This window comes from Chryseobacterium tongliaonense, assembly GCF_041224435.1.
GTDB lineage: Bacteria > Bacteroidota > Bacteroidia > Flavobacteriales > Weeksellaceae > Chryseobacterium > Chryseobacterium tongliaoense.
In genome coordinates this window covers 173,015-230,685 of sequence record NZ_JBGFFD010000008.1, presented here as the reverse complement: position 1 = coordinate 230,685, position 57,671 = coordinate 173,015, and the positions used below count along the sequence as shown (strand labels likewise).

At 35.0% G+C, this 57,671-nt stretch carries 48 protein-coding genes, 8 tRNA genes and 1 other RNA gene (2 of these 57 running past the window's edge); 16 read left to right on the top strand and 41 right to left on the bottom strand.

Going from position 1 to position 57,671, the window contains the following annotated elements; translation table 11 throughout:
- The 30 genes from AB8P06_RS16830 to rpsU form a co-directional block, all read right to left on the bottom strand.
- Nucleotides 1-2,142 carry the 5' portion of a T9SS type A sorting domain-containing protein gene (locus AB8P06_RS16830; RefSeq protein WP_369843406.1) on the bottom strand. The gene continues 453 nt to the left of window position 1, outside the view, so only the first 2,142 of its 2,595 coding nucleotides appear in the window; its start codon is at nucleotides 2,140-2,142; its stop codon lies beyond the left edge, outside the window.
- 37 nt (nucleotides 2,143-2,179) lie between these two features.
- Entirely contained in the window at nucleotides 2,180-3,712 is a 1,533-nt protein-coding gene (locus AB8P06_RS16825) for a phage tail-like protein (protein WP_369843405.1), read from the bottom strand.
- An 875-nt stretch (nucleotides 3,713-4,587) separates the two neighbouring features.
- Nucleotides 4,588-4,953, bottom strand: coding sequence for a 50S ribosomal protein L7/L12 (gene rplL / locus AB8P06_RS16820; protein WP_007845452.1), 366 nt, complete (start codon nucleotides 4,951-4,953; stop codon nucleotides 4,588-4,590).
- A gap of 46 nt (nucleotides 4,954-4,999) precedes the next feature.
- Nucleotides 5,000-5,593 (bottom strand): 50S ribosomal protein L10, encoded by a 594-nt coding sequence (gene rplJ, locus AB8P06_RS16815; protein ID WP_369843404.1) that lies wholly within the window; start codon nucleotides 5,591-5,593, stop codon nucleotides 5,000-5,002.
- Between the two features lie 17 nt (nucleotides 5,594-5,610).
- The gene (gene rplA / locus AB8P06_RS16810) at nucleotides 5,611-6,303 is read right to left on the bottom strand and encodes a 50S ribosomal protein L1 (protein ID WP_369843403.1); all 693 of its coding nucleotides are present in this window, start codon (nucleotides 6,301-6,303) and stop codon (nucleotides 5,611-5,613) included.
- Between the two features lie 11 nt (nucleotides 6,304-6,314).
- Complete coding sequence (gene rplK / locus AB8P06_RS16805; RefSeq protein WP_007845465.1) at nucleotides 6,315-6,758, bottom strand: 50S ribosomal protein L11; 444 nt, start codon at nucleotides 6,756-6,758, stop codon at nucleotides 6,315-6,317.
- A 192-nt stretch (nucleotides 6,759-6,950) separates the two neighbouring features.
- On the bottom strand, nucleotides 6,951-7,376 hold the full coding sequence (locus AB8P06_RS16800; RefSeq protein ID WP_369843402.1) for a hypothetical protein: 426 nt from the start codon (nucleotides 7,374-7,376) through the stop codon (nucleotides 6,951-6,953).
- Nucleotides 7,373-7,705, bottom strand: a complete 333-nt coding sequence (locus AB8P06_RS16795; RefSeq protein ID WP_369843401.1) for a hypothetical protein — start codon at nucleotides 7,703-7,705, stop codon at nucleotides 7,373-7,375. The genes AB8P06_RS16800 and AB8P06_RS16795 overlap by 4 nt, the downstream gene beginning before the upstream one ends.
- Nucleotides 7,706-7,839: 134 nt before the next feature.
- Entirely contained in the window at nucleotides 7,840-8,508 is a 669-nt protein-coding gene (locus tag AB8P06_RS16790; protein WP_369843400.1) for a hypothetical protein, read from the bottom strand.
- Between the two features lie 7 nt (nucleotides 8,509-8,515).
- A complete protein-coding gene (locus AB8P06_RS16785) occupies nucleotides 8,516-9,163 on the bottom strand; it encodes a hypothetical protein (protein WP_369843399.1) in 648 nt (215 codons plus the stop codon).
- A 14-nt stretch (nucleotides 9,164-9,177) separates the two neighbouring features.
- The gene (locus AB8P06_RS16780; protein WP_369843398.1) at nucleotides 9,178-9,807 is read right to left on the bottom strand and encodes a hypothetical protein; all 630 of its coding nucleotides are present in this window, start codon (nucleotides 9,805-9,807) and stop codon (nucleotides 9,178-9,180) included.
- Nucleotides 9,808-10,099: 292 nt separating this feature from the next.
- Nucleotides 10,100-10,642 (bottom strand): transcription termination/antitermination protein NusG, encoded by a 543-nt coding sequence (nusG, locus tag AB8P06_RS16775; protein ID WP_369843397.1) that lies wholly within the window; start codon nucleotides 10,640-10,642, stop codon nucleotides 10,100-10,102.
- A gap of 17 nt (nucleotides 10,643-10,659) precedes the next feature.
- On the bottom strand, nucleotides 10,660-10,866 hold the full coding sequence (gene secE / locus AB8P06_RS16770; protein ID WP_007845486.1) for a preprotein translocase subunit SecE: 207 nt from the start codon (nucleotides 10,864-10,866) through the stop codon (nucleotides 10,660-10,662).
- Between the two features lie 12 nt (nucleotides 10,867-10,878).
- A tRNA-Trp gene (locus AB8P06_RS16765) sits at nucleotides 10,879-10,949 on the bottom strand.
- 55 nt (nucleotides 10,950-11,004) lie between these two features.
- Entirely contained in the window at nucleotides 11,005-12,210 is a 1,206-nt protein-coding gene (gene tuf, locus AB8P06_RS16760) for an elongation factor Tu (protein ID WP_369843396.1), read from the bottom strand.
- A gap of 257 nt (nucleotides 12,211-12,467) precedes the next feature.
- Nucleotides 12,468-15,566, bottom strand: coding sequence for an efflux RND transporter permease subunit (locus AB8P06_RS16755; protein ID WP_369843395.1), 3,099 nt, complete (start codon nucleotides 15,564-15,566; stop codon nucleotides 12,468-12,470).
- 161 nt (nucleotides 15,567-15,727) lie between these two features.
- The gene (locus AB8P06_RS16750; RefSeq protein WP_369843394.1) at nucleotides 15,728-16,807 is read right to left on the bottom strand and encodes an efflux RND transporter periplasmic adaptor subunit; all 1,080 of its coding nucleotides are present in this window, start codon (nucleotides 16,805-16,807) and stop codon (nucleotides 15,728-15,730) included.
- A 1-nt stretch (nucleotide 16,808) separates the two neighbouring features.
- Complete coding sequence (locus tag AB8P06_RS16745; RefSeq protein WP_369843393.1) at nucleotides 16,809-18,050, bottom strand: TolC family protein; 1,242 nt, start codon at nucleotides 18,048-18,050, stop codon at nucleotides 16,809-16,811.
- Between the two features lie 599 nt (nucleotides 18,051-18,649).
- Nucleotides 18,650-20,014 carry an ATP-binding protein gene (locus AB8P06_RS16740; protein ID WP_369843392.1) on the bottom strand — a complete coding sequence of 455 codons (1,365 nt, stop codon included), beginning with the start codon at nucleotides 20,012-20,014 and terminating at the stop codon, nucleotides 18,650-18,652.
- Nucleotides 20,015-20,695 carry a response regulator transcription factor gene (locus AB8P06_RS16735; protein WP_369843391.1) on the bottom strand — a complete coding sequence of 227 codons (681 nt, stop codon included), beginning with the start codon at nucleotides 20,693-20,695 and terminating at the stop codon, nucleotides 20,015-20,017.
- A gap of 235 nt (nucleotides 20,696-20,930) precedes the next feature.
- Nucleotides 20,931-21,002 (bottom strand) — tRNA-Thr (locus AB8P06_RS16730).
- Nucleotides 21,003-21,043: 41 nt separating this feature from the next.
- Nucleotides 21,044-21,116 (bottom strand) — tRNA-Gly (locus tag AB8P06_RS16725).
- 85 nt (nucleotides 21,117-21,201) lie between these two features.
- A tRNA-Tyr gene (locus tag AB8P06_RS16720) sits at nucleotides 21,202-21,282 on the bottom strand.
- 20 nt (nucleotides 21,283-21,302) lie between these two features.
- Nucleotides 21,303-21,376, bottom strand: a tRNA-Thr gene (locus tag AB8P06_RS16715).
- 93 nt (nucleotides 21,377-21,469) lie between these two features.
- Nucleotides 21,470-21,542 (bottom strand) — tRNA-Gly (locus AB8P06_RS16710).
- 85 nt (nucleotides 21,543-21,627) lie between these two features.
- Nucleotides 21,628-21,708, bottom strand: a tRNA-Tyr gene (locus AB8P06_RS16705).
- 20 nt (nucleotides 21,709-21,728) lie between these two features.
- Nucleotides 21,729-21,802: transfer RNA gene (locus AB8P06_RS16700), tRNA-Thr, on the bottom strand.
- Nucleotides 21,803-21,910: 108 nt separating this feature from the next.
- Nucleotides 21,911-22,201, bottom strand: coding sequence for an HPF/RaiA family ribosome-associated protein (locus AB8P06_RS16695; RefSeq protein ID WP_369843390.1), 291 nt, complete (start codon nucleotides 22,199-22,201; stop codon nucleotides 21,911-21,913).
- A complete protein-coding gene (locus AB8P06_RS16690) occupies nucleotides 22,198-23,085 on the bottom strand; it encodes a tyrosine-type recombinase/integrase (RefSeq protein WP_369843389.1) in 888 nt (295 codons plus the stop codon). Before AB8P06_RS16690 ends, AB8P06_RS16695 begins: the two co-directional genes overlap by 4 nt.
- An 83-nt stretch (nucleotides 23,086-23,168) precedes the next feature.
- The gene (gene rpsU / locus AB8P06_RS16685) at nucleotides 23,169-23,366 is read right to left on the bottom strand and encodes a 30S ribosomal protein S21 (RefSeq protein WP_007846872.1); all 198 of its coding nucleotides are present in this window, start codon (nucleotides 23,364-23,366) and stop codon (nucleotides 23,169-23,171) included.
- A gap of 323 nt (nucleotides 23,367-23,689) precedes the next feature.
- On the opposite strand from rpsU, the gene AB8P06_RS16680 reads away from it, so the two are divergent.
- Nucleotides 23,690-29,497 carry an FIDD domain-containing protein gene (locus AB8P06_RS16680; protein ID WP_369843388.1) on the top strand — a complete coding sequence of 1,936 codons (5,808 nt, stop codon included), beginning with the start codon at nucleotides 23,690-23,692 and terminating at the stop codon, nucleotides 29,495-29,497.
- Nucleotides 29,498-29,650: 153 nt separating this feature from the next.
- Nucleotides 29,651-30,052: a transfer-messenger RNA gene (gene ssrA / locus AB8P06_RS16675) on the top strand.
- Between the two features lie 192 nt (nucleotides 30,053-30,244).
- Here the strand turns inward: ssrA and AB8P06_RS16670 are convergent.
- The 4 genes from AB8P06_RS16670 to AB8P06_RS16655 are packed head-to-tail and all read right to left on the bottom strand — an operon-like array spanning nucleotide 30,245 to nucleotide 36,354.
- The gene (locus tag AB8P06_RS16670) at nucleotides 30,245-31,954 is read right to left on the bottom strand and encodes a hypothetical protein (RefSeq protein WP_369843387.1); all 1,710 of its coding nucleotides are present in this window, start codon (nucleotides 31,952-31,954) and stop codon (nucleotides 30,245-30,247) included.
- A gap of 38 nt (nucleotides 31,955-31,992) precedes the next feature.
- Nucleotides 31,993-33,084 carry a dsDNA nuclease domain-containing protein gene (locus AB8P06_RS16665; protein WP_369843386.1) on the bottom strand — a complete coding sequence of 364 codons (1,092 nt, stop codon included), beginning with the start codon at nucleotides 33,082-33,084 and terminating at the stop codon, nucleotides 31,993-31,995.
- Between the two features lie 41 nt (nucleotides 33,085-33,125).
- The gene (locus AB8P06_RS16660) at nucleotides 33,126-33,650 is read right to left on the bottom strand and encodes a hypothetical protein (RefSeq protein ID WP_369843385.1); all 525 of its coding nucleotides are present in this window, start codon (nucleotides 33,648-33,650) and stop codon (nucleotides 33,126-33,128) included.
- Entirely contained in the window at nucleotides 33,616-36,354 is a 2,739-nt protein-coding gene (locus AB8P06_RS16655; RefSeq protein WP_369843384.1) for a UvrD-helicase domain-containing protein, read from the bottom strand. Before AB8P06_RS16655 ends, AB8P06_RS16660 begins: the two co-directional genes overlap by 35 nt.
- Before the next feature lie 185 nt (nucleotides 36,355-36,539).
- On the opposite strand from AB8P06_RS16655, the gene AB8P06_RS16650 reads away from it, so the two are divergent.
- Nucleotides 36,540-38,531, top strand: coding sequence for a hypothetical protein (locus AB8P06_RS16650; protein ID WP_369843383.1), 1,992 nt, complete (start codon nucleotides 36,540-36,542; stop codon nucleotides 38,529-38,531).
- Complete coding sequence (locus tag AB8P06_RS16645; RefSeq protein WP_369843382.1) at nucleotides 38,521-40,197, top strand: hypothetical protein; 1,677 nt, start codon at nucleotides 38,521-38,523, stop codon at nucleotides 40,195-40,197. The genes AB8P06_RS16650 and AB8P06_RS16645 overlap by 11 nt, the downstream gene beginning before the upstream one ends.
- A gap of 106 nt (nucleotides 40,198-40,303) precedes the next feature.
- Here AB8P06_RS16645 and AB8P06_RS16640 read toward each other — a convergent pair whose 3' ends face one another.
- The gene (locus tag AB8P06_RS16640; RefSeq protein WP_369843381.1) at nucleotides 40,304-41,602 is read right to left on the bottom strand and encodes a PIN domain-containing protein; all 1,299 of its coding nucleotides are present in this window, start codon (nucleotides 41,600-41,602) and stop codon (nucleotides 40,304-40,306) included.
- A gap of 407 nt (nucleotides 41,603-42,009) precedes the next feature.
- Between AB8P06_RS16640 and AB8P06_RS16635 the strand changes: the two genes are divergently transcribed.
- The 8 genes from AB8P06_RS16635 (at nucleotide 42,010) to AB8P06_RS16600 (ending at nucleotide 48,734) form a co-directional block, all read left to right on the top strand.
- Entirely contained in the window at nucleotides 42,010-42,552 is a 543-nt protein-coding gene (locus AB8P06_RS16635) for an antirestriction protein ArdA (RefSeq protein WP_369843380.1), read from the top strand.
- A gap of 47 nt (nucleotides 42,553-42,599) precedes the next feature.
- Nucleotides 42,600-43,202: a recombinase family protein gene (locus AB8P06_RS16630; RefSeq protein WP_369843379.1), complete on the top strand. Its 603-nt coding sequence runs from the start codon at nucleotides 42,600-42,602 to the stop codon at nucleotides 43,200-43,202.
- Nucleotides 43,195-45,078: a hypothetical protein gene (locus AB8P06_RS16625; RefSeq protein WP_369843378.1), complete on the top strand. Its 1,884-nt coding sequence runs from the start codon at nucleotides 43,195-43,197 to the stop codon at nucleotides 45,076-45,078. Before AB8P06_RS16630 ends, AB8P06_RS16625 begins: the two co-directional genes overlap by 8 nt.
- A 362-nt stretch (nucleotides 45,079-45,440) precedes the next feature.
- Nucleotides 45,441-45,830: a hypothetical protein gene (locus AB8P06_RS16620; RefSeq protein WP_369843377.1), complete on the top strand. Its 390-nt coding sequence runs from the start codon at nucleotides 45,441-45,443 to the stop codon at nucleotides 45,828-45,830.
- Between the two features lie 15 nt (nucleotides 45,831-45,845).
- Nucleotides 45,846-46,217: a hypothetical protein gene (locus AB8P06_RS16615; RefSeq protein ID WP_369843376.1), complete on the top strand. Its 372-nt coding sequence runs from the start codon at nucleotides 45,846-45,848 to the stop codon at nucleotides 46,215-46,217.
- Nucleotides 46,218-46,237: 20 nt separating this feature from the next.
- Nucleotides 46,238-46,729, top strand: coding sequence for a hypothetical protein (locus AB8P06_RS16610; protein ID WP_369843375.1), 492 nt, complete (start codon nucleotides 46,238-46,240; stop codon nucleotides 46,727-46,729).
- Nucleotides 46,719-47,567 carry a hypothetical protein gene (locus tag AB8P06_RS16605; protein WP_369843374.1) on the top strand — a complete coding sequence of 283 codons (849 nt, stop codon included), beginning with the start codon at nucleotides 46,719-46,721 and terminating at the stop codon, nucleotides 47,565-47,567. Before AB8P06_RS16610 ends, AB8P06_RS16605 begins: the two co-directional genes overlap by 11 nt.
- A gap of 291 nt (nucleotides 47,568-47,858) precedes the next feature.
- The gene (locus AB8P06_RS16600) at nucleotides 47,859-48,734 is read left to right on the top strand and encodes a hypothetical protein (RefSeq protein ID WP_369843373.1); all 876 of its coding nucleotides are present in this window, start codon (nucleotides 47,859-47,861) and stop codon (nucleotides 48,732-48,734) included.
- Between the two features lie 198 nt (nucleotides 48,735-48,932).
- Here the strand turns inward: AB8P06_RS16600 and AB8P06_RS16595 are convergent, their stop codons facing one another.
- Nucleotides 48,933-50,228 carry a phage integrase SAM-like domain-containing protein gene (locus tag AB8P06_RS16595; protein WP_369843372.1) on the bottom strand — a complete coding sequence of 432 codons (1,296 nt, stop codon included), beginning with the start codon at nucleotides 50,226-50,228 and terminating at the stop codon, nucleotides 48,933-48,935.
- A 562-nt stretch (nucleotides 50,229-50,790) separates the two neighbouring features.
- Entirely contained in the window at nucleotides 50,791-51,510 is a 720-nt protein-coding gene (locus AB8P06_RS16590) for a hypothetical protein (RefSeq protein WP_369843371.1), read from the bottom strand.
- 431 nt (nucleotides 51,511-51,941) lie between these two features.
- On the opposite strand from AB8P06_RS16590, the gene AB8P06_RS16585 reads away from it, so the two are divergent.
- The 4 genes from AB8P06_RS16585 to AB8P06_RS16570 all read left to right on the top strand — a co-directional run bounded on the left by AB8P06_RS16585 (nucleotide 51,942) and on the right by AB8P06_RS16570 (nucleotide 54,260).
- Complete coding sequence (locus AB8P06_RS16585) at nucleotides 51,942-52,154, top strand: glyceraldehyde-3-phosphate dehydrogenase (RefSeq protein WP_369843370.1); 213 nt, start codon at nucleotides 51,942-51,944, stop codon at nucleotides 52,152-52,154.
- A gap of 21 nt (nucleotides 52,155-52,175) precedes the next feature.
- A complete protein-coding gene (locus AB8P06_RS16580; RefSeq protein ID WP_369843369.1) occupies nucleotides 52,176-52,748 on the top strand; it encodes a Crp/Fnr family transcriptional regulator in 573 nt (190 codons plus the stop codon).
- Nucleotides 52,749-52,823: 75 nt separating this feature from the next.
- The gene (locus AB8P06_RS16575) at nucleotides 52,824-53,723 is read left to right on the top strand and encodes a DUF4267 domain-containing protein (protein WP_369843368.1); all 900 of its coding nucleotides are present in this window, start codon (nucleotides 52,824-52,826) and stop codon (nucleotides 53,721-53,723) included.
- Between the two features lie 111 nt (nucleotides 53,724-53,834).
- A complete protein-coding gene (locus AB8P06_RS16570) occupies nucleotides 53,835-54,260 on the top strand; it encodes a DUF1801 domain-containing protein (RefSeq protein WP_369843367.1) in 426 nt (141 codons plus the stop codon).
- Nucleotides 54,261-54,359: 99 nt separating this feature from the next.
- Here the strand turns inward: AB8P06_RS16570 and AB8P06_RS16565 are convergent, their stop codons facing one another.
- From AB8P06_RS16565 to AB8P06_RS16550, 4 genes are all read right to left on the bottom strand, one after another.
- Nucleotides 54,360-54,638 carry a hypothetical protein gene (locus AB8P06_RS16565; RefSeq protein WP_369843366.1) on the bottom strand — a complete coding sequence of 93 codons (279 nt, stop codon included), beginning with the start codon at nucleotides 54,636-54,638 and terminating at the stop codon, nucleotides 54,360-54,362.
- Between the two features lie 32 nt (nucleotides 54,639-54,670).
- Complete coding sequence (locus AB8P06_RS16560; protein ID WP_369843365.1) at nucleotides 54,671-56,020, bottom strand: S41 family peptidase; 1,350 nt, start codon at nucleotides 56,018-56,020, stop codon at nucleotides 54,671-54,673.
- A 16-nt stretch (nucleotides 56,021-56,036) separates the two neighbouring features.
- Nucleotides 56,037-56,774 carry a hypothetical protein gene (locus tag AB8P06_RS16555; protein WP_369843364.1) on the bottom strand — a complete coding sequence of 246 codons (738 nt, stop codon included), beginning with the start codon at nucleotides 56,772-56,774 and terminating at the stop codon, nucleotides 56,037-56,039.
- Nucleotides 56,775-56,951: 177 nt separating this feature from the next.
- On the bottom strand, nucleotides 56,952-57,671 hold the 3' portion of the coding sequence (locus AB8P06_RS16550) for a T9SS type A sorting domain-containing protein (protein ID WP_369843363.1). The gene runs 204 nt beyond the window's last position; the window shows 720 of its 924 coding nt (coding positions 205-924); its start codon lies beyond the right edge, outside the window — the gene reads right to left on this strand; its stop codon occupies nucleotides 56,952-56,954.

Below are 57,671 nucleotides of genomic sequence, written 5' to 3'. Positions count from 1 at the left end.
ATAATCTACTCCATTTGATATTAAATCCACAAAATCCGGTTTTTCATCGCCATCTGTGTTTAATAAAGGATATTTCATAACTCCCGAATCCGGTGAAGTTTCCAATATATCAGGAATACCATTGCTTCCTACAGGTACATTGGCATCAATAACCCCGTTATGATCCGTATCAATCTGGTTGATTACCGAAACAGGAATACCTGATTCAAATAAGTCTAAGATACCGTCGTTATCGGAATCAAGATCCAGGTAGCTTGAAACACCGTCTCCCAGTACAGGAACGATTAAGCTGTCGCCATCCACATCGTCATCATCAAATTTCCCATTGTGATTAAGATCTTCCAGAGCATCAGGAATACCGTCATTATCAGAGTCACCATCACATGCATCAGGAATACCATCGCCATCGGAATCCATGGTAGGAGATTTATCATTAACCGCTGTACATCCTTCCGCACAATCCGGGATACCGTTTCCGTTATTATCTATACTGTCATCTCCGTTCGGGCATTTATCATTACAGTTCGGTACGCCATCTTTATCATCATCAAGCTGAACAAATGCGTTATGAATGTAATACTGCTGTGCAAGTGTGATCCCAATTCCCGGATTGATCTCGATCTTCATTCTGTCAAATGGTTTTGTCGCGATAAATCCTACATAAAACTGGTTTGAAGCTGTAGTAAAGAATTGCCCGCTGAATAATCCGCCGGAAGTTTTAGATTCAGTTACCATTGTTCCTTTATAAAAAGTTACGGTGATATGATCAAGTGCATTAATTGTGAATAAATTAGCACTCTTCGTCAAGGTAAAACCTCCAAAAGTTCCCGCAGGATAGTCTCCGGTGTTACTTTTTACGGTAAGCCTCACCGTTGGAGTCAATAAATTAATCGGAGAAAAATTTACCGTTGCAAAATTGGAAACATTTGTATCTACAACATTTCCTGTATTGGTAATATTCGTAAGCCCGAAAATAGTTCCAGTAGCTCCCGTCCATGAAGCACCCGGTACGATATCTCCCAATCTGGAAGTTCCAGATGTCTGAATATATTCGTTACAATCACAGCTCTGAGGCTCTTCAAATGCATAGAATACTTTCAATGATCCAAAGTTAACTCCTACCGTTTGTGTTATTTTTAATCTTACCTCATTAAAAGGTTTTGTAGTGGTAAGTGAAATTTTTTGTTTGTTGGAACCAAACCTTAGTACTTTAATATTAATCAACCCGCCTCCATCGGATAAATTTTTAGAATCCTGCAGCTGCCCGAATAAATAAGTTTCAATCGTAATATTCTTTAAAAATTCTGCGCTCAATAATTTCCCCTGATCATCCGGCTCAATAACAAAACCAGCTTTGTTACCAGACGGATACACCTGATTTTTATCAAGAACTCCTACGGAATAAGATCCTAACAACCCTGCCGGTAAAACGATCGAACCGTAAGAATTTTTATCTCCGTCACCAATTTTTTCTCTGTCTGCCACATAAGAAAGAGGAGCCAAAAAGCTGCTGCTTCCGGATACGTTTCCGTCTACACCGCTACCTGCAATGATATCATCGCAAATACCGTTATTATCTGTCGGTACCTTAGCCGGATCAAAAGCAAATGCATAATACACATTAAGGGCACTGAAAACAGAAAGCACATTTACCTGGTACAATCTTACTTCATCAAATGCCTTAGCCGTTTTGAAGTGTAAGAAAATTCTTGTTTTCGTTCCTCCGAAGGCAGGAACTGACAGTAAGCTTGTGCTTGTTGAAGTTTCCTGAAGAACCCCTGCTTTATAGGTACTGATTCTTAACCCGCTTAAAAAGCTTGCTGTAATAACGCTTGTTCCCAAGTCTACATTAAAACCTGTAATATAACCTGCTGGATAAGTGGTATTGGTATTCTTCACAGAAATACCGTTTCCGCTTACCAGAGTTGCAAAGCTTCCCATATTCACACTGTTATCAAGATTAGCATCGATAACCGGATTCATGCTTCCATTGTAGCATGCTAAACAAATTCCGCTTCCGTTGACAGGCTTGGCTTTTACCCCGATACCTCTTATCGGCGTATACCCCTGACCGAAAGCTACGACAGACATTACCAATATCATTAGTAAAACTGTCAGTTTCCCGAATAATTTTTTTGTCATTTTTAGATTGTTTTTATGTTATGATTGTGTTTTACTTTTATAAACTTTGCCATGAATAAACACCTGCAGTCTGCCTGCAGCCGTAGAAACCTCCTGTATTACCGGATTTACCATATACAATCGTTCCTTCGTTGCTTGCATTACAGTCTGTTGATGCAGGAGGATTTGTTGCTGCCGCTTTTATCAAAACCCCTTTGCTTACTTCCAGATCCGCAATATTAGTAGAGCTTGGAGTCATATTAATTCCCACATCTGTAAGGACACTTCCTATATTCCCCTGTCCTGAAAAAGTATGGGTTGTATTGGCATAAACAGTCTGGTTAGCTATCACGGAATTTGCGCTTATACCAATTGCTATGGCGTTTGCAGCACTGCTTGCCGTATTGGCATTACCAAAAGCATAATTATTAGAGGTTACGGTATTTCCGGTTCCAAAAGCAAACCCACCGGAGTTAACGTTTGAATTTCCTACGTTGATTCCGCTGACGTTTGCACTGGATGTACCATTGTTATTTCCTAATACGACAGTGTTTGCGCCTGTTGCAAAATTGGAGTTACCAATTACTTTTGCACCGTTGATGATTGTATTTGTCGCTCCAATTGCCACTCCCGGAAAATTAGCTCCCTGTGCTGCCACAGTATTGTCTTTTCCCAGAGCAATATTAGAAGATGTAGTATTTGACAAGGTATTATTTGAACCCCAGGCAAAAGAAGCATAAGGCCCGGAAGCATTCGCATTACCACCTCTCAGGCTTCCGTTAACATCCAGAATACCTTTTACCGTATTTCCCGTACTGAATACCAGATTCTGAGCATCTGTAGTTCCGATAAAGTTTCCTGATGAAATTGCGCTTCCTAACGCAGCTGTAGTGGCAGTAGTTCCCGCATTACCGGTAATTTTCCAATCTGCAGATTGTACTGCAGGCGCCAGAGGTACCCAGTTATTACCATCAAACGTTAAAACCTGTCCTAAAACAGCAGCTGAAGTATTTCCAAGCGGCGACCCATTAATTTTAAGTACGGTTGTATTTCCTAAAGTTCCGGCAACATCTCCGTTCAAAGGCAGTGCAGAAGCCTGAAAATAAGATGGAGCGGCAGCAGAAGCCGTATTATTCCCGAAAATGGAATTGGCAGGTGCATTGGTAAGATTGAATGCTAATGAAGGGTTTGTTGATGGGTTTGTTACCGTTGTAGTAAATAATGGGGATAAATTACCTGAAGAAAATCCTGTCAGGGTTCCTGATCCGCTTCCCGAAGAATTTCTGATCCATCTTGTTCCATCGAAATAATAGTAGCCAGAAGCCGTTACATTGACCGTCTGACCTGCCGGAGCAGTATCAGCAGCAGTTACATAAACCATAGCTCCTGTCTGAGCAGATGCATATGTTTTTGCTCTCAACTGATCTCCCGTAAGCCTTGGTGCGATAATTCCATCTAATTTGCCTGCCACAGCAGGAAATCCTACCACATCCAGTGTAGCCTGGCCCTGATTTGTGTTAATACCTACTTGAGCGTTTGCCAGAAATCCGGCAAAAAAAAGCGCAGGTAGTCCAAATAATTTGTTTTTCATTTTAAATGATGTTTGTTGTTTTTTTGTGTGTGTTTTTTAAAAGGATGTAAGGATAACCGTTTCACTTTTTAATAAGTGAAATCAAGATCATTTTCGTCTAAAAGGATTTGATTAATCAGTGAGTCCGGAGAAGCTCAAAACAGATCTTAATGTCATAAAAACAATTCAAAATTTCCCAATCCCATCTTGAGCACTTTGAAATATTAATAATCTATTTTTTAAGCTATAACTGATTTTTGTTTGTGTGTTTTTTCATCGGATTAATAGTTAGTTTTTTATGTTTTTCCATCATCTAAGATAAACCGGCGTGTACGGCTCATCTTAGCAACAACAATATACCTTTTCCAGGATAATTGTTTATTTCAGTTTTAGGAATACCGGTTTTTATATCAGTAATCAATTGGTCTGAAAAGTGGAATCTCTTCTTACCATCAATTACGGATGTATTCTTAAAGCTTTGTTTATTATTGCAGGAGAAACTGTCAACGGATTTATTTTTCGCTGAGCAGATCTGCGTATTTAGGTTTTCGTTTATTATGACCGGCATGCCTATAAAAGCCGCGGAATCATAATCCCGGAAACGAAAGTAGTTTCTTTTCAAAGTATGTTTGTGTGTTTTTCGAATGCAAATATAATATATTTTTCAAATTAAACTACATTTTATTGAAAAAAAAAGTATAAAATAATATTAATTAACAAATATTATCCATAAAATACATAATTAAACTAAATAATTAATAATTATAATTTAATATTGATAAATATAAAATTATAATAGTCAATTACCATTGCAAATAACATACTCTTTTTCAATGTATTGAAATAAAAAAGCCTGAGCAAATTGCTCAGGCTTCATATTTTAAAGGTAAATTGAATTATTTCAATTCTACTTCAGCACCAGCTTCTTCAAGTTGCTTCTTAAGAGCTTCAGCTTCGTCTTTAGAGATACCAGTTTTGATTGGAGCAGGAGCACCATCTACGATATCTTTAGCTTCTTTAAGACCAGCACCAGTTAAATCTTTTACTAATTTAACGATAGCTAATTTAGAAGCACCTGCAGACTTAAGAATTACGTCGAATTCAGTTTTTTCTTCAGCAGCTTCTCCACCACCTGCAGCAACTACTACAGCAGCAGCAGCTGGCTCAATTCCGTACTCATCCTTAAGGATAGTAGCTAATTCATTTACGTCTTTTACTGTTAAGTTTACTAGCGTTTCAGCTAAATTTTTTAAATCTGACATTGTTGTAATGTTTTTGTTGATTATTTATTTAATTTTTTGAGTGTAATTATTCAGCACTTGGAGTTTCTTCCGTGCTTTCTGCAGCAGGAGCTTCCGGAGCTTCAGCAGCAGGAGTTTCTTCTACAGCAGGTGCAGCTTCTTCAGCTTTAGCTTCTACTGTTTCAGGTTTGTTTTGAAGAGCAGAAACAACTCTCTGGATTGGAGACTGAAGTAATCCGATGATTTCACCGATCATTTCTTCTCTAGACTTGATGTTAGCCAACGCGTCTAGGTTGTTGTCACCAACATAGAAAGTTTCCTGAAGATAAGCAGACTTCAAAGCCGGTTTTTCTTCTTTCTTTCTGAACCCTTGGATTAATTTTGCAGGAGCATTCGCCGTTTCAGCAATCATTAATGCTGAATTTCCTTTGAAAGACGGGAACATTTCAGAGTAATCTACTCCGTCAATTTGCTCCATTGCTTTTTGTAAAAGTGTATTTTTAACAACTTTCACTTTGATATTTTGTTTGAAAGCCTGTCTTCTGAAATCTGAAGACTTAGCAGCGTTCAACCCTTCTAAATCTGCTACGTATACTACTTTTGCATCCTGAAGCAAATCTTTGATCTCTTGTATTGCTACAACTTTTTGGTCTTTTGTCATTGTCTTAAGGATTTATATTAGTTTACAGATTTAGTATCAATTGCAATACCCGGACTCATTGTAGAAGACAAGTAAATGCTTTTTACATAAGTTCCTTTAGCAGCAGTTGGTTTCATTTTCACCAATGTCTGGATCAATTCCTGAGCATTTTCTTTGATTTTTTCAGCATCAAAAGATACTTTACCAATACCTGCATGGATAATACCATATTTATCAACTTTGAAATCAATTTTACCTGACTTCACTTCAGTTACCGCTTTACCAATTTCCATTGTTACAGTTCCTGATTTAGGGTTTGGCATTAAACCTCTTGGTCCTAATACTCTACCTAAAGGTCCTAATTTACCCATAACAGCCGGCATTGTAACGATAACGTCAACATCTGTCCAACCATCTTTTATTTTTTGTAAATATTCGTCAAGACCTACATAGTCAGCACCAGCTTCTTTAGCTTCTGCTTCTTTATCCGGAGTTACTAAAGCCAAAACTTTAACATCTTTACCTGTTCCGTGAGGAAGAGATACTACTCCTCTTACCATTTGGTTTGCTTTTCTTGGATCTACACCCAATCTTACAGCGATATCTACAGAAGCATCAAATTTTGCAGTGTTTACTTCCTTTACAAGAGCAGAACCCTCTTCAAGGTTGTAAATTCTTCCTTTTTCTACTTTGCTTAAAGCTTCCTTTTGCTTTTTTGTTAATTTTGCCATTTCTCTAAGTTTTAAGCGTTAGTTGGTTTAGTTCCTGTTACTCTCAATCCCATAGATCTAGCAGTACCTGCAACCATAGAAAGAGCAGAATCCATTGTAAAGCAGTTAAGGTCTGCCATTTTGTCTTCAGCGATTTTCTTTATCTGATCCCAAGATACAGAACCTACTTTGTTTCTGTTTGGTTCTCCGGAACCTCCTTTGATCTTAGCCGCATCCATTAGTTGGATTGCTGCAGGTGGAGTTTTAATAACGAATTCAAAAGATTTGTCTTCGTATACTGTAATTACTACAGGTAAAACTTGCCCTGGCTTGTCCTGAGTTCTTCCGTTAAATTGTTTACAAAACTCCATGATGTTCACACCTGCAGAACCCAAAGCCGGACCTACTGGTGGAGAAGGGTTGGCAGCGCCACCTTTCACCTGAAGTTTTACCATTTTAAAGACTTTTTTAGCCATTTTTTGTTTTTTAAATTTGAATAATTAATGAGTTTGGAAGCATTATTATTCAGCAGGTTACTCATTCTCACATTTGATAAACCTACTTTTCGGATTGCAAAAGTATAAAATATTTTTGAAATAGCAAACGGATAGTGTTGATTTTTAGAAATTTATTATCATTTAATTTTAAATTAAATATCTTCATAAGGATTATTTTCCGTTGTAGCTAATAAGATTTTCATTATCTGCACCGCATCGAAGAAGGGTTGGGTTTGATTTTATCACTTTAAGCATTACTCCTTCTCCCGGGCCCAGCTCAGGAATTGTAATCGTTGTTCTATCTACCACATGATTATATGTCCTGTTTATGGTAACAAAACTATTATTGGGAGATGTATAAGTGTCTACTCTTGGTGAGATTGATGCATTCTGATAAGCGCCCTCAAGAATTAATTTGGTAGATAGAGCACTAGTAGAAAGGTCTTTATTAACTACCCAGATGTAGGAATCCGTAGTCGTGGCATTATTATTCTGAAATAAAGCCACAACGATATTGTTATTATTTGGATCCGCAATAACTCCGGTGCCATTTAAATTTATTAATTCATCAAAACCAAAAGGACGTCCCTGATTCATATAAGTATCGCATTATCATAATCACCCGGAACCGGAATGACTTCCAGGCCACCATATTGGGATAATAAAGGATAAGTATTATTAAATTCCCAACCATTAAAACCATTGACAGCATAATCAATCAACCAGTACCCACCGGATGTTTTTACACTTATATCTACCCTTCCGTCGCCATCATAATCGGCAGGAGCGGCAACAAAATTGGCTGCTATATCCGGGGGAGTCCATATCCCGATAGGAAAATTATTATTTTGAGCCTGGGCATAGAAAGGGATAGAGAAGAGTACAGTAAGAAAAGATCTCATCCATAGAAAGTATCTTTTTTTCATAGTAATATTTTTTAATTCATTTAAATATAACACTATTCAAGATACTAAAAATCAAATAATTATTAATTAATCATATGTCAATAAAAAAGCCCACATCGATTGATATGGACTTTTTGTTTGTGGTTTCAGATAATTTAAAATCCTGCAGGCTTGTTGAGTGTCTGAGTTGACCCGTCGGTTCCTCCGAGATCAGTTGTGCGGTCACTGATATTTTGTTTTGTGATTAATCTTTTATAGGCCATCAAATACAGATCAACTGTAAAATTATTATAGGTTCTTGCCGGGTTGGACGAAGTAAGGGCAATAAGCCTGCTGTTGGTAAAACCTGCTTTGATATGCCATGTCCCGTTACTTTTGAAAGCCGTTACGTCCGGAGAGCCTTGTCTGTTGTCATTGATCCCGTTATCACCATAATCAAGAGCCACATTCGTAGTGCCGTCATTAAGCTTAAATGAATAATTCTGAACTACCACAAGAAAATTGTTGGCATCGATTTTCGTATCATAATCCGTAATTCCGGAAGCAGAAACTCCGGTAAGTGAAAGCTTGATGTAATTAAATAATCCGCTGCTTTCGAGATTAGGATCATAAATCTGTAACGAATTTTCAGAAGTAGCCAAAAAATGTCCCCCGGTCATCGTGGGCTCACCCGGATTTCTAAGGAACAGGGAGTTGGTATATGAAGTTCCGTTTACATCCAGAGTCTCGGTGGGATTGGTTGTTTTAATCCCTACTTTACCTTTCTGGGCATTTAAAAATATTCCCAGAGTTAATATAATAATGCTATAAATTTTTCTTTCCATAATTTTTTTATTGAAGCCCTACAGGCGTATTGGTTGAAACTCCTGAATATCCGGGTGAAGCCGAAGCAGACACAGAACCGGTAAATGTTCCCCAGTCTTTGATTAATGATTTCTCAAAAACATTCAGGGTAAGCGTCCAGGTTCCGTTTTGGGAAGACACTGTTCCGGCTCCTTTAAAAGCGAGGTTGATTCCGTGATAAGTGTTACCTCCACTTGATACTTTAGTGACTTCTGTAGAATAAGCACCAAAAGATTTCGGTGTGGTTGAAGTATTAACGGCTGATATTGCGTTACTAAAAACAGCGCCTGTAATAGCAACAACATATTTATTGGTATCAAGACCGGTATTCAGATTAATGACTTCATCCTGCCTTACATTTTTCAAAATAATATTATAGGTATTAACGGGGGCAACATTACGAAGGGAGATATCAAGCATTTTAACTTTTCCCACCGGAGTGGTATCTTTAGATCGGGTAAGCAAAAAATAGTTTCCCGTCGCTGCTGAGTTGGTCGTATCAATAAGATAAGACTCTACCAAGGTTCCCCCAACAACATCCAGTGTTCCCCGGGGAGTTGTAGTATTTATTCCAACCTGCGCACTGAAGCTCAAAAAAGCCCAGGCCACAAAAAAAAGTGTGGTTAATTTTTTCATTATTGAGTTTGTTTTTATTTAATTAAAGGAGACGCAGCTGCACCGATGGTGGAAGCTCCCAATGCTTGTGTAGAGTTGATTTCTTTTGCGTATGATCTGTCAAAAACCAATAGATTGAGTGTCCAGACCCCTGCAGGAAGTGCAGAATCCGGCGCAAATCCCTGATAATCTGCTTTAAGCTTCCAGGTTCCGCCTGTGTTATATGCATAAATCTGGGGAACCGGGGTAAGCCAGTCTGCCGAATAGGTTCTCACAGGTTGTGTAAATCCGAATGAAGAAATGACAACAAGAAATTTCTTTGCATTGATTTTGGTATCAAATTCATTTACCCAGTCTTTATCTGAGGCATCACAGGTAATTTTAAACTGGATAAGATTGATAGGAGCCGGAGAATTAGGCACAAAAGAATCATTGTAAGCCGTAATTTTATTTTCAGGAGCCGGAGATTTGATAATGAAAGTATAGTTTTCATCCGTTCCTAGTTTTTCTATCGGATCTTTGAAAAACATTCCTGATGTTTTCATTGTTCCATTGACAGATAATTCTTTTTCCGGGGTGGTGGTATTGATTCCTACATTCCCGGTTTGCGCACGCGCAAGTACAATAGCGCCGGTGAACAGCACTGCCGAAATAATTTTATTCATTGAAGGTGTGTTTGTTTTTGTGTTTATTAAATAATTAATTTATTCCGGAGCTGATTTTAATGCATACACATTCCCACTTGTGCAACTGATGCATTTCAGTTAGGAAAAAAATAATTATTCTGCTCTTTAATCACAAAAAATATGCCATAAAGACATTATCCGATTAAAATAAACTTAAAAACAAGATTGTTAATATAAAAATATAAACCTGTTTCAACCTATTTAAAGAAAAACTCGGAGAATAAAAAAAACCACTCAAAGAGTGGTTTTAGTATATTATTTAAATATATTACTATATTTTTTCTACCTGCATATAGCTTAATTCCATTGGAGTTTTTCTACCGAAGATCAATACTGAAACTTCGATTTTCTTTTTGTCTTCAAGAATTTTTTCTACTGTTCCGTTGAATCCGTTGAAAGGTCCGTCAATTACTTTAACGTTTTCTCCTACGATGTATGGAATTTCAACGTCACTTGCAAATTCAGAAAGCTCATCCATTCTTCCCAACATTCTGTTCACTTCAGATTTTCTCATCGGAACAGGATCTCCTCCTTTTGTTAAACTTAAGAAAGAAATAACTCCCGGAATATTTTTAATGACATGTGGAATTTCTCCCATCAAATCTGCTTCAACCATCAAATAACCTGGATAGTAAGGTCTTTCTTTTGGAACTTTTTTACCGTTTCTCAATTGAATAACCTTTTCCATAGGAATAACCACCTGAGTAACGTACTGCTCAAACCCTAGACGTTTGATTTCTGTCTCAATATAGTTTTTCACTTTATTTTCCTGTCCGCTGATTGCTTTCAGCACATACCATTTCAATTCGCTCATTATGGGAAAATACTTTTTTAGTTGAACACATTAATTAGCATTCCTATTATGTTGCTGACTGCTTTTGAAAACAATTCATCAACTCCAAAGGTAAATAATGCCAGGATCACAGTAGCAACAGTTACCACAATTGTAGACGATTGCAAGTCTGACCATTTTGGCCATTCAACTTTATGTCTGAATTCGTTATAAGAACCTTTTAAAAAATCAACAAATGAACTCATAATTTATATTTGCACGGGCACAAGGATTCGAACCCTGATCAACGGTTTTGGAGACCGGTATCCTACCATTGGACGATGCCCGTAGATAAAAAGCTCCGCAAGAGATTCCTTGCGGAAGCTTTATTATTATTTAGATAATTATTCTAAGATTTCAGTAACCTGACCAGCACCAACTGTTCTACCTCCTTCTCTGATCGCGAATCTAAGACCCTCGTTAAGAGCGATTGGTTGTAACAATTCTACTGTAATTGTTAAGTTATCACCAGGCATTACCATTTCTACACCTTCTGGTAAGAAGATCTCACCTGTAACGTCAGTAGTTCTTACATAGAACTGAGGACGGTATTTGTTGTGGAATGGAGTGTGACGTCCACCTTCTTCTTTAGAAAGGATATAAACCTCAGCTTTGAATTTTTTGTGTGGTTTAACAGAATCTTTCTTAGCGATAACCATACCTCTCTTGATGTCAGTTTTTTCAATACCTCTCAACAATAGACCTACGTTATCACCAGCTTCACCTCTGTCTAGGATTTTTCTGAACATCTCAACCCCTGTAATTGTAGAAGTTAATTTTTCATCACCCATACCAACGATATCAACAGGATCACCTGTATTGATAACACCAGCTTCGATTCTACCAGTTGCTACAGTACCTCTACCTGTAATAGAGAATACGTCTTCGATTGGCATCAAGAATGGCTTATCCTGATCTCTTACCGGTTGTTCGATCCAAGTATCAACTGCTTCCATTAATTCTTCAACAGTTTTGAACCATTTGTCTTCAGAGTTACCTTCAGTAGCTGCAGTAAGAGCACCAAGAGCAGACCCCTGGATTACTGGAGAGTTATCTCCGTCATATTCGTAAGTAGATAATAAATCTCTAAGTTCTAATTCAACAAGCTCTAAAAGCTCAGCATCATCCACCATATCAACTTTGTTCATGAAAACAACGATTCTTGGTACGTTTACCTGACGGCAAAGTAGGATGTGCTCTCTAGTTTGAGGCATTGGTCCATCAGTTGCAGCACACACTAAGATAGCTCCATCCATCTGAGCAGCACCAGTTACCATGTTCTTTACGTAATCCGCGTGACCTGGACAGTCAACGTGAGCGTAATGTCTGTTTACAGTTTCATACTCGATGTGAGCAGTATTAATAGTGATCCCTCTTTCTTTTTCTTCCGGAGCAGAGTCAATCGCAGAGAAGTCTTTTTTCTCAGCAAGACCCTTACTAGCTAAAACAGCACTGATAGCTGCAGTAAGTGTAGTTTTACCATGGTCAACGTGACCAATAGTACCAATGTTCAAGTGTGGTTTGTTACGATTAAACGTTTCCTTTGCCATGATTTAAATTATTTATTTATTGTTTATTCAAATTTTCGGTGTGCAAATATAATGAATTTTTAAATACCAAAACCTTTTTATCAAAAAAATTTCAATATCAAAATTCAAAAAATGACGACCTTTATCTATTTCAAAGTATTGAAGTGCAAATTTACACAAATTTCTTGATTGAAAAAAAAATTGGAAAACCTTTTAGCAAAAAGCCTGAAATACAATTTATTCCAGGCTCCTTAGATAGAATATAAATGAAAGAACAATCAGATTTGCTCCGATTTTTTAGTCCTGTTAAAGATCCAAAAGATGATTGGGAAGATCAATAAAGTAAGCACTGTTGCGGTAATTAATCCGCCGATAATTACAATAGCCAGAGGCTTCTGAGATTCCGATCCTATTCCTGTAGATAAGGCTGCCGGTAAAAGCCCTATGGAAGCCATTAAAGCGGTCATGATCACCGGTCTGGTTCTCGATTTCACTCCGTTTAATATAGCCTGGTCCAAATGCACGCCATTTTTGACATTCTGATGGAATTCAGTGATCAGGATTACTCCATTCTGAATACAGATTCCCAGCAACGCAATCATCCCTACTCCCGCTGATATTCCGAAATTCATTCTCGTCGCATGAAGCGCAATAATTCCCCCGATCAGGGCAAAAGGTACATTTGCTAATACTAAAAGTGAATCTTTCATATTTCCGAACAGGATAAACAACAGGAAGAAAATCATCAGAATACTCACAGGAACCACTTGTGCCAACCTGTGAGAAGCTCTCTGCTGGTTTTCAAACTGGCCCGTCCATCCAATGGAATACCCATCCGGAAGCTCAATTTTCGCAACCTTTTTCTGTGCATCGGCAATAGTGCTTCCCAAATCTCTGTCACGGATGGAGAATTTCACACCGATATAACGTTTGATATCATCCCTGTAAATGAAGGCTGCCCCGTTATCTTTAACAATTGTACTGATTTCTTTTAAAGGAATTTTGGCTCCGTCCTGGGTAGGCACCATCAGTGCAGCAATATCATTTTCATCTTTTCTGTACTCCTGGGAATAGCGCAGTCTTATCGGGAATTTTCTTTCGCCATCAAACATTTCTGAAGCAGTTTTACCCCCGAAAGCCATTTCAAGTACTGCCTGTGCATCTGCCGGCATCACACCGTAAGCAGCCATCTTATCCCGATCCAATACAACGCTTACTTCCGGCTGACCTATATTTTTAATAATACCGGGATCCTTTACTCCTTCCACATCTTTGATCTGCTTTAAGACTTCTTCTGCCAACCGGTCGAGTGTCTCTAAATTATCTCCATAAATTTTAATTCCGTTTTCGGCTTTAAAACCGGCCACTGCTTCTGCTACGTTATCAGAGATCGGCTGTGAATAATTGAAGGTAATTCCCTGATAGCTTCTGAGTTTTTCATCAATTTCCTCTATCAGTTCTTCATAGCTGATATTCCGTTTCCATTCTTTTTTTGGCTTAAGATTGACGGCAAACTGTACAAATCCGAATCCGTTGGGATCTGTTCCGTCATTGCTGCGCCCCGTCTGAGCCAGAACATCCGTTACTTCCGGAAAACTCATAATATCTTTTTTGAGGAAATCCGCTGTTTTCAAAGATTCCTTTAATGAAGAGCTCATCGGCATTTCTGCAGTGATCCAAAGTGAACCTTCATTTAATTGCGGCAAAAATTCCGTTCCTAAAAATTTCCCGGAGAATAAAGTCGCTGCCAGGAAAGCAATGGCTACTATTAAACTTACTTTTTTATGTTTAAAAGTGTAGTTGAACCCTTTCAATACCATTCTGTCCCAGAAATTGACAAAAGGATTGTTCTTTTCTTTTACATTTTTATTTAAAAGCAGATGGGAAAGGACCGGAACCAGAGTCAGTGTAAAAATCAAAGCTCCTATTAAGGCGAATCCCAGGGTAAATGCTAAAGGTGAAAACATTTTACCTTCCACTTTCTGAAATGAGAAAATAGGGATCAGTGAGGTAATGATGATCAGCTTTGAAAAGAAAATGGCTTTTCCCAAACCTGTTCCGGTCTGTTTGATCCAACCTCCTTTTGCCAGCTTATTAAATTTTTCCGGGCCGTATTTATGGGCTTTGTGGTCGAGCATCACAAAGAGCCCTTCCACCATGACGACGGCTCCGTCAATGATAATCCCGAAATCAACGGCTCCTAATGAAAGCAGATTGGCGCTCATCCCAGCCAGTTTCAGGCATAAGAAAGCAAACAGCAATGATAACGGGATGATAATGGACACAATGAGTGTTGTTCTCCAGTCTGCCATGAAAATAAGAACAATGACCGTTACCAATATAATTCCCTCAATAAGATTGTGCATCACGGTATGTGTCGTAAAGTCCATCAGGTTATCACGATCGTAAAAAGTGACCATTTTTACATCTTTCGGAAGAACCTTTTCGTTAAGCTCTTTGATTTTGGCTTTTACCCCTACCAGGACTTCGCGTGGGTTCTCCCCTTTTCTCATGACTACAATCCCTTCTACGGTATCTTCATGGTTGTTTAATCCAGCCTGTCCTACTCTCGGCATCGAGCTTTCATGTACTTCAGCAACATTTTTCACTAACACGGGGTTTCCACTGTCATTCTGAATGGTTATATTTCCAATATCCGCTACTGACTTCACCAAACCGATTCCGCGTACTACATAGGCCTGCCCGTTCTTTTCAATCACATCTCCTCCGACGTTCAGATTGCTTTTTGTAACGGCGTCATACACCTGAAGCGGAGTCAGATTATATTTATCAAGAGCTCTGGGATCAATGCTCAATTCAAAAACTTTATCCTGTCCTCCGAAAACATTAATATCTGCTACTCCTGGAACGCCTCTCAATGCCCGGTCTACAACCCAATTCTGAAGGGTTAACAATTCCCGGGAATCTTTTGTTTTACTTTCGAGGGTATATCTGAAAATTTCTCCGGTTGGCCCGTACGGTGGCTGTACTTCAGGATCTACTTCATCAGGAAGGCTTACAGTTCTTAATTGGTTATTGACCTGATTTCTGGCAAAAGTATCATCCACTCCGTCATCAAACAGAATTTTAACAATGGAAAGCCCAAACATGGTGGTACTTCTCACGCTTGTTTTTTTCTGCACCGGGCTCATGGCCAACTCGATAGGTGTTGTTACAAAACGTTCTACTTCTTCAGCGCTTCGCCCATTCCATTGGGTAATGATAACGATCTGGGTGTTGGTAACGTCAGGGAAAGCTTCAATGGGCATATTCTTGAAGCTTATGAATCCCGAAATCGCCAGGATAGCTACCCAGATAAAGGTGAATGCTTTATTTTTAAGTGAAAAAGCAATTATATTTTTAATGAATTTATTCATGATGGATTTTTTTGACCTAAAAGAGTCGTTGAAAGAATTTTTTGGTTTTTCTCATGTTTTAAACGCAAAGGGCGCAAAGTTTCTTGACGAATTATATGTTTTTTAAGTTCGCAAGGGCGTTTCACTTAGCGAAGAGCGTTAATTTTTAGAAGAAAATCAATTTAACCATTCAAAGAGCGGTAAATCAACAGTTGATTGTTGGTAATGATCTGCTCACCTTCAGATAATCCTTCGATATAGGTGACATCACCGACCTGTTTTAATACTTTTATCTCTTTAACCTTAAGGTCTGTCCTCGATTTGAAAACGACTACAAAACTTCTGTTATCATCAAAAATCACTGCTTTGGAAGGAACAGTCAGAGCCATTGTATTTTCCGAACTTGAAACTTTTATGGTTGCCTTACTTTCAGGAATCAACAGGCCGTTGGCGTTATCGAGTACTACTCTTGCCTGCATAGCATTGGTTTCAGGGTCGATAATTTTAAAAATCTTATCAATTTTTCCTTCAAAGACTTTATCAGGATAGGATAATGTAGACACCTGAGCTCTCATGCCAAGGCTTATTTTATCGATGTCCGATTCATTAACGTTCATGATCGCCCAAACATTGGTCGTATTGGCCACATCAAAAATATTATCACTGCGGTCACTTCTCAGCTGCATATCTTTATTGATGTTTTTTTGAACGATGTATCCGCTGATCGGGGCTACAACGCTGTAAATATTTCCGCTTCTTACGTTATAAACCGTACTTACCGCACTTGCGCGCTGCATCTGGTCCTGGGCTTTCTGCAATTCGCTTTTGGCTTCCAGAACATCTCTTTCAGTGTTCAGTTTTCCTTCATACATTTCTTTGGCTACCCGCAGATTATTCTGGGCAACCACAAGATCCGTTCTGGCATCGCTTACATCTTTTTGTACTTCGGCCAGCTCGGTGCTTCTGATCGTTGCCAGAACCTGTCCTTTTTTCACATGGTCACCCAATTCAACATTAACACTCAGAACATTCCCGCCCACTAAAGGATAAACATCAATATAGCTGTTCTTATCCGCAGATATTTTCCCATAAAAACTGTAATCGTCTACGATATATTTTTTTTCAACTTTTGCTAAAGAAATAGATTTCAGCATCGTGTTGCTCAATTCAAAACCTTTGGGCTGCGGTGCTTTCGCAGTCTCTTTTTTCGAACAGGACAAAACCGAAAAGGCCACCCATAGAGCAATTATAAATTTTTTCATGTTAATAGAAGATTTTCGTTTGTACTAATTGATTGAGTTGTTCGGCCGACTGCATGATTTCGTTTTTCATATCGTAGATCTGAAGGGCTGTTTGCCTGTAGCTTTCCATAAAGTCTGTAAATTCTATCAGACTTACATTTCCGCTTCTGAAATTTTTAAGCATTCCGTTGTATACCAGATCCATATTATCAAGGTCTGTAGTTTTGATTTCCGCTAACTGATCATATTGGTTTTTCCAGGTCTGGTAAGCAGATTGTACTTTAGTTTCAAGATTCAGTTTCTGATAATCTGCATTTTTCTGATTCTGCTGAATGGCGTAATTGGCTTTTTCTACATTTCCCTGATTGCTTTTCCATAAAGGCAAAGGAATTCCCACCATAAGATTCACTTCATTTTTGAAGGTTCCTCCATTCTGATCCCATCCTGCTCCTACATTCAAATCCGGAACGTTCAGGGATTTCTGCCACTGGGAATATAGTTTACTGTTATCAATGAGTTTTAAATTATACTGATAGTCTGCATTATTATCCAGTGCTTTTCTTTTTAATTCTTCTTCATCTCCGAAAGGTTGGGCACCGAGAATTTCTTTGGCCTCCGAATCCGAAAGCTGTGGTTCAATATCATCTGTAATCCCCGTTAAAACTTTTAAATTCTGCTGAAATCCGAGAATATTTTTATTGATTCCCAGTTTATCATTATTCAACTGGATGACGATGCTTTGTAGTCTCACTTCGTCTTTAAGGGAAACATTTCCTTTCGCAGACTGTACTTTATAAGCACTGAGAAGATCATTCATGTATCCTAATTGCTTATTGGTATTTTCCAGTTTCAGTTTTTCGTAATAAAGATTATAATATGTGGTATGAAGCTGGTTTTTAAGATCAACCAAAAGCTGAGAAAATTGCAGCTGGGCCAGTTCTTTATTGGATTTTGCAAAAGCGATTTCGTTTTTCTTTTTACCACCCATATAAATCAATTGGGTAACTTCCGCTCCTTTGGCATGGCCTATATCAAATACTTTTTTGCCTTCAGGATTATAAGCATTGATCTGCGCACTCATTTGGGGGAGTTCCCAGATTTTAGCCTGCAAGATATCTGCATCTGCCATATTGATGTTGTATTGTTCCGCAAGCAGCTGAAGATTGTTAGCCTGAAAAGCATTTTCACAATCCTGAAGCGACATTTGCCGTTGTGCTGCCATGAATGAGGAAATGACAACAAACAGTCCTGCAATTTTGTTCATTCTTTCAGTTTTCATGTTACAAAATTGCCTAGATGCTATTAAAACGGGCTTAAAGTGGGCTTAAAAAAATATTAAATTTTATTTTAAATCATTAAGAATATTGAAGGAATTAAGGTTGAGATGCTTTGATGGGATTAATTTAGAGTTTAATTTTATCGCAAGGGTAAGTAATGGTTTTAATCTTAAACTATGAGAATTTAGCTTTGTTTTTCTTTGCGAGAAATGCTAACTGAGGGGTTTTTAATGGTTCTTACATCTATCGCAAGGCCAGACAAAGACTTTAATCTTAGAAAGCATCAAGATAGACGAAGCCGTTTTGCTTATTTTTGAAGTACTACGGAAAAATTGTTTTTCTTTGATAAGTTTACGCCTTTGTCTAACTTATTATAAAAAACAAATAGAACTTAACTTTGTTTTTCTTTGCGAGAAATGCTAACTCAGGAGTTTTTAATGGTTCTTACATCTATCGCAAGGCCAGACAAAGACTTTAATCTTAGAAAGCATCAAGATAGACGAAGCCGCTTCGCTTATTTTTGAAATACTAGGGAAAATGCAAAATTATTTTTTCTTATGTTCAGACTATTAAAAAGTATTGAAGATTATTTTTTGAAGATCACACTGAATTTATTGGTGTTTTCAGAAGGAGAAGAATAAGCAATATCTGCCCCATGATACTCTAAAATCCTTTTGACAATACGAAGACCCAGCCCGGAACCTGAAATATTCTGGGAATTATTACCTCTCATAAAAGCTTCGAATAATTTTGACTGCTCCGCTTCCGAAATGATATTTCCATGGGAAATAACGTCTACAATCAGTATCGAAACATTTTCAGTAATCAGAACGTCCATTTCCATGTCGTCTGAATAGATGGCTGCATTTTTAAACAGATTGATAAATACAATTTCCAGCAATGATGATATTCCCTTTATTGTTAAAAAAGCCTGTTCAGAAGTATCTTCAGAGATCAGAAAATCCATTTTCAGGTTCGGGTAGCTTTTTTCCACGATTTCAAAAGATCCGAATATCACTTCATCAATTCTTACATCCTCATACAGGCTCTGGATATTTTCTTTGTCAAATTTAGTAAGCAATAACAGGGAATTGGTTAAATCCGATAACTGATATACATCCTGTTGGATCTGTTTCAGGGAAGATAATGTTTCGGGTGAATGCTGTTCAAGCTTGATCAGGTTTTCCAGCTGAAAGGCCATTCTTGTAATCGGTGTCCTGATTTCATGGGAAGCACTGGCTGTAAAATCTTTCTGTGACTGGAACACATCATTCAGTCTTACGATCATGGTATTAAAAGATTTTGCCAGGATACTGATCTCATCTCTGGAATCTTTTTCCGGTATTTTAGTGGTCAATTTATGAGCGGTAACTTCTGAAATTTCTTTATTCAGATCTTCCAACGGCCTGAGGAACTGCCCCATGAAGTAATAGCTGAAAATACCGATCAGTAAAGCACTCATCACATAAGCGGTAATCAACAGGTATTTCAGATAGGCCAGCTTTGATTTTCCGTTGCTATCGAATGCGCTTGTGAGGATGTAATAGTTTTCTCCATTAATGGTCCTTAATGCGGCATATATTTCTGGAACCGTTTTTTCACTGTAAATGATTTTTTTCTCATCAAGCTCTTTCAATAGTTCTGCATCCCAGGTAACGTTTTTATCTTTTATGGTGCTGTAGATTAATTCTTTTTGGTCATTAAAAATTAAAATCGTCTCATTTAAAAGAATGTTGTCTGAGTTTTCATTAAAAAAAAGCGGTGCCTCTTCTTCAAAATCTTTGGACTTAGAAATAAAGTGAGAAGTAAATTCAAGTCTTTGCCGGAACCTTTCTTTAAATTCATCTCTTCTGAAATCATTAAAAGACATATAAATAATCACCATCACAATACCGAAAAGCAATGAAAAGGCGATACTTAAATTAAGGGCAATCTTTCTTTTTAAAGACATCTATAAAGGGCTTAAGTAATATCCGAATCCGGAACGTGTATGGATCAGTTTAACTTTAAAATCTTTGTCGATCTTCTTCCGCAGGAAATTAATGTATACTTCCACCGTATTGGTATTGGTATTAAAATTATGTTCCCAGACATGTTCTGTGATCTGTTGTTTGGAGACTGTTCTTCCCTGCGCTTCCGCAAGATAAACCAATAGCTGAAATTCTTTCAGGGTAAGGATAATCTCATTTCCGCCTCTAAAAACTTTCTGTTCCGTTTTATTAATGATCAGATCATCTATCCTGATAATATCCTGGTCTACATTATCCGAAGGCATTTTTCTTCTCAATAAAGAATTTACGCGTAAAAGCAATTCTTCAAACTGGAAAGGCTTTACCAGATAATCATCAGCAAGCCTTGTAAAGGCATCTTTTTTATCGGAAAGATCTCCGTAAGCAGAAATAATAATAATCGGAGTATTTTTATCGAAAGAACGGATTGTCTGGCATACATCCAGTCCATTTATTTTCGGAACATTGATATCCAAAAGATATAATTCGTAGGTATTGTTTTTAATTTGGCGAAGAAAGGTCTCACCGTCATAAATTTTATCACAGGTAAAATTATTTGATTCTAAAAACTTACATAATTCTGCAGAGAGAATGAGATCGTCTTCCAATAAAAGAATATTCATCAATACTATATTTTATACGAATTTAACGAAAATTTTCATGAAATTGAATGAACTGTAAAAGACATCGTTCTACTTTTAATTAAATTTTAAGGTGAATTTTGATTTTATTTTAAGACACAAAAGATCACGGCTTCTTGGTAAAATGATTCTGTACGAAAAGTTCAGAGAAGATTTATATTGAAAATGTTAAGTTCAGGGCAAAAAAAATCCCGGATAAATCCGGGACTGTAATGAGAGCCAACTACGGGACTTGAACCCGTGACCTCTTCCTTACCAAGGAAGCACTCTACCGCTGAGCTAAGTCGGCATCAACTAAAAAAATCACACCATTCAGCGTGATTTTTTTTGAGCGGAAGACGGGGGTCGAACCCGCGACATTCAGCTTGGAAGGCTGACGCTCTACCAACTGAGCTACTTCCGCAATTTTGTTTCCAAAACTATTGGTAAACGCTGTGCAAATCTATAAAAACTATATTAAATCTGCAACTTTTTTCTAATATAAAATGTGGGGAGAGCAGGATTCGAACCTACGAAGCCGAAGCAACTGAGTTACAGTCAGTCCCATTTAGCCACTCTGGAATCTCCCCAGACATATTATATTAAATTGAGCCTCCAGAGGGATTCGAACCCACGACCCCGAGATTACAAATCACGTGCTCTGGCCAACTGAGCTATGGAGGCATATTTAAAAAAGACTGAGAACATTCAGAGCTACTCTACTCTGCGCTACATCAGTTGTAAAAAAAAATCACCCCTTTTGGTGTGATCTTTCTGAGCGGAAGACGGGGGTCGAACCCGCGACATTCAGCTTGGAAGGCTGACGCTCTACCAACTGAGCTACTTCCGCAATTTTGTTTCCAAAACTATTGGTAAACGCTGTGCAAATCTATAAAAACTATATTAAATCTGCAACTTTTTTCTAATATAAAATGTGGGGAGAGCAGGATTCGAACCTACGAAGCCGAAGCAACTGAGTTACAGTCAGTCCCATTTAGCCACTCTGGAATCTCCCCAGACATATTATATTAAATTGAGCCTCCAGAGGGATTCGAACCCACGACCCCGAGATTACAAATCACGTGCTCTGGCCAACTGAGCTATGGAGGCATATTTAAAAAAGAATTCAAAAGATCGCTGTTCCCTTTTTGCGAGTGCAAATATAGAACGGATTTTTTGAATTCTCAAATTTTTAAGTAACTTTTTTTGACTTTTTTCCTAAGCCATTTCTTTTTTCTTGATTAATAGCTTTTTAGCAGCATCAACACAAAGGTCTAAACTTTCTTCAAAACTGGCTGTTGTCTTTTTTACCACGATATCGTCTCCCGGAACCGCCAAAATGATCTCGGCTGTTTTATTCGTTTTATCCGAGTTATTTTCTACTTTCAAAAACACTTTGCATTCGTGTATTTTATCATAAAAGGTCTCTAGTTTGTTCACTTTTTTGTCAATGTGTGATTCTAGTGGTTCGTGTGGAGTTAAACCAATTGATTGTACTGAAATCTTCATAATTCTTCTTTTTTTGAAGCTCGAGGGTGAGCCTGATTAAACACTTTTTTCAATTGTTCAATATTAGCATTCGTATAGACCTGAGTACTGGCAAGACTGGAATGTCCTAATATTTTTTTTACTTTAGAGATCTCTGCCCCATTGTCTAAAACGTGTGTAGCAAAGCTGTGTCTTAGAATATGAGGACTTCTTTTTTGCTTTGATGTTACAAGACTAAGGTACTTATTAACTACCACATAAACAAATTTTTCGTTGAGTTTTTTCCCTTTCTTATTGACAAAAAAACATGATTTATATTCATCCAGCGGCTTTCTGATTTCCAGGTAGCTTTTCAGCAGAACTGCCAATTCTCCGGATATGGGAATAAATCTTTCCTTATTTCCTTTCCCTATAATTTTCAGTTCATTTCCGCTTAAGTTTACATTCTCAAAGATCAGGCCACAAAGTTCAGCTTTACGGATTCCTGTCTGATATAAAACTTCCATGATACATTTTTCCAGAAGATCATGCATTTCCTCAAAAACATGGTCATCAAGCATTTGCATTTCCTCTTGTGACATCGGAATCTGCTTTTCGGGATAAAATTTAAGAGAAGAAATACTTTCGGTGGGAGAAACTTTAATTTCACCTATTTTCAGAAGAAAAAGATAAAAACTGCGAAGGGAAGACAATTTTCTGTTGATACTTCTTTTTGAAATATCATTTTCGCTCAGTTCAACGATAAAATTCCGTATGACTTTTTTATCTGCTTTGGAGAGATCTTCTGAAGATTCCGTTCTGAGATAGAAATGAGAAAAATCTTCAAGGTCTTTTTTATAGCTTGTAATGGTGTGAGGCGAATACCTCTTTTCGAATTGTAAGTAATCTAAAAATTTACCTAACATAAGTAGATGTATGAAAACAAAAATTCACTCTTCAAATATAAGCATTTGAAAAGTGAATTCAGTATTTTGGTTAAGAAAATTTCTTAAGCCTGTTCTTCTTTGCTAAGCGCTCTTTGTTTGTGAGCAGCTTTCAATCTAGCTTGTCTTAAAGTTACAGAAGGCTTAATAAACTGTTGTCTCGCTCTTAATTGACGAACTGTTCCAGTTTTATCAAATTTTCTCTTATATTTTTTTAACGCTCTATCGATGGATTCACCATCTTTTACAGGAATTATTAACATATATTACATCTCATTTTGGATTGCAAAGATAGCTTTTTTTCATTATATACAAAAATTTATTTTCAAAATAATACACTTTCTCAAAGCTCCTAAAGCAAAACAGATGTTTTTACAACTTAAATTGATGGTAAATTGATGACAAACGGATCAATGCCATCCAATCATGCTTGAAAAAATTCATAGATTAAGCTTAATATAAATAAATTTTCAACAAACATACAAAACATGCTTAAAATTATCAATTTTTCATTAAATTAAGTTATTTTATGACATATAACACGTTTTTTATCATTATTTTTAAAAACAAAATACTGAGAAAAAAAATGAATATATTTCGACTAACGTTTGTATTAATGCTCATGATCATTAATACATTATCTGCGCAGAGAGATACTGAGCATTGGATCGCACCTTACTACAATAGTTTTGCTTCAGACTACACCAATACAATCTTTCTGTCTACCGATTCAACAACCCCTTTTGATGTAGAGATATACAGCAATAATACGCTCCTCACTACAGTCACCATCAGCAAAGGCAACCCTCAACAGTACACTTTAGATGTCAATCGTATAGCCGCTAAAAGTACCGGTGATGCATTTACAGCAATCAATAAAGGAGTATACCTCAAAGCCAGCAAACCCTTTTTTTGCAACCTGAGACTTGCACAAACTAATCACGCCGAAATTATTACCAGTAAAGGAAGGGCCGGCATAGGAAAAGAATTCCATGTGGCAACAAGTCCTAATCTTAATGATTCTGGTAATAACTCGTCTTATAATTTTACAGCAGGAATTCTGGCTACAGAAGACAATACAACAGTAACAGTAAGCTGGAATACCACCGGGCTAGTCTTCTATGGCACAACCTCACCAGGAAATTCCCACACTTTTACCTTAAATAAAGGACAGTCTTTTATTTTTGCCGGCAGTGGAGCAACTGGCTTTACCACAAATATTCCAAACTTAACCGGTTTTATCGGAGCCAAAGTCACGGCAGACAAGCCGGTCTCTCTAACCAATGGTAGTGTCAACGGAAATTTTGCAGCAAGCAGCACCGCTCTCCTCAGTGCAACAGATGCCATTCTCGATCAGTCGGTTCCCCTTGAAAGACTTGGGAATTCTTTTGCCATGGTAAAGACCAGGTCTACCGATCCCTCTTTAAATATGGAAGGTGGATTAATTGTAGCCACCGAGAATAATACCCAAATTTTTTTAAACGGCTCTGGCACTCCTGTGCAGACCCTCAATGCCGGACAATGGTACAGAATCAATGAAAGCAACTATATCGCCCAGGGAGCAGGCCATTCCAATATGTATATTTCTACCTCAAAGAATGTTTATTTATATCAGTTTATAGGCGTAGGAAACAGCTCTGCAACCTGTGGGTTTAACTATATTCCGCCACTGAATTGTTTTCTTCCGAAAAAAATTGACGAGCTTGGAAATGTCAATTCTATGCCGGGATCCGGAGCAACGCCCAGCCTGAAACTGAATATCCTGACCGAAGCCGGAGCTACGGTAACTGTAAACGGTACTACCCCTACTGCCGCAGAGGGGCCATATCCGTTAGCAGGAAGCACCCAATGGGTAACCTATTCTCTGGACAATGTAACAGGAAACCTCACGATCAACTCCAGCAGAGCCCTAACTGCCGGAATTAACGGAGGATATGACAACGCCGGCTATGGTGGGTATTTCGCCGGATTCTCTTCTATTCCTATTATTGCGAAACAAAGCGGGGAATGCGTGCCCGGAATAGTACTTGGGGTAGAAGACGGTTTTGACAACTATCAGTGGATGCTAAACGGAGTAGATATTCCCGGAGCAACCTCTAATACATATACCCCTACACAAGCCGGAAATTATACGTTAAGACTGCAAAACGGATCATGTACAGCTATAGTAACTCCTATCTATAAGGTGTTTAGCTGTCTGGTACATACTACAAAGAATATTAATGTATGTTCAACACAAGTGATTACACCTGCATTTACTTCTTCTACACAGACTCCCGTTCCCGGCACCGTAACTATTACAACCCCGCCTACCAATGGAACAGCAGTAGTGAACGCTAATGGAACCATTACCTATACTCCCACAGCAACCAGCGGAACCGACCAGATCGTTTACAGGTTCTGTGGCAATGCCCCTGAGTTTATAGACTGCGAAGAGGTAACCTTAAACATTACGATAGCACCGCTAGCCGTAAATAACGCCACATTGTCTGCATGTCCTACCAGCACTTCCCCTCCTTCTGCTACTTTTGATCTTACTCTGGCAAATCCAAATATCAGTGGCATAGGAACTTTCACCTATTATGAAAATCAGGCAGATGCAATAGCCGGAAACGCAAATACAATTTTTTCTCCTGGAGCATACACCTCCGGAAATGCTACAGTTTATGTAAGAGTAACCGTGGGCGGATGCTTTAAAGTTGCTGAATTACAGCTGAACCTAACGCAATCTGTTGTATCAACCATTACCGCATCTTCAACCACAATATGCTATGGTGGAAGTGTGACCTTAACGTCCGGCCAGGCAACAGGAAACTTATGGTCTACCACAGCTACAACGTCATCCATTACAGTGACCGCACCAGGAACCTATACCCTGACCAACACCTCAGGAAACTGTCCGAGCACTCCGGCATCCATTACCATAACTGCAGAAGATGATCCGAATGTTCAGATCACAGGAAATCTGGCTTTTTGTCAGGGGTCATCAACCACCCTAACAGCTACATCTGCAGGATCAGGGAATACCTATTTATGGTCGAACAGTACGACCGGAGCTACAAATACCGTTTCAACTCCGGGAGTTTATACGGTAACCGTTACAACACCGACAGGATGCCAGTACCAGGAATCTGTAACCGTAACAGAAGACGTAATGCCTACAGTTCAGAATGCAAGTTTGAGCGAATGTACCAACAGTACGACTGCTACTTTTAACCTTAATTCAGCAGAGTCAGCCATCAGTGGCACAGGAACTTTCACCTACTATGTAAATCAGGCAGATGCAATAGCCGGAAACGCAAGTACAATTAGTAATACCACAGCATATATTTCCGGAAATGCGACAATTTATGTAAGAGTAACCGTAGGGACCTGTTTTAAAGTTGTTGAATTACAGCTCAACATAACACAGACTTCAACACCAACCATTACTGCATCTTCTACAACAATATGCTACGGTGGAAGTGTGACCTTAACATCAAGCCAGGCAACAGGAAATTTATGGTCTACATCAGCCACAACGTCATCCATTACAGTGACCGCACCAGGAACTTATACCCTGACCAACTCCTCAGGAAGCTGTCCGAGCACTCCGGCATCCATTACCATAACTGCAGAAGATGATCCGAATGTTCAGATCACAGGAAACCTGGCTTTTTGTCAGGGGTCATCAACCACCCTAACAGCTTCTGCTAACGGATCAGGGAATACTTATTTATGGTCAAATAATACGAACGTAGCTACAAATACCGTTACCACTCCGGGAGTTTATACGGTAACCGTTACAACACCGGCAGGATGTCAGTATCAGAAATCTGTAACCGTAACAGAAGACCCTGTGCCTACTGTTCAGAATGCCAGTTTGAGCGAATGTACCAACGGTACGACTGCTACTTTTAACCTTAATTCGGCAGAGTCAGCCATCAGTAGCACCCAAGGAGTAAATTTCACCTATTATGTAAATCAGGCGGATGCAATAGCCGGAAATGCAAGCACAATTTCTTCCCCTGGAGCATACACCTCCGGAAATGCGACAATCTATGTAAGAGTAACTCTGGGGAACTGTTTTAAAATTGCAGAATTACAGCTGAATTTAACACAGACTTCAACACCAACCATTACTGCATCTTCTACAACAATATGCTACGGTGGAAGTGTGACCTTAACATCAAGCCAGGCAACAGGAAATTTATGGTCTACATCAGCCACAACGTCATCCATTACAGTGACCGCACCAGGAACTTATACCCTGACCAACTCCTCAGGAAGCTGTCCGAGCACTCCGGCATCCATTACGATAACTGCGGAAGATGATCCGAATGTTCAGATCACAGGAAACCTGGCTTTCTGTCAGGGGTCATCAACCACCCTAACAGCTTCTGCTAACGGATCAGGGAATACCTATTTATGGTCAAATAATACGAACGTAGCTACAAATACCGTTACCACTCCGGGAGTTTATACGGTAACCGTAACAACACCGGCAGGATGTCAGTATCAGAAATCTGTAACCGTAACAGAAGACCCTGTGCCTACTGTTCAGAATGCCAGTTTGAGCGAATGTACCAACGGTACGACTGCTACTTTTAACCTTAATTCGGCAGAGTCAGCCATCAGTAGCACCCAAGGAGTAAATTTCACCTATTATGTAAATCAGGCGGATGCAATAGCTGGAAACGCAAGTACAATTCTTTCTCCTGGAACATACACCTCCGGGAATGCGACAATCTATGTAAGAGTAACTTTGGGGAACTGTTTTAAAATTGCAGAATTACAGCTGAATTTAATGCAGACTCCAACGCCAACCATTACTGCATCTTCAACCACAATATGCTATGGTGGAAGTGTGATATTAACATCAAGCCAGACAACAGGCAATACATGGTCTACCACAGACACAACACAATCTATTACAGTGACCACACCAGGAACGTATACCCTGACAAACTCCTCAGGAAGCTGTCCGAGCAATCCGGCATCCATTACCATAACTGCAGAAGATGATCCGAATGTTCAGATCACAGGAAATCTGGCTTTCTGTCAGGGATCATCAACTACCCTAACAGCTACATCCAGCGGATCAGGAAATACCTATTCATGGTCAAATAATACGACTGGAGCTACAAATACCGTTTCAACTCCGGGAGTTTATACGGTAACCGTAACAACCCCGGCAGGATGCCAGTATCAGGAATCTGTAACCGTAGTAACGGACCCGGCAATTATAGTTAATATTGCACAGCCTGCACAGATCACCTGTACTAATTCTCAGGTGACGTTAGATGCGACCTCTTCTGTATATCAGCCGGGAGCGACATTCTTATGGACAACAACCGGCGGCGGAAATATTGTTTCCGGAGCCAATACGCTAACTCCTGTTGTGGATAACAATGGCACCTATACGCTTACTATCACCAGCAATCCTTTAGGTTGTACCAGTCAGGCATCAGTAACCGTTATAAAAAATATAACCCCGCCTGCTATATCCGTTACGGCTCCTACTCTTACCATATGTATAGGACAATCTGTAACCCTGACAGCATCAGGAGCAGTTTCATATACATGGACAGGATTGCCGGGAACCGGAAATACCCAAACCGTTTCTCCGACTACCACTACGACTTATACCGTAACAGGAATAGGGGCTAATGGATGCCCGGCTTCAACGCCAGCCACCATCACCATCAATGTACTTCCTGAAATAGTTTCTTCACTTCATGATGTTGAAATTTGTAAGGGAGATAAAGCTACTTTAGATGCAGGTAGTGGTCCTAATTATACTTACGCCTGGAGCACCGGAGCAACCACTCAAACCATCACTACACAACTTGCAGGAACCTACACGGTCACTATAAGCAATGGGGTTTGTTCAAAAACTTTCACGGCAACAGTAGGATATCTTATTACACCGGAAATCCTGGAAATCCACTATAAGAATAATACTTTAGTTATCATTGCAAAAAATAACGGAAGCTTACCTATGGAATATTCGATTGATGGGGGAGTAAACTGGCAATCTTCCAATACATTCAATAATGTTTTCAGCAATACCCTCTATATGATTCAGGTGAGAAACAAGGGAATGACCTGCTATACTGAAGCAATGTATTATACTTTCTTCATGGCAAACGTTATAACTCCAAATAATGATGGCAAAAATGATTATATAGATTTCAGTGAGATCAGTAAATATGGAGATTTTACAGGAAATATTTTTGACAGATATGGAAAATCCGTCTTCAATGCCAGCTCAAAGAATCCGAAATGGGATGGAAAACATCTTGGTTACCACGTCCCTACCGGTACTTACTGGTATAAATTATCCTGGGAAGACCGAATCAGTAAAAAACCTGTGCATTTATCCGGTTGGATTTTGTTAAAAAACAGGGATTAAATTTTATAACTGCCGGTAATATAAAGCCGGCAGTTTTTATTTTGCTTATGATTGTAATCACAAATACAGCTATAAAACTGTTATTTAAAAAAGCTATAGCCGATGTTAACGGTATTTAAACAAAAAATTCTATCTTTGCATTCACTTTATCATGGGGTTGACTGGTTTCGACAGCAAGACCAATGGGTAAGTAAGCATGCAGAGAACCGTAGCGCGATCTCTATAATCCCTTGCTACAAAATTTTAACTGGCAACGAAGAGTTCGCTCTTGCAGCTTAATATCGAAGTATAGTAGATCAAGCGTTTTCCCGAAGATTTCAGTAGGGAAGCAAGATATCTCACAAATGCTCTGTTCTGCGGCGTTTGATTCTGAGATATAGGAATGCGGAAATAAGGTTTCAGATGCTTCGGCTGAAACTCGAAAACCTCAGAAGATAAGCCGGAAGTTGAGCGTCTGCTCTCTGCTTCCCGTCGAAAATCAATAGTAGAATAAGCATGTAGAAAGCTTATGTATTGCTTGTTTGGACGAGGGTTCGAATCCCTCCAACTCCACTTTTAAGCTAAAGAGAATTTGTAAATTATTGAATTTTAAATAATTACATTTTCTCTTTTTTGTTTTTGTGTCCAAAAACGTGCCCAATCTAACAACAGCCTGTTATAGTCTTACATTAAGAACTGATACTTTAATTATTTCTCTACAAAAATACAAAAATAAAAAACTGTTACAATTGTAACAGTTATAAGATGTTATCCTTCTAGCAAAACTTTCTCCACAATTGGAGCGAATTCTACGCTGACCTCATCAAAATAGCGCTCCTTTAAAAGGGAGTATTTATCGTCTTCTAAAACGATTGTATAGCCATCTAATATCTCAGTATCAATGTCATCAACTAGTCCCAAAATAATTTGTGAATTTTCTGGCTGATTATTGCTAATAAAGGTCATAATTGCTTTTCTATTCTCTTCATCTTGTTCTTGTTGATTGGGGGAATCAACAACGATTGGACAAAATGTTGATGTAGAATAAATATTCATTACATGTAGAAAAGAAAAATAATATGCTAGTAAAGCACGAGGCAAATTACTACCCTGTTCATTAATTTTATTATCTATCCTATCAAACAAAGTCTTAGAAATTTTATCAGGATTTACATTCAACTCTTCTAAGAAAGCTTTCAATTTGGTCTTGTAGAATAGCATTATTCTTCTTTTTTTATTCTCACTCTCTTTATTAATTTCTTTAAGCTCTTTTTCTAAGAGCTCAAATCGTACACGAGCATCGCCTATCCTTTGATAAACCAAATCTTTTTCCTTTTTAAAGATTTCATTCACCTTTTTCTTTCCTTCATTTTCAATGATATCGACAAGTTTGACCTCCTCTTTTTTAGAGTTTAACAAATTTTCAATTTTTTCAAAATCCATTTTTGCTTCAACAAATGATTTATCATGTTTTGAAATTTCATCATTCACCTTTAAAGCTTCAATTTTCAATTCTAACAAAAGTTGCTGTAGTTGCTCTTCGTCTTCAGCTATAGAAAATCTTTCATTAAAATTATTATTATAATGAGCTCCGCACATTGGACAGTCAACAAATTCTTCTATGTAGTTTAAAGCATACTTGTAATCAGCCTTCACTTCATTTATTGCTTTTTCTATAATACCTATTCTTGCATCTAGAATCGACTTTTGATTGTACAAGTCAGTAAGTCTTAATTTTAGTTTATTCTGTTCCGTTTTTAAAATTTCGCACTCTGTTAATAACTCGGATAGCTCTTTACTGAAATCATCAACAGTAATATTTAGACTTTCACTATTTAGCTTTTCCTTGATGCCCCCGAGAATTTTAGTTAAGGCATCTATTTCAATTTTAGTTTCATTTAGTTCAATACGAGTGCTATCAAGGTCAGTCTTCGTCTGATAGTATTTATTACCCTTTATACCCGAATGATATTCAATTACAGGCTTTTTCCAATTACTGTATTGTTGAAGTCCTGACAATGCATTCCAACTATCATTCCAGCTTTTATCTTGGTCTATATAGAACGGTAGAAAAAGGAATGGACTAGGAGGATTTTCTCCTACACCTTTACGATTAGAAATCAAAAGCTTAAAATTAAATATGTCATTAAGAAAGACAGAAAGTGATTTAAAATCATGCAGCATGATTTCATCATATTCATTGACAACAGCAAATCGAGATTTATTATATCGTAAAACACTAATTCTTCGCTCATCAATTTTAAACTTCAAGTAGGTAATTGGCTCAGCTTCCATCCAATTTTTATTCAAGACCGACGGAGTTGCTCCTAAAGTATAATATATACTTTTTATTAAGCTTGATTTTCCTACCTGATTAGCCCCTTTTATTATTGTCTTTTTTGGGTTGAATTGTATTTTTATTGCTTTTTTTTCTTTGTAGGATAATATTTGAATCTCCTCGAAAACTAACCTTTTCATATTTACTAGTTCTTAAATTTCTTATTAGTGTGTGAAAATTACTCTTCATTATAAATTTCTTTTAGAATAACCAATTTTAAAAAATATTCCGAATATATCTGTTGATTTTTGAAAATCTTTTGATTTTTCAACTCGCTATATAACCAGTCTAAAGACTCTAGTAAAGTACCATCTAATTTCTCAATATTCTCATCTATTAGTTTTTTAATGACATCAATACATTGATAAAAAAAATTATTCTCCAGACTTAAATATTGAATTTGCACATCTTTCCAAGCATCTAAATATTTTCTTCTTAAAAATAAACTAATACCAGCATTATCTAATAGTTGAAATAGTTTATTCTTGATAACATCGAGTTTATCCGGTTCAGAGACAACAGTTTTAAGCATTGTTTCAAAATCTACTTTAGAAATAGATTTGTAACTTACAAGTTCTTCATAAGTATGAACTTCTTTTTCTAAATTATTTCTTCTATTAACTTCATCAAAAATAGTTCTGTATGCTAGGGAAGGATTATATTTAATGTCTGTATTGTACAGCCTTTCAATTAATCTATTAAGCTTATCCTTAGTTATTTCATTGTGGTGTTCTATAGTTAGTTCTGATGTATGAAAAAAAATGATATTTAGAAATTCTTCTAGCAATTCTATTGAAAGTTCTGATTTTAGACTACCTTCAATTTGCTTCTTTTCCTCTTCGTTAAGCTCGCTACAACATATTAATGTTTGACTCTCTTGTATTGATTTAAAACTGAATTTAGTATTAGAAACAATGTTTAAACTTTTTGTTTCAGTATTAAAATTTATTTTATTGAGATAAAGTTTCCCTAAAATAGAACCTCCATCACTATCCTTTAATTTTTTCCTTGTTAATATATTTTTTAACGAATAACTTCCTTTATCCTTCGTTTTGATTTGATAAAAATCAATTTGAGTTGGATTATTCACTGAATCTAAAACTATGATATCTTCATGATATTCGAAAGCCAATAAAAAATCAACTTCAGAATTCATTAGTTCAATCAATTTACAAATAGCCCAATTTTTCTGAAAATCAAATCTATTTGAAGCCATAGAACCAGCATTCTCTCGAGGCTTTACCTTTCTAAATTTTTCTGCTAAACTCACATTATTATTTGTTTTATAGTTAATATTTATAAAAATCAATGCTAAAGTTCTTCTAACTGTGATTCTGTTCGCTCTTCACCTTTTTGAAAATATCGAATTTCACTGATGACAGGATTTTCCCCAGTTTGTATCTCTAGGTAAATTCCCAGCTTATAATTATATTGTAATGTAAAAGCCTTTAACTTAACAAAATCATACTCCTTTTGTTGATAATTTGTATTTCTTTTTTTCATTTCGAATACAACATGATTCCTTGTGTTAGTTCCCCTTTCGTGTATTATAATGTCAGGAAAAATATTGTAAGTATCATTTTCTCTAACGCTCCTCACTGCCAAATCCTCCATAACTTCTTGTGGAATCTCAAGAATTTTCCGAAGTCCCTCACTATCAACATCTCCATTATATTCACAATCTACATCATAATTTTTAAACAATAAAGTTAAGTAATATGCTAGCTTGTGAGCAATACTCCTTTCTGATAAATCTCGTCTTAGTAAGGCAGAATCTTTTTCAAGCAAATGATTTTGTGCTTTATGAAAGTGTGCTTTTGTTGTCTGCAAATCCATTATTATTAGTTTTATTTAAATTTTTAATTTCAAAGTCTGTAAGCCATTTTTTATACTGACAATCATAGATTGCAAAGTTTGAACAGCCATAAAAAGCCCACTTTTTTTTATCTTTAACTCCAACTCCTGTTTTCAACTCTAAGTCACCTGAACGACAATTTGGACACTTTAGATTGCCATTTACTTTGTTATTCAGGTTTTCATCAAGCTCAATAATAAATTTCGAAGCAAACCTTTTGTTAGCAATTAACGATGTCTTCAGTTTTGCCCTAGTTAGTGCGACATAGAAAAGCCTCCTTTCTTCACTATTGGGATACGTTTCAGAGCCTCCTAACAATAGCAAGAGGACAGGGTCATCATACATTTCAGATGGAAATCCAAGTCTTCCAGAATTACAATTTAATACAAATGTATATTCAGCCTCTAATCCCTTTGACTTATGTGCAGTAAAGAATTCCAATTTAACTTTTAGCTGTTCATTATACTTGTATTCTATAGTGTTTTCCTTTATAATTTTGAACTTAGTATGTTCTGTTTTTACTCTTTTAAAGTCGTGGTTATATCTGCCAATTAAATAGAATTTATTTGATAGGATATCTTTTATTTCATCATCAGTTGGTTCGGTATTACCACCTAAAAATTTAGACTCGATTATTTTATTGATAGCGTTTTCTAGACCTTCTGTATCATCATTGTCATCAGAAAAAGTATAAAAAATTTCCATGTCAGATTCAGCCCCCAACTTATTTTTAAGATTTTTTTTAATTTGAGCGGGATTTCTCATAACAAAATTTCCAGAAATGTCTATCATTGGTAACCCAAACCGATAAGTAGTCTCTATCTTTGATGTATTAGTAAATCCAAAGTATTTTTCGAAACTATTGAACAAACTTATGTCGCTACCAGTAAAACGATATATCGACTGCCAATCATCACCAACAGCAAATAATTTAACATTTTTACTTTGTTTTTTAAAAGCGTTAACGAGCTTGTATCTTCCTACACTGATGTCTTGAAATTCATCGATAATAAGATAGTTGTATTGATGTACATATTTGTTTCTTTCAAGATAATCTACAGCTTGATTTATCATATCACTAAAATCAATCTGTTGTTTTCTTTTCAACATTTCTTCATAAGCTTTATACAGTGGATAGAATAGTGCAATAAAATAGTCACATCTTTCTCTATCAAAGCCTGATTTAGTTTTAATTTTATCCTTTAGCTCCTCGTAGGTAATATTAGATGATTTGTAAAGATTTAGGAAAGTCATAAATAAAGCAATCAGAGATGTTACCTCATCAGATGCATTCTCTTGAATTAAATTCCATTTTTCTTCTTCAGATAAAGGTTTAATGTTAAAACCATTAGATTTAAGTAAGCTGGTAAGACTTTTCTCAACGGTTCCATCTTTAAACTGGTAGCTAAAGGTTTCAATACACACTGTCTCATTTTCTGTATGTGTTTCCCTTTTCCAACGAATTCCAGCATGGTAATTCATCTTTGCTTTCTCTAAACTAGTATTTTCGTTAGCAAAAAAAGGAGGAACATTTCCATTCCTATCTAATGCATAGTGTTCTAAATAAATCCTTCTATTTCCTTGGTACAAACTAAAATCTGGTTCGTATTGTCTGTGGTCTAAAGTTTTTGTAGCTACCTCATAAGGCTCCTCATATCTATAATCGATACCGTTAAATAATAGAAAATTGGCTATTTTGCACTCTTCTTGACTTTTTACAATTTCCCTTAGAACCGTTAATTTGTTATTTACTTTAACTTCAACTTTTTTATAGGGTCTAAAGTTTTGGTCTTTAAGATGCTGTATATGCTCTGCCTGATTCTTAAATTCAAAATCATTTTTACTAATCTTTATAAAATCTGTGAAGTATCTTGTCAAAATCCCAAGGTATCTTTTATCAACTAGTAACTTTTTAAATGTATCTTTTATAAAATAAGTTAACTCATCTGCATTGTATAATGATGGTTTTGCTTGTTCAACATTTTTTATGATATCTAATCCTAATTTATGGAATGTCTTAGCATCAATTCCCGCAATGTTTACTTTGTTGGCAAGGTCTTTTGCACTTTGATTTGTGAATGAAATTAAAAGAATTTTCTCAGGCGAAACACTAAGACTTCTATTAAGGTAGTTCACTTTACCCATAATTGTTGTAGTCTTTCCACAACCAGCTCCTGCTATAACTAAACTATTATCTTCATCACGTATAATGGCTTCTCTTTGTTGCTCATCTAAAGATTTACCACCATCGATATTACTTAATAAAGATTGGGTTTGCTTTAGTTCATACTTTAAAAATTCATTATTAAAATTTTCACGAGAGTTTTCATCATTACTGATAAGATTTTTAAAAAAAACAATCTCCATTTCTTCTGAAGATGTTAAACCTATGTTTTTAAATGATTGTTGAAAAATAGTATTTCTCAGTATTTCACTATGCCTATCTCTCCATTGAGCAAGCTTATAGTGCGAGAAATATCCATTCGTATTGTTAGTCAAAGTTCGAAAACCTCGATTTGCTGAATAAACACTAGGAAGAAAGGATTTGAAAAGATTACTTAACCTTTCCTTTTCTAATTTTTCATTTCTTTCTTTTATTTTTCGTTCTTTCTGCTCTCTAATAGCATTGGTTACCCAACCTACTGCCCCAATAGTTAATGCCCCTGCAACTAAATATGAAATCATCTATCATGTTTTTTAAATAACTTAACACTTTCAAGTGAAATAAGCTTTAATATTACATATTATTTTACAATGTAACAAGTTAGTAATAAAAACAATCCTAAAATACGGGAACCCGTAAGATTAGTCTAAGCTTCTCCCTATATTTTGAGGATAAGATTTATTAAATTGCGCAATAAATATACTTGATGGATAAAATTGCAACGGTTGATTTGGAATTAGGTCATAATCCTGAAATTTTCATAAAACTTAAAGAGTTTGTAAATGTCTGTTTTCAAAATAGAAAATTTTCATTCAAATTGGATGAAATTACTCCTGAAAACATACTAATAGACAATGGAATACTTGTAATTGAGGAAAATAAAATCAAAATCAACAATCTCTATGCCTTCAGCAAAGCATTCTTTGATGTATGTAAAGAAAATTTGGATTTTGAGTTTAGCTCTGATTTCTCATCAACATTTAATTTTTTGTCAGAAATAAGTAAAGATTTTAAAGGTGGTGGATTTTTAAAAATACTACCTTTTCTTTGGGAATATGCAATTTATATTTCTAATAAATTACACAGTGTTTCATTCATCAATATATCAGATTATTTAATTCAAAATAGTCACAATAATTATGTTTTTTTAAATGCCTATAATACCCAACTTCCTTATCTGGATTTAGAAAACAATATATTAATTCAATCAGTTCTTAATATAGTCAATCATATAAATAAAGAAAGTGAAGCTGGGATTTTAAATATTAATTATAATTCACTACTGAATACTTTATGCACTATTGCAAAATCTAGTCATCAAAAAGGACAGGATTTAATTAAAATTGCAATAGAGATTGAAAATATAGATTTAAATATAATATCTTGTATAATAGAAGGGCTTTATAGTTCAAAAAATACTGAATCAATAAATCTAATTGAGAATTACATTCGGAAGGGAAAAAGATTAGACGGTATTTTTAGTGGTTTGGCAAGATTAGATAATATTTCTGAAGCACAGGCTGAGAAGTTTTTAAATTATTTTGATGAATATTATGAAAAGAATCAAACTTATAAGAGACCATTAATTTTCATTCTTTTTAGCATTCTTAACTGTGAAAATTTAAAAAATAAAACAAGTTTTATTGATTGTATTTTTAATAATCTTCTTAAAATTATTAATGATGAAGATGCAGTATATTTAGTGTTGGATAGGATTTCTTTTCTTAAACAGTATAATAATGAAAGAGTCAACATTATCTGTGTTATTATAAAAAAAGATTTTTACAGCAACGAAAAGTATCTCCGTTTAATTGCTCAAACTTTCTGGTATCTCAAAGATGTTAATCATTTAGAAAAAGTCCTAAATACTCTTTCTGATTGTAAACCATTTTCAAATATTGCAAGTGAATTTATTCATCATCTTGATGATTATAACCGAAATGAATTGGATAAAATGTTTATTAAATTTATAACATCTAATAAAGCTCGGAACAGACATTTAGGAATTAGTTTTTTTAATGAATTAAACACTCATTGCTCTTATCATTTTGATTATGACATCTTAAAACTTACATCTTTAGAACAATATAAATTGATTGTTTCCATTACAGAGAATTACAACGAACCTAAAAATACTTTGCCTTGCCTAATTCCCCTTTTAGATTCTTCTTCGAGTACAATTAAGGAAGCTTTTATTTGCAAACTTGAAGAATATTCTGAAAATTATGGAGGTCATGTTACCGATGTACTAAAAGAAAATTTAAATGATGAAGAGGAAAATCACAAAAATGTTTTAGATAGAGTTAGTAAATATATGAATACATTCTATGATAAGTTTGTAAAAGTAAAATATGGTATTAACGAACTTGACCCTTATTTTTCTCAATCAAAGTATATAGACCTTTTTAATAAAATTTTTCAGCAAAAATTTTCAGGAATGATGGAAGATGCAAATGAAAAAGAAAACAGTTTTTTAAGTATGGTCAACTCTATACAAATTGCAAAAGGTGGAGGTTGGAAAACGGGAGAGAATAAAGAAGTAAGTAAACTACACTCTATAGGACATAGCTTTGCAATGCCAAGAAACCATCTCATTTTTCCCAATAAATTCGATATTGAGCACGGAATAGCAATTCACACTGATTGGAAAGATGAGAACTTCAAATTGATAACTGATTTAATTTCAAATGAGCAGTAATACTTTAATTGTACAGGATTATTTATCTTCTTTAAAAGAGGATTCGGAACTCGATTATATATTTCCACTACTTTTGCAATCACTAAAATTCAGGATTGTCCAGACAGCAAAAGAAGCAAAAGGGCAATCTCAATATGGTAAAGATATTATAGCTATTGGTAAAGATAGTAAAGGACAAAAGTATCGTTGGTATTTTGAATTGAAAGGTTATGATGACAGACACATAACAGACAAAAATTATTCTAAAACAGATGGGATAAGAGAATCTATTATTGAAGCAAAAGATACTGCTTTTAATGACACTTCAATTCCTGAATTTAATGAGTTACCTATCAAAATAATTTTAGTACATAATGGAGTATTAAAACCTAATATTAAACCTACTTTTGAAGGTTTAATACAAAAAGAATTTAAAGATGGTGAATTTGAAAGATGGGATATTTATCATTTGACAGAATTATTTAGTAAATACCTTTTTAGTGAGTATTTACTCTCCGATACCGAAAGTAATAGACTTCTGAAAAAAACTTTAGCATTTCTTGATACACCAGATTACAAATATGAAGAATTTAAGAAGCTTGTTATAGTTCAGTTTGAGAAAATTGATACCGTTAAAGGTCGTGCTTTGGCAAAGCTTTTTGCTACATTGGGTATCTTACAAACTTTAGTTTTTCATTATAGTAAAGAAAATAATAACATTATCCCTGCAAAGGAATGCTCTAAATTTTTAATTTTACATACATGGTCTTGGATTCTTAAAAATAATCTTGAAAAGAGACCTGCAATTATTAAAGAGTATAGAAAATTATTAAAAGTTCAATTTGAAATTTTCAACACTTACTTTAAAAAAACTTTTCCTATTGCAAAATTACCTGATGGATTATTTTCAGAAAGGGGGGCTTTTTTTGAAAATGTGGGTTATCCTCTAAGATGTTTTGATTATTTAGATGATATCATCTACTATTTAAGACTTCGTCTTATTTTCTCAGAAAAGAAAAATCACAAACTTATTTTCAATAAACAAAAAGACTTATTAATTGACTTGATTCAAAATAATAGTGGATTTTATAGACCTATTTTAGACAATCATTCTATATCAATAATTCAACTTTTCTTACTGTTTGCCAATAAAGAAACAAGAAGACAGAAAGATGTTAATTTTATAACTGATATTGTTTTTAGAACCTTAGAAAATATGGTTCTTGAGAAACAAAAATATGATAGGCTTCCCGAACTATATAATAATATGGAAAAAGTAATTGAATTTTTTGCTCTCGGCAAAAAGCCTAAAGGCTATACAGATAGCTCTTCCATATTACTTGCAACTATTCTAGAGTTGTTAGTAGTGTTTAATTCAAAAGAATCCTTCGATGTATTTCATAAAATATTTGGTGAAAAAATAAACTTACAAATTGCATTAATTGACTTTAATGAATTCGATGTGGAGCAACTATTATTTGAAAAAAATCTTCACAATGAATACTTTGTTGACTCAATTTATAAATTGCCTAAGGATTTTGATGAATTCAAAAAAGATGTTTATAAAAAAGTGTCACCTGTTTTTGAATACAGAACCGATAAGGTTGGTTTGTCATGTATTAGATATTTAGCACATAGTTATTACAAAAATGAAATCTTACCAGAGGAATGGAGACAGTTTTTATAGAGTATGGTAATTTACTGGAAGTGTTAACACAAATAAGCTAAAAACTCCCAGTAATGATTTTTATATGTGAACATTAAAAGATTACTTGTTGAAAGAAAATATTTCTTTATATTATTAGTGTAACCGTAAAATTATTCTCAACTATTCTTCCTAAAACAATTTCAATTTCCAATTCATTCAATTCGAAATTTTGTTTAAAACTTTTTATTTCATCAATTATTGTAGGTACTACCAAGACAGGCTTTATTACAACAAAAATTATTAGTTTACTATAACCATTTTCTAATGCCATCGGAGTAAACTTTTCTAAAGAGGAACTAAGAGACATTAAAAACGGACTTATTTCTCTCCAAACCATTATTTCTACAGCTATTGTTTTTACTCCATTCGTATCATCCACTAAAACTATTTCTGGAAAACCAGATTCGTACGTTAAAATATTAAATCCTTTTATATTTTTTCTTATCCAGTCATTTATATAGCCAACATAGCTTATTTCATGAGTAGAAAAAAAATAGTTTATATTTATTATGTTTTCCTCCGATTCAACTTCTTCTACTACTTTTTGGTCTGCTCCAAATAATTCGATAAATTCTGAAAGCTTTATTATACTAAATGATTTTTCTGGCGCTTTCGTCCTAAACTCAGAAATCAACTCGAATCTTGGATACAAGGATTGTCCTTCACTCCTGTGAAACCAATCTGTTTTTTCATCTCCTGAAACGAATACAATATCTTTGTTTTCTTTTTCAGCTAAATCCAATATTGTAAACCATATTAACAAATCACCAATTCCATCATCTTCTTTTTTTCCATCTTTATAGCCTGGTGGAATTTTATGTAGATATCTAATTTTTAATTCTTTTATGATATCTGCCTCTTTTAAGTTGTGGTCAATTATAATTTCTTTTTGGAACAGAGCATGATAAATTTGGCTAACAGGGTCATTCCATGTCCAAGCTTTTATTTTATCAATTATAGCATTAACTTTTTCAGAATATTCTTTTAATCTATCATCAATTTCTTTTTGATAATTAACTAAATCTTCATATTCCTGTATGCCAGTTAACAAAGGATATTTACCTATTTTAAGTTCGTTTACTTTGCTCTTTTTTCGATTAAATTGTAAAAAAATATCTTTAATTTTTTCAGGTCTGTTTTTAGCAAACTCTCTTGCAACTTGAGCAGGAATGAAAAGTCTATTCTCTTCGATTATTTTAGTATAAACTTTTTTAATTTCATCAATACTACTTGGGGTTATTGTATAGGGTAAAAGCAATGCATTTGTATCTAAAACAAACAAACAATTATCTTTTATTTTCAAGATAGGTTCTACGGATAAAGTAAAGATATCTTTAGCATTAGGGTATATCTTATTAATTATAAAAATGTCATTCTCACTCATTATATTATGATATTAGTTTTTATAAAAATAATAAAATCTAATTGGAAAAATATAAAATATGTAATACATTATTACCTATATAGAAAACATCCCCCCACTAAATTATTAATTTTTGCCCCACCCCCACATGTTATAGTTATATTTTTTAAAGGGTAGAAAGATTTTAAAAGAAAATTTTAAAATGTAAAATTTAATGTGATAAATTTAGACTAAAGTCTAAACGTGACACATAAAAGATTTGTACAAAAGATGATATAAAAGTTTTAAAGTGTACCAAAAACACCTACTCTAAATTTGATACGTTTGAAAAAATGTTGTATATTTGAATCAATAAAAAGCCTTGAAGTGTTGGAGCACAACAAGGCAAACGTTAATAAATGTTCAACTACTAAATTAAACTTATCAACATGGCAAAGTTACAAAATTGTCTTGATACTGCTAGTATCTATGTTTCAACGTACGCAAAGTACAACATCGGGAATTTAAACGGGGATTGGTTAAACCTTTCTGATTATTTGGATTATGAAGAACTTTATGAGGCTATGAGAGAACTTCATTATGATGAAGAAGACCCCGAATTTATGTTTCAGGATTATGAAGCCCCAAAATTCTTTATCAATCAGGGTTTGATAAGTGAATGTCAAATTTCCAAAGACATTTACGAGATTGCAGAGAAAATAAATGATTCAGGCTTAGAATTTGAAATTATTGAAGCTTATGTAGATTGTAGGGGTAACTATAATCAAGACATACAAGGACTCATATATGAAGTTTCAGAGTCTTATTATGGTGAGTATAATTCGGATGAGGACTTTGTACAGGAAATGTTAGAACAGGATGGCAGTATCCCAGAAAATTTTCCTTCTTACATCATCATAGATTGGGAAAAAACAACACATAATTTCATGTATGACTATTCAACCTCAAACGGATACTATTTTAAAAATTAATAACACCCCTGCACCCTGTCACTCAGGGTGCTTTATACAATAATCAAATGAAAGCAAGATATATAAGGGTTTCTACTGGAAACCAGAATACAGCAAGGCAATTACAAAAAAGCCACCCCAACGAAAAACTTTACATTGACATTATAAGTGGGTCTATACCATTCAACCAAAGACCAGAGGGAAAAAAAATGCTTGGAGACATCGAAGCAGGTTTAATAGATTACATTTCGGTGCATTCTATTGATAGGCTTGGTAGGAACTTGTTTGACATTTTAGCTACTTTAGAGTTCCTGAATGAAAAGAAAATTGTTTTAAAAACAGATAATTTAGGGATTGAAAGCCTAATTAATGGTAAACCTAATTCAGCATTTAAATTAATCATTTCAGTGATGGCTAACATAGCTGAAATGGAACGAGAAACCTTACTGGAAAGGCAACGAGAGGGAATAAATATTGCTATTGCCAAAGGTGTTTACAAGGGTAGGATTAAAGGCTCGGTTGAAAGTGATGAAAAAGTTTTAGATAAATATAAAGAAGTTGTAAAATATTTGAAAAAAGAACAATCTTTGAGAGATACTGCCAAACTATGCAACGTTAGCTTAGGGACAGTTCAAAAGGTAAAACAGATTTTAAATAAAACTAATGACTAAAAATATAGCACCCGAAGCACTATCTAACAATGATTTGATGCTTTTGATTCCTGCAACTATTGATATTGAAGAACTATCTAATTCAGTAACATCTACAAATCCAGGGATTGATTTTAATAAATTATTGTCACTTATAAGTTTAATCACTACTGAATTAACATCTTTCAATTATGAAAAGGATAGACACGAAACGTCAAAAAAAGTAAATATTCATAGTGATATTCTAAAAGAATGCTGTGGGAAAAAGTATAGAGATTACATTGATTTTCTATTTAACTCTAACATTATATCAAAACGGAGTCCATATAGTAAGGAGGTTAAGGGTCAAACTTTCGGTTATGGATTTAATAATTCTCATGCATTCAGAAGGTTAAGGTTGATTAAATTAACAAATTCAAAACCAGTTTTTTACGAAAATAAATTTAATAACTCTTATGTAAAAAAGTATGAGGAAATCTTGTATAAACTCTTTGATAGAACTAAGTTTTCCTTAGATTTTAATCTTGCAGAGGAAAAATTATTTTATAAATATTTGGAAAACATTGTTTTTCCATTTGAATCAAAACACACTGTTGAATGGCATAAGTATTCTGCTTATCATGGTGGGTTAAAGCAACTGGTGAAGTTTCTTAATGGTCAATATTCATTCACCCGAAAAACAAAGCACTCTGAAAGAAAGCCATCAGGTAGATTTTATTCTCCTATAACTTTTTTAAATAAAGTTACCCGTAGCTTATTGTATTACGAAGGTAAAAAGTTACAACAGTTAGATGTAACAAATATGTTTCCATATTTGTTATCACAGTATTTAAAGGAAACAGCTACCTTAGATTCACATAGAGTTAAAAGGCTTCAAAGTTGTCCAGTATTTAAAACTAAATATAAATTAAACAATGCTCCGTACATATCTAAAAAGTTTGTTTCCTGCCAGTGGTTAGAACAGTACCTAATAGAGAAATATGGAACTTTACTTTTACCTACATCAATGTTAGTAGCTAAGAAAGGAGGCTTGGTTCAGCAAGATGTTGACAAAAACTTTTTCTTAGATATACCTAAAAGTTTGTTTCAGGATAATGATAGCCACTTTCAGCAGTCTAATAAAAAATTTTATTCTCCTTTTCTTCATCATTCACAAAGAGGAAATTGGAATCAGAATCCTAACAAGACAGCTCAAGGGACTTGGAAACAGAAAAGTAGACAAGAAGCACAAATGATTACTTATTCCAATAGCTATAATCAAACTAAAGGTATATATGGTGATTCCCCTTTGGTTACACTTTATCCTGAAACTAATAATAGTTCAAACATTACAGAAAGCTTTAACACAGCACCAATGGTGTACTCTAACTATATCTCGACCAAAATTCTTGAAACCCTTATGAATAAAGAGATTTCCAAGTTCAACACACTCTCTGTAGGGGGAGTTATTTATGACCACTTTATAGAGCTTTTTAAAGCAAAGTTTACTTTAGAATGGGGTATACAATATCAAAGGCTGTTTAATGATGACTACAAGTACCTGTATGAGCAAGATAGAGAGTTAGCAAAAAAACTTTTCATTTCAATGTTGTATGCCAGAAATAATCATTACATAAAAGAGCAGGAAGTTTTTAAATCAGAGTTCCCAATCCTTTATGATTTAATACGGGAGAAGAAAAAGGGGAATCATAAAATCATTACTTATGAACTATTCGATTTAGAGGCTGGAATCATTGTTGATACAATTGCCAGAGACTTAATAAAGAAGAAAATTCCAACTTTTACCATACATGACTGCATTGCTGTGCAAGAGGAAAACATTGAAGTTTCAGAGTTAAAAATTAAAGATGCATTTATTTCAAGGTTCGGAAGCTGTCCACAAATTAAGTTGGAATAATGTATGAATGTGACTAATAATGGTGTTTATCATTCTGAAAAAACATAAAGGCTATTTTACAAGAAATAAATTTGAAAACCTTAATTCAAAGTAATATATTTGCCTTTGACATTAACGATATTAAATAAGTGTAAAACTTATTGCTTTGTATAGGAAAATTTGGCGATTTAAAAATACATCACAAAGGCAAGAAGTTGAACACCACACGGCTGTGTGGACGTTCTACTTTTGTGTTTGTGGGTTACGCCAAATACCTCCTATACGAAGTGTGAATTGTTCACACTTTTTTTATGCCGTTAGGGGAAACCATAATTTTTAGACAGTATTTAAAATTAATTTTAAAAACAATAAACTTATTTGATATGAGAAATTTACTTCTTACAGCTATAATAGCTATTTCTTTCGTTAACTGTTCTAGTAGTGATGATGATTCGACAGCACAGCAAAACAATCCTGTCACAATCCAATACTTTCATTCGCCTTCTTGGATTCAAGGCAAATGGAAAGTTGGCAATACTTCGTACTATCATTTCACAAATGACGATTTCATATATCTAATGAATGGAACTAGCTATAAAGCAATTCTCACACAAACAGCAAACAATGGTCAGACAGCAAAAGTTGATGAAACAATAACAGACACAGACTATAATTTTGTTATAACAGCAGGGTCTTCAAGTGGAAGTTATAAATTTCACAAAATAAGCTCTACAAAAATACAATGGAACAATATAACCTTAGATAAGGAGTAATTAAAACTACAATTAATGAAAAAATATTTATTCCTCATGCTTAGCTTGTTTTTTATAAAGTATAGCTCACAAAAATTCATTTACTTATCTTCAAAGTCATCAGAATATAGAAAAGGTAAATACATTGAAGATAAGAATGAGAATATTAAAATAATAATTGATATTGATAATAAATTATTTATAGTAAATAAATCAATCTTCAAAATCTCTAAAATTGAACATCCATTTAAGTCATCACCAACTTTTTACATTATTTACTATAAAGACAGAAATGAGCTAAATAAAGTTCAATTTGAAAGTAAACCCAAATCTAAAACTACTATGGTAATAGAAAAGGGCTATTATGGCAATTATTCAATGTACAATAATTTAACACCTATTCGTTAAAAACAAGTTAAAAATTTCCTATGATTAAAAAAGTTATCTCTATTATTCTATTTACCATAGTATTGGCATGTCAAGGCAAGTTGGAAAAGATTGAAAATACTAATCAAAGTACAAATAGGATTGATACAATTGGTTATTCTACTATTAATGATAGTACTCAGATTGATGCTCAGCAGCCCAATGTCCAGCAACCCACTTATGAAGAAAGACCAATAGAATATGAATCACAAACAGTTACATACAGCTTTGTACAGTTTGATGCTGTTAGCACTATTGGTGGTTCATCAAATGAATATGTTTTGACCACTGATATATTTGAAACTTCATCTAATATGAATGAGGATGAAAAATATAAAATATTAGATGAAGCGGAGAAAAAGCTAAGACTTAGCAAGGAGAGTATTTATAAAAAAATAATTGGAAGAGAGATTAAAACGTACAATTCCTACTCAGATGCAAGTAAGGCAAGGGAAAGTATTTTATCAATAAATTCTTCTGAAAATGAATATTAATAATGTTCTCAAAATGTTTACGAAGAACTATTTAAAATTCCTTAGCTGGTTGTTTCCAGTATCTGAACGGCAAAATGATGTTATACCTCCTACTCCTCATAGGTACTTAAATTCGATTCATCTTCAAAAGTTAATAATCGACTTTTTGGCTTGGAATGGAATTGATAAAAAAGGTAATGTTACCAGCAAAAGGGTTTATCCAACTCGTATTGAAATTTTGGAAACACGGACAGTGGTGAGAAAATGCGGTTTTTCAAATGGAAAATATATTGAAAAACTTATAGTTTCCGAGTTTCTGGAAATGAAGAAAAAAATGCCCAATTTAGTTCCAGAAAAATTCATATATTTATTTGAAGAGAACTACCATAACATTAAACTTGCCAAATTCGCCACTTTAGAGGCTCAAAAATCAAACGAAATCACAAAAGAGCACTACGACAACATAAGAAGTTTTTTAATTGAAATTCAAGCCTGTTTGGGAGCTGTTGATTTAAGAACCAGAATTGAGTGTGATTATTCTGATACTGGAACTTGGTATCACTGTTCCAAAGTAGAGGAATTTGTAACTCCTTACGCAAAGATAAGTTTAATTTGTAATAAATCAGCCAAATTAAGTATTAGTTATTTTATAAATCCTCATGTAAGGGAAATTGTAGGAGAATCTTTAACTGTAACTATTGAAAATAAGTTTAATGCGTTAGCTGATGGTGAACTGAAAGATTACATAAAATTAGTTCCACTAGAGAGAAGATATGACAGATATTTTGAGGAGTTGTTGATATTTTCCGAAACACACACAAACTATAAAGCTAGTGTTACGAATAAACACTCTCTATAAATCGGCAAATTGCCCTAGTCATTTAGCAGAGTTTTACGATAGAACAATTCGCTTCACTTTCGGATAAATTTTTCTCAGAGGTTTTTACCCCGTAACGACATGTATTGAATATTTTACATATTAAAATACTGTTTTTCAACAACTTATTGAAAACAAATGGCAGATTTAGTTTTAAGCCAATTAAGTAAGCTATTTTTCTCTTTCAAAATCACCCTACAATACCCAATAGGGTACAATTGGTCATTAACTTTTAATAAATATTTTAATTACATTTGTTTAAAACAATGAACCATGACTCAGAAAAAAGAGAAACTAGACAATAATCACGATTCGGAAGATAAAATTGAAAATCAAAAAGAAGACACACGTCCAGTTTGTGGCTTAATTATGCCAATCGCAGATACTGACGGTTATCCGATTGGACACTGGAAAGAAGTCAAGAAAATTATAACATCTGTTGCTGAAGAAGCAGGGTTTAGAACCAGACTTGTAAGTGAAAGCGAAGATGTGCGTGTTATCCAAAAAACCATTGTACAAAATGTTTTTGATGATGATATTATCATCTGTGATGTAAGCTCTAAGAATCCTAATGTAATGTTTGAATTGGGATTAAGATTTGCTTTTGACAAAGCTGCTGTAATTATAAAAGATGATGAGACCGGATATTCATTCGATACGAGTCCTGTGGAACACATTAATTACCGAAAAGATTTACGGTTTTCATCAATTGAGCAATTTAAAACTGATTTATCTCTAAAATTACTTGCTACGTATGAAAAGTCAAAAGAAGCTAATCATTCGATGTATCTGCAAGATTTTGGTAAGTTTGTTGTTAAAGAACTAGATACTAAAACCGTATCTGAAAATCAATATATTCTAGAAAAGTTGAATGAAATGCAAAGGGAAATAAAGAATATTTCGGTTAAAAATAAAGAAATCCCAAAAGAAGTATTCACTATTAATGATAGTGATAACAAAGAGATAAAAGAGTTAGTCAAGTCTCTTTTTGAGGAATTAACAAGTGATGGACAACACTATGCGAGCAATAGGTCCAAAAGTGGATTAGCTGAATTAATTACTCAAATTATGGAAGATAGGTACAAGATTTTGATTTCTAGCCGAACAGTTTTTAGATATATTGGAGAACTCGCTCCAAAACAATCTTAATATGATAACATCAAAGGTATTTCTTTGGAGGCTGTCCAAAAGGTAAATTAAAGTTCTGAAAATTCACTAAATAACAAAAGTTGTCAGACAGGAATTCGAGAGAGAGAGAGAAGATACTTTTTAAGACAGCCTAAGATTTTGATTTCAATAAACTTATATGGTCAAGCCATCAAGAATAAAAATGATATTCAAACTATATTAATAACCAAGACTTTTAAAAATTTTGGCTGTTGATTTCGCCTTTTCTGCATCTGTTTTACTTATGTATGTAAGGAGTTGTCTCTCTGTTTTATGCCCTGTAAAATTTAACAAGTACGTAATAGGAATTTTTTCATAGAAGTTCGTAGCAAAGCTTTTTCTTCCAATGTGAGAAGTTACAAGTTGATACTTTGGGTAGTTACCAAAAACCTTTCTAGTGATTCTTGACAAACCCTCTCTCTCAATTGTCATGACCTTTCCATTGTACAAAATCTCATCGATACTAGCTATTTCACAAACATCCTTAATGTATAGATTAAGATTTACATCAGAAATCTTGCGAGGGAATTCGCCTCCCCTTTTCAGCAAAATATTTTGCACCTTTTGTAGCAATGGAATTTGCATTTTGGTTCCTGTTTTGATTTGATTAAACTCTATGTAAGATTGATTCTCATCATCTCTTACAATCATACTGGAATTAAACCTCAAATAATCACTAACCCTCTGTCCTGTATAGCAAGCTATCAACAACCAATCCCTAGCATTATTCAAGTGTTCACTTGGCATCTCTGTTCTTTCAATTTTGTCTAGCTCAGCAAAAGTAAGATAAACAGATTTTGGGACATTTCTAGAAGCTTTCTCTATGTCAAATTTCCACAAAAAAGCATGCTTATGTACTTCTATATCAAGAGACTCAGCAACCTTACAAATCATTTTCAAAAATTTAAGATTTCGATAAGTTGTAGATGTTTTATAGTTCTCTCGAAGGCAATACTTTTCAAAATCCACCCTGAAAGAATTATCTAAATCAGAAAACTTCAAATGTTTAAAGGTTTTTTTTCTAGCCCTAAGGTCATCACAATAACGCTTTATCAACTGTTTAACAACGTTTGCTTTCTTAATGGTTGATTCACTTACAGTATCTTTCTTTAGATTAATGTAATCATCAATAAACGAAAGTACGTTGTCTGAATGTGGTTCTATCTTTTCTGAAATAACTTTTTCGGGATAGACAGTAGCTTCAAGCCAACCCTTTAAATCTATTTCAGGTTTGTAGTTTGTGTAATCTGAAATTATTTTTGTTTCCAACCTGATAAGTTCAATATTCAATTCAACTAAATCATTGTTCACATTTCGTGAACTTATAACACATTTTCCATTTTTCCAATCTTTGGGTTTACATTTTAAGTGTGGGAGAGGGACTTTTACATCTACCTCCTTATCTCTTAACCGTATCCAGATTGTACTGCTCTTGTTTTCAACTTTACCTCTTGTAAAAAAACTAACTGATGCCATAAATTTTCGATTCAAAATTGTTCCCAAAATTGTATCCGAACTCTAAAAGATAAGCCTAAAACAATGGGTCTGCTTTATCTTCGGGCATGTAGAAGTCTTATGTGTTGCTTGTTTGGACGAGGGTTCGAATCCCTCCAACTCCACTTTTTAAACTAAAGAGAATTTGTAAGTTATTGAATTTTAAATAATTACACTTTCTCTTTTTTGTTTTTTGTATCGAAATTATATCTAAGTTTTTAGAACACACTTTTCTATCTGTTATAAAACAGATTAACTCAAAATCCCATTTCTATAGAAATGGGATTTTGAGTTATAATACAATATATAATGTGTTAAATTCTATTTGTTTCCTTTTGTACCAAAAAGAGAATAAATAATGATTCCTATTGAACCGATAAAAGGAAAGAATATCATTAATAAAACAGCTTCAATTCCCAGCTTTTTTTTCATGATAAAATAGATCCCACATACATATAATATACATAATATACTTATTAGCATTAATAAATTAAAAGGCCCCACAGAGTAATTCATAATATATATTATTTATAGTTTAGTTAAGTTAACAGCAGTAAGCACGATCGACTTGATAATAACTTACCTCAATAAGAACTAAATTAATTGTATGTTGAGAAAGATGTGGATTTCCAATCGCTGTACATCCGGTTAGTGGGTTATGTATAGCATTGTAACCGTAATCTGACCAAGCTGCGCTTGGTGTATACCCCCATCCACTTAAATAATATGTATTATACCAAGGGCAAGGAGCACTACCTCCCGCAAATCTTGCTGAATAATTAGAAAAAGTATCTTTAGAATCATCAGTCGCAATAATATCAGAAAAAACTGTAAATAATAGTCTTGTTTCTATATTCAACTTTTGAAAATCAAAGTTTTCATCAATTTTTAATTCTTCTACCGGTGTTGTAATCTTTATCACGCCATCTTCGACTTTAATGGTAGAATTATCATTTAAATGTAAAACATCATTCTCATCTAATACAAATTTGTAGTCGTTGATATTACCCTTATCATTATTAACATGAAAGTCGCGATATGTTTTAAAATTTAGAATACCACTCTCTGCTATTTCATAAGTTTCAACTCCATACATAAATAGAGGATGAATAATTTCACTTTTTTCACCAGCTACTCTCGCATTTAAAAAAGATTTTTCAATTTTTGAACTTGCATTTTCTGCAACATCATTGTTTCTTTCACAAGAAAAAACAATAAACACTAAGCTTAGCATTAAAGCTAAGATACTAAATTTTTTGGTCATTTTTTTTTTATTTTAAAGCGCCAAAAGTATCAAAAATAATTTAAATCACCAATTTAGGATGTTAAAAAATCGTAAAATAAATTCAATATTACATCTAAATACATAAATAAATACTAAAGTAATAATTATATAATTAGTAAATCATTAAAAATCAGATTAAATCATAATTTACAGCAAGAAAATCAAAATCAGTCATATTAATTGTAAAAATCTTATCCAAAAAGATAATCTTTTTTTTCCCATCCTCTGCCCATTCATACCCACAATGCTACAACTGGTACCATTGAAGTCTCAACGAATATGAGCTTTTTTTCATGTGTTCACTTCAAAAAAAGACAGATCCCCAGAATCATACATACAATATTATCAGCAAAAACTTTTCTCATACTTAAAGGAAAAAAGCTATATTTAGATCATATAAAAAAATTCCCATGAAAAGAAAAATTGTAAAAATAAAACACGTAACAGGAACTTATAATCTTGATATTGAAGATGGAAAACTTAATGAAATGCAGGAACAACTGGACAGATGCCTGAATGATGAGCAGCCCGCAATTGTAGTGAAGGGCGAGAATGGGGAGCAGTTTATATATCCTTCTGATCTTTTAAAAAACAGTTTTATCGTAATAACAGATAAAGAATAGGTAGAGTATTTTAAACTACGTATGACAGAGAAATTAATCCACAGCATACAATCTTATATAGACTTAGACTCGAAAGAAATTGAGTGTATAAAACGACTCTGGAAAGAAAAATCTGTTAAAAAAGGGGATTTCTTTCTGGCAGAGGGACAAATTTGCAAATACGTAGGCTTTATTGTCAATGGGCTCGTACGGTATTACATTAATTACGATGGCGAGGACAAGACATATGAATTTGCTCAGGAAAATAATTTCATCTGCAATAATGAAAGCTTCATACCTCAAATACCCTCAACAAAAATTATTCAGGCATTAGAAGACTGCGAAATTATGCAAATCTCATATGACGATTTACAGGTATTCTATCAATCTATCAGACAGGGAGAACGCCTTGGAAGACTTATTATTGAGCAGGTTTTTATACAGACCTTACAGAGTCTCAGCTCCTTTTACACTGATACATCCGAATATCGCTACGAGAGATTTGTAAAGAAACATCCTGACCTGCTGCAAAGGATTTCTCAATACCACATTGCATCGTATGTTGGTGTAAAACCACAATCCCTTAGTCGCATCCGCAAAAGAATTTCCATTTAAAGATGATTTATTAACCCAGGTGCACAGATTCTTGGGTTGAAGTATGGAATTTTGTCATAATTAAAATACATTATTATGACAAAAGGAATTTCTATTGCCCTTGCTTTTCTTACAGGGCTAGGACTGATCTTTATCGGTGCAAGATTTCTGATAGCACCGGAAACAGCAGAAGCCGGTTATGGTATACGCTTTAACGAACAAGGTGACTACTCTTTTCACTACATTAAAGGTATCCGTGACCTGTTTTCAGGTCTGGTGATCTGCATTCTTATACTGAGTAAGCAGACAAAAGCATTAGCCATCACTTTATTGGCAGGAACCCTTATCCCCATTGCGGATATGCTTATTGTTCTGAATAAAGATTATAATGGAATAACACAGGCCATTCCACATATTTCTGCTATTATTGTCTGCTTTTTCTGCGGATTGTTTTTACTAATCAATAACAGAAAACAAAAAACAGATCACAGGAGTTTTATTAAAATTATTCAGTCGGCAGAAACCCATAAAGAGAGTATTCTTGAGTTCAACATTATTCCAAATGAAAAGACACCTTGGCATTTTCACACTCTTTTTTCGGAAACTTTTGAAGTGTTGACAGGTACATTGGAAGTTGGATTAAATCATCAGGTTTATCAATTGAAGAAAGGTGACATTGTAACCATAAAACCTAATGAGAAACATTACTTTCACAATATTTCAAATGCCGAATGTTTAATAAAAGTAACCATTAACCCTGGCAATAAAAATTTTGAAAATGCTCTTTTAATATCAAAAGGACTTGCAGAAGATGGTCTGGCTAGTGCTGCAGGAACACCTGAAAAATGGTCTGATCTTGCTTTATTCATTTATCTGAATAATTCTAAAATGGTTGGGCTACCAAAAATAGCAGAACCTCTTTTTAATTATCTGGCAAAAAGGGCAATTAAAAAGGGACGTTTAAAGGAGCTGGAACTTAAATACTGTGGAAAATAAAAACTGTTGCAAACAAGCCTGCACTCAATTAATAAACATTATTGCTATCTTTGAGATTCAGACTGCAATGTCCGAACCAATACTACCGGCTTACCAAACCTATAATTTTTAATGAGCATACAAGAACAAATCACAGAATATATTACAAGTCAGCCTGAACCAAAACGGAATGACATGCAGGAACTGCACCGCATCATTCTGGAAATAATGCCTGCCTGCAAATTATGGTTCCTGGACGGTAAAAACAGTGAAAATAAAACGGTTTCAAATCCTAATATAGGATATGGTTTTCAAACCATACACTATGCCGACGGAACCAACAGAGAATTTTACCAGATCGGCCTCAGTGCAAACACCACCGGAATCTCGGTTTATATCCTTGGTATTGATGATAAAACCTACTTAGCCAGAACTTATGGAGAAAAAATAGGCAAAGCGAGTGTAACCGGATATTGTATTAAATTCAAAGCTTTAAAAGATATCAATATCCCGATACTTGAAGCAGCAATACGGGACAGGGTTGAACAAAAACGGTAATTCCAATACAAAATTGGGTAATTGGATTTTGTTATATAAATTAAATCAGACGATACTTCCTCAAAAAATTTAAGACACCTGAAGGTGTCTTTTTTATTATTATTTATTCTGGAGAACCGTTTCCCGTCTCAGTTTCCGGATATTCTGGGTCAATTGTTTCCGGATCTCGATGTGCCGTGACCGGTAAAGTTTTATGCAGTTTTCCAGCTTCTTTTTGGTGGTGAGATAGTCTTCATAGAGATAGGTTAATTCAGCATTCATTGCAGAAACATCTTCATTAAAAGTCTGGTTTTGATCCGGCGATTCTTTTAATAATTGTTCTAAATCATTCATCCTTCTCATCACTTCCTGGTGTATTTTCGGCTCTATTCCCTGCATGGCTCATTTAATTTTAATAGATTATACTTTGACTAATGTTTTCCTGAGAAAAACGGTCTTTCACTTTCCAGTATCACTTTTACAGCATTACCCGGAGATTCCTGAACAGATTTCAGATAAATTTTATTTAAAACGGATTTCAACAGGGTTTCATCAGCTTCCCCGAGCTGTTTCAGCGGAAGTGAAGCATATTCATCCACAGGATTCTGAGGTGAGATTCCATTGTGGTATTCCCCTTCTCCGTTGGCATTATAGACCTTATAAATTACCGGATGAATTTCCCAGGATATTTTACGTGGTTTACGCTCATCAACAATGGGAAATCCGGCCATGTCTTTTCCTAAAGTGGTTCCACCTACCTGAATGACCTGCACATAAGGTTTGAGATTATTGACCACAATTTCCGAGGCTGATGCCGTACTCCCGGAAGTAAGGATAAACACCCTGCTTAAATTCAGGGCATTGGCATGAAGGGCAGTGAAGCTAAGAGCGTTGGGATCATAAGTTATTTGTTCAGCAAATGTTTTTTTAACTTCCCCTCCATTCTTATTTCCTTTATAAGTAATAAATGGTGAGCCGGAAGATATTCCTGAAGGGATTAATGAGCACAATGCCGCAGCTGAAGCCACAGATCCGCCGTAATTATATCTGAGATCGAGAACAAGATCCTGTACTCCCTGGGCTTTGAACTCGGAAAATTTCTGATTGAGCGTGTGGGACATTCCGTCCGGAAAATCATAGATATAGAGATAGCCGGTCTTTTTACCATTCTGTTCAAACACTTTAGAGAGTATCGGCTGGTCAAAAGAAAAGCCATAATACACCGTAATATCTTTTTCATTGGTAATATTGCCATTTTCCCAATTTCCAACGGTAAGATCAAGGGTTGTTTTATCAGGAATAGAATTGACCAAACTTTCTGCATTGGCTACCGTTACCAGGCTGCCGTTGATTTTTTTTATAATCATCCCACGGTACAGGCCGGCATTCTGGGCAGGTGAATTCTGTAATACCAGTTTTACAACCGCAATTACCTGTCCGTTTCCAAGCTGAAGCACCGCATAATCAAACCCGTACATATTACGTACCGTACGCAGATAGGTTGAGGAATCTTCTGTATTCACAATAGAAGAAAAACGGTCATTCTGAGATAAAAGACTGGCAAAAAACTTTTGCGAAGGAAGATGGTAATCGGGTTTGGAAGGCATCTGATCTGCCCAGTAATAATAACGTTTCATATTATCCTGTATCCATACGTTCACAGATTCCACACTTCCTTCAGGAAAATCAGGAACGGAATCATCTTCCCTGTTACAGGAAATTACGGCTCCTGAACATAAAAACCATAACGCCAGCAAATGAAATTTAAAAAATCTACTCATGATCGTTTCATTTATTTTACAGATAATCTGCGACATCAATATCCCCTTTTACCATAGTAACGCCGTTTTCAAGCTTCTCCTGCAGTACAATCATATTGGCGCCTATATCCTGTTTTATGGTTACTTTAATGGTTTGCGATCCGAAGTAAGGTTCGGTAGTTCCGGGCTTATATAGTTCCAGATAAACGGGTGCCGTCGCACTGAAAAAGCTGTATACTTTCAGTGCTGAAAAATTCTCTTTTCCGATATTGTCAAATTCAGCCAATACTACTCCATTATCTCTTTTCAAAACCCCTTTTACTCCTTCCAGTGAAGAGCCGGAATATTCACCAAGGTTCGGAAAGATCAGTTCGAAGCCCACTTTTCCCAGATTAACCTGAGGTTTCACGGCATAAGTTTGCAGATAAATTCCGGGAAGATTGAAGAAATACAGGTTTTTATATTCGTCTGTATTGTTATAATTGATGCTGTATTTAGCGATTTGCTTTCCATTTTCATTGTTGTAGATTTCAAGTGCATCGGTTTCTCCTTCATCTACTACGAAACTTAATTTAGTTTCTATATTATTGGTATAGGAAGTACTTCCGTTGATATTCACGGGCTGGCCGTTAAGCCTAATCTGCAGTACATCCGGTTTTGAATATCCCTTGATATTGATCTCTGCCGGCTTTTGTGATGTATCATAAGACTGCAATACCTCATCGGTACATGATACCAGGCTTAAAAGACTAACAAGGGCAATTATTTTTTTCATTGTCAAGATATTATTGATAAATTAAATTCAGAAATATTGCCCTTGGCCACACCAGGGGCAATATGATTTCTAAAATTTATATATGCATATTTTTTCAGAAGTGCCGGTCATATGATCATGGTTTTGACATGGTTGTTTTTATTTTTAAAACAGGCACTTTCTGTTTATTTAATGGAATTATTTCTTAATAAATTTCACGTTCTCGGAACGTACACCGTCTGACACTACGGCCATATAGTTTCCTGAGGATAAACCTGCAACATTTATTTCTCTGCTGTATTTAGCGGTAAGCACTGATTGCCCGGCCATATTATAAACAGTAACCGTCACTGCATTTTCTTTGAATGCTGAATTAAGTTTAAGCATCAGTGAAGCCAATACCGGATTCTGTTTTACAACGGTAAGATTTTTTGATGTTTTTACATCCTGTGTTTTCAGAACCGAAGAAAAAATAGCCATCTCATCGATATTGATGTTAGGTACATTGGTCGTATCTCCTGTAGATCTGTTTGACCATAACCCGATATAGATTTTTTTTCCTGCAAAAGCGGAAAGATCTACAAGGCTTTCTACAAACTGGTTCAGGTCTGTAGGGAAAGGGTTGCTGCTTCCACCTCCACTTATAAGGTAAGGGCTGGGAATCTCGTTTCCGTTTGCATCTACTGCCAACGCCTTGAAATCTGATAATTCCGGAACCTCTTTCTGAGGAGTACTCACAAAAATATAAAGATATCTTCCTACTAAAGGGTGTGAAGTTCTCTGTCTTCCTATATAAGCTGCAAGGGTAATGGTACCTGAAGCTGAAGTAAGATCAATCTGAGGAGAGACTGCCCAATCATCTTCTGTGGCAAAACCTGCTACGTTCCCTGAAGGAACATTACTGATTGAATAGCGAAG

Coding starts and splice junctions, on each gene's coding strand:
- AB8P06_RS16825 (WP_369843405.1), bottom strand. CDS start 3,712: ATGAAAAACAAATTATTTGGACTACCTGCGCTTTTTTTTGCCGGATTT.
- rplL (WP_007845452.1), bottom strand. CDS start 4,953: ATGTCAGATTTAAAAAATTTAGCTGAAACGCTAGTAAACTTAACAGTA.
- rplJ (WP_369843404.1), bottom strand. CDS start 5,593: ATGACAAAAGACCAAAAAGTTGTAGCAATACAAGAGATCAAAGATTTG.
- rplA (WP_369843403.1), bottom strand. CDS start 6,303: ATGGCAAAATTAACAAAAAAGCAAAAGGAAGCTTTAAGCAAAGTAGAA.
- rplK (WP_007845465.1), bottom strand. CDS start 6,758: ATGGCTAAAAAAGTCTTTAAAATGGTAAAACTTCAGGTGAAAGGTGGC.
- AB8P06_RS16800 (WP_369843402.1), bottom strand. CDS start 7,376: ATGAATCAGGGACGTCCTTTTGGTTTTGATGAATTAATAAATTTAAAT.
- AB8P06_RS16795 (WP_369843401.1), bottom strand. CDS start 7,705: ATGAAAAAAAGATACTTTCTATGGATGAGATCTTTTCTTACTGTACTC.
- AB8P06_RS16790 (WP_369843400.1), bottom strand. CDS start 8,508: ATGGAAAGAAAAATTTATAGCATTATTATATTAACTCTGGGAATATTT.
- AB8P06_RS16785 (WP_369843399.1), bottom strand. CDS start 9,163: ATGAAAAAATTAACCACACTTTTTTTTGTGGCCTGGGCTTTTTTGAGC.
- AB8P06_RS16780 (WP_369843398.1), bottom strand. CDS start 9,807: ATGAATAAAATTATTTCGGCAGTGCTGTTCACCGGCGCTATTGTACTT.
- nusG (WP_369843397.1), bottom strand. CDS start 10,642: ATGAGCGAATTGAAATGGTATGTGCTGAAAGCAATCAGCGGACAGGAA.
- secE (WP_007845486.1), bottom strand. CDS start 10,866: ATGAGTTCATTTGTTGATTTTTTAAAAGGTTCTTATAACGAATTCAGA.
- tuf (WP_369843396.1), bottom strand. CDS start 12,210: ATGGCAAAGGAAACGTTTAATCGTAACAAACCACACTTGAACATTGGT.
- AB8P06_RS16755 (WP_369843395.1), bottom strand. CDS start 15,566: ATGAATAAATTCATTAAAAATATAATTGCTTTTTCACTTAAAAATAAA.
- AB8P06_RS16750 (WP_369843394.1), bottom strand. CDS start 16,807: ATGAAAAAATTTATAATTGCTCTATGGGTGGCCTTTTCGGTTTTGTCC.
- AB8P06_RS16745 (WP_369843393.1), bottom strand. CDS start 18,050: ATGAACAAAATTGCAGGACTGTTTGTTGTCATTTCCTCATTCATGGCA.
- AB8P06_RS16740 (WP_369843392.1), bottom strand. CDS start 20,014: ATGTCTTTAAAAAGAAAGATTGCCCTTAATTTAAGTATCGCCTTTTCA.
- AB8P06_RS16735 (WP_369843391.1), bottom strand. CDS start 20,695: ATGAATATTCTTTTATTGGAAGACGATCTCATTCTCTCTGCAGAATTA.
- AB8P06_RS16695 (WP_369843390.1), bottom strand. CDS start 22,201: ATGAAGATTTCAGTACAATCAATTGGTTTAACTCCACACGAACCACTA.
- AB8P06_RS16690 (WP_369843389.1), bottom strand. CDS start 23,085: ATGTTAGGTAAATTTTTAGATTACTTACAATTCGAAAAGAGGTATTCG.
- rpsU (WP_007846872.1), bottom strand. CDS start 23,366: ATGTTAATAATTCCTGTAAAAGATGGTGAATCCATCGATAGAGCGTTA.
- AB8P06_RS16680 (WP_369843388.1), top strand. CDS start 23,690: ATGAATATATTTCGACTAACGTTTGTATTAATGCTCATGATCATTAAT.
- AB8P06_RS16670 (WP_369843387.1), bottom strand. CDS start 31,954: ATGAAAAGGTTAGTTTTCGAGGAGATTCAAATATTATCCTACAAAGAA.
- AB8P06_RS16660 (WP_369843385.1), bottom strand. CDS start 33,650: ATGGATTTGCAGACAACAAAAGCACACTTTCATAAAGCACAAAATCAT.
- AB8P06_RS16655 (WP_369843384.1), bottom strand. CDS start 36,354: ATGATTTCATATTTAGTTGCAGGGGCATTAACTATTGGGGCAGTAGGT.
- AB8P06_RS16650 (WP_369843383.1), top strand. CDS start 36,540: ATGGATAAAATTGCAACGGTTGATTTGGAATTAGGTCATAATCCTGAA.
- AB8P06_RS16645 (WP_369843382.1), top strand. CDS start 38,521: ATGAGCAGTAATACTTTAATTGTACAGGATTATTTATCTTCTTTAAAA.
- AB8P06_RS16640 (WP_369843381.1), bottom strand. CDS start 41,602: ATGAGTGAGAATGACATTTTTATAATTAATAAGATATACCCTAATGCT.
- AB8P06_RS16635 (WP_369843380.1), top strand. CDS start 42,010: ATGGCAAAGTTACAAAATTGTCTTGATACTGCTAGTATCTATGTTTCA.
- AB8P06_RS16630 (WP_369843379.1), top strand. CDS start 42,600: ATGAAAGCAAGATATATAAGGGTTTCTACTGGAAACCAGAATACAGCA.
- AB8P06_RS16625 (WP_369843378.1), top strand. CDS start 43,195: ATGACTAAAAATATAGCACCCGAAGCACTATCTAACAATGATTTGATG.
- AB8P06_RS16620 (WP_369843377.1), top strand. CDS start 45,441: ATGAGAAATTTACTTCTTACAGCTATAATAGCTATTTCTTTCGTTAAC.
- AB8P06_RS16615 (WP_369843376.1), top strand. CDS start 45,846: ATGAAAAAATATTTATTCCTCATGCTTAGCTTGTTTTTTATAAAGTAT.
- AB8P06_RS16610 (WP_369843375.1), top strand. CDS start 46,238: ATGATTAAAAAAGTTATCTCTATTATTCTATTTACCATAGTATTGGCA.
- AB8P06_RS16605 (WP_369843374.1), top strand. CDS start 46,719: ATGAATATTAATAATGTTCTCAAAATGTTTACGAAGAACTATTTAAAA.
- AB8P06_RS16600 (WP_369843373.1), top strand. CDS start 47,859: ATGACTCAGAAAAAAGAGAAACTAGACAATAATCACGATTCGGAAGAT.
- AB8P06_RS16595 (WP_369843372.1), bottom strand. CDS start 50,228: ATGGCATCAGTTAGTTTTTTTACAAGAGGTAAAGTTGAAAACAAGAGC.
- AB8P06_RS16590 (WP_369843371.1), bottom strand. CDS start 51,510: ATGACCAAAAAATTTAGTATCTTAGCTTTAATGCTAAGCTTAGTGTTT.
- AB8P06_RS16585 (WP_369843370.1), top strand. CDS start 51,942: ATGAAAAGAAAAATTGTAAAAATAAAACACGTAACAGGAACTTATAAT.
- AB8P06_RS16580 (WP_369843369.1), top strand. CDS start 52,176: ATGACAGAGAAATTAATCCACAGCATACAATCTTATATAGACTTAGAC.
- AB8P06_RS16575 (WP_369843368.1), top strand. CDS start 52,824: ATGACAAAAGGAATTTCTATTGCCCTTGCTTTTCTTACAGGGCTAGGA.
- AB8P06_RS16570 (WP_369843367.1), top strand. CDS start 53,835: ATGAGCATACAAGAACAAATCACAGAATATATTACAAGTCAGCCTGAA.
- AB8P06_RS16565 (WP_369843366.1), bottom strand. CDS start 54,638: ATGCAGGGAATAGAGCCGAAAATACACCAGGAAGTGATGAGAAGGATG.
- AB8P06_RS16560 (WP_369843365.1), bottom strand. CDS start 56,020: ATGAGTAGATTTTTTAAATTTCATTTGCTGGCGTTATGGTTTTTATGT.
- AB8P06_RS16555 (WP_369843364.1), bottom strand. CDS start 56,774: ATGAAAAAAATAATTGCCCTTGTTAGTCTTTTAAGCCTGGTATCATGT.